We start from the raw sequence: 54,597 nt of genomic DNA on the forward strand, positions 1-54,597 counted from the left end.
GCGGCGACCCGGCCCTGGCGGTCCAGCACGATGGTGGAGGGGACGGCGTTGGCCGGGTAGTCGCGGAAGGCCAGCGCCACCTCGCCGCGCGGGTCGTAGAGCGAGGGGAACTCGATGCCGAAGCGCTCGACGAAGGCCAGCGCGAACTGCTCGTCGGTCTCCTTCACGTTCAGCCCGACGAACTGCACGCCCTCGTCCCGCACCTCGGCGTAGACCTCCTGGAACTCGGGCGTCTCGATCCGGCACGGGCCGCACCAGGACCCCCAGAAGTTCAGCACGGCCACGTCCCCGGCCAGCGCCGCCGACGAGAACTCCCCGCCGCCCAGCAGGGTGCCGGAGAACTCCGGCGCGGTCGCCCGCTCGTCGGCCGGGATCACCTCGCCGGCCGGAGTGGCCTCGACGAACCGGAACTCGCCGCCGTTGTTGACCTCGACCGCGTCGGAGCCGGTGCTGCACCCGGTGAGGATCGCGCCCGCCAGCAGGGCCGTCAGCAGCCGCCTCATGCGCCCGGCACCGCGTCGGGATCGGTGGCGCCGGCCGGCTCGGCGTAGGAGACGCGCACGAAGTCGTCGTCCTCGTAGGTGAGCGAGGTGACGCTGGCCAGCGAGCACTGCCGGCGGCGGGGGTCGTGGGCGAACCGGCGTCCCTCGACGTGCAGGCGGGTGGCCCAGATGGGCAGCTGGTGGCTGACCAGCACCGCCTCGTGCCCGCGGGCGGCGTCCCGGGCCGCCTCGACCGCGGCGATCATGCGCGCGGCGATCTCCACGTACGGCTCGCCCCAGGATGGCTGGAACGGGTTGCGCAGCTTCCACCAGTTGCGGGGCGCCCGGAAGACGCCGCCGCCCCCGCCGACGACCCGGCCCTCGAACGCGTTGCCGGCCTCGATGATCCGCTCGTCGATCTGCACCTCCAGCCCGGTCGCCTCGGCCAGGGGGCGGATGGTCTGCCGAGCCCGCTCCAGCGGGCTGGACACCAGGTGGACGACGTCCCGCCCGCTGAACCACTCCGCGGCCGCGACGGCCATGGCCTCGCCGGCGGTGGAGAGGCGGTAGCCGGGCAGCCGGCCGTAGAGCACGCCGGCGGGGTTGTGCACCTCGCCGTGCCGGAGGAGGTGGACGACGGTGGTGGTCACGAGGAGCGCTCGCTGTCGATCGCGCCGGTGCGGTGGGCGTCGGCCTCGGCGGCAGCCCGGGCCGCGGCCGGGAGCGCCTCGAGCACCCGGTCGAGGGCCTCGCCGGAGAGCTGCGCGTTGACGAACCACGCCTCGAACGCCGACGGCGGGAGGTACACCCCGCGGGCCAGCAGGGCGTGGAAGAAGGCGGTGTAGCGGGAGACGTCCTGGGTGCGGGCGTCGTCGTAGTCCCGGACCTGGCGCTCGTCGGGCACGAAGAAGACCGAGAACATGTTGCCGGCCTGCTGCACCCGGTGCGGCACACCGGCGGCGAACAGCGCCGCGCTCGCTGCCCCGCGCAGCACGGCGGAGACCTCGTCGCACTGCGCGTAGACCTCGTCGGTGCAGTTCCGCAGGGTGGCCAGGCCGGCCGCGACCGCCACCGGGTTCCCCGAGAGGGTGCCGGCCTGGTAGACCGGCCCGCTCGGCGCGAGGTGCTCCATGAGGTCGGCGCGGCCACCGAACGCCGCCGCCGGGAGCCCCCCGCCCATGACCTTGCCGAAGGTGAACAGGTCGGCGTCGACCGGGTCGAGGCCGTACCAGCCCGACGCCGACACCCGGAAGCCGGTCATGACCTCGTCGAGCACCAGCAGCGCACCGTGCGCCGCCGTGATCCGCCGCAGCTCGGTGTTGAAGCCGTCCAGCGGCGGCACCACGCCCATGTTGCCGGGCGCGGCCTCGCTGACCACGGCCGCGATGGCGTCGCCGCGCTCGGCGAAGACCGCTTCGACGGCGGCGACGTCGTTGTAGGGCAGCACGATGGTGTCCGCGGCGGCCCCCGTGGTCACCCCGGGGGTGTCGGGCAGGCCCAGCGTGGCCACCCCGGAGCCGGCCGAGGCCAGCAGCGCGTCGACGTGGCCGTGGTAGTTGCCGGCGAACTTGACCAGGAGCGGGCGGCCCGTCACCCCGCGCGCCAGCCGCACGGCCGAGAGCACCGCCTCGGTGCCGGAGTTGACCAGCCGCACGCGCTCGACCGGCGCGACGCGGTTGCGGATCTCCTCGGCCAGCTCCAGCTCGCCCTCGGTGGGGGCGCCGAAGGACAGGCCGCGACGCGCGGCCGCGGTCACCGCCTCGACGACGGCGGGGTGCGCGTGGCCCAGGATCATCGGCCCCCACGAGCTGACCAGGTCGACGTACCGCCGCCCGTCCGCGTCGGTGATCCAGGGACCGGAGGCCTCGGCCATGAAGCGCGGCGTGCCGCCGACGGCGCGGAAGGCGCGCACCGGGCTGTTCACCCCGCCCGGGGTGACGTCCTGACCGCGGGCGAAGAGGCCGGCGGAAACCGGGGCCTCGTAGGTGTAGGGCGGGCTGTCCAGCGAGGTCACGTCCCCAGTGTCCCCTCTGCGCCCGGCGAGCGGTCGGAGGCATCGCGCACACTCCCGAGCAGGGCGGCCCGCAGCGCCGCGGGGTCGCGGGTCGGGACCAGCACCGTCCGACCGTCGGCCAGCCGCAGCGGCAGCCCGGTGCGGCCCCGCGGCAGCGACCAGCCCCCGCCGAGCACGGGGGCACCAGCATCCACCCCGGCGTCGGCCTCCCGCAGCGCGGCGGCGTCGACGTCGCGCAGCGGCACCTGCTCGCGGCCCACCGCCAGGCCGTCGGCGTCCACCCGGACCGTCCACACCCGGCGGGCGGACAGGCAACCGATCGCGACCACGCCGGGCACCGCGACCAGGGTGAGCGCCCAGACCAGCGGCGGGACGTCCGGCCCGGGCAGCAGCAGGTCCCCGAGCAGGAAGAGCCCGAGGACCCCGGCGACCAGCCAGAACGGCCGCCAGGAGCCCCCGGGCTCGACGTACGTCACGTCCCCGACCACCCCTGGGTCAGCGGGTCAGCAACCGCGCCGCCTCGACGGCCCAGTAGGTGAGCACCTGGCCGGCGCCCGCGCGGCGGATGGCGACCAGCGTCTCGAGGATCGCCCGCTCGCGGTCCACCCAGCCGTTGGCGGCGGCCGCCTCGACCATCGCGTACTCGCCGCTGACCTGGTAGGCGCTCACCGGCACCTGCACGGCGTCGGCGACCTTGGAGACGATGTCCAGGTAGGGCAGCGCCGGCTTCACCATGACGGCGTCGGCACCCTCGGCGAGGTCCTGCGCGACCTCGCGCAGCGCCTCGTCGGCGTTCGGCGGGTCCATCTGGTAGGTCGACCGGTCGCCGAACTGCGGGGCACCCTCGGCGGCCTCGCGGAACGGGCCGTAGAAGCCCGAGGCGTACTTGGCCGCGTAGGCCAGGATCGGCACCTCGGAGAACGCGGCGCTGTCCAGCCCGGCGCGGATGGCGGCGACCTGCCCGTCCATCATCCCGCTCGGCGCCACCAGGTGCGCGCCGGCCTGCGCCTGCGCGATCGCCACCGCGGCGTACCGGTCCAGGGTCGGGTCGTTGTCGACGACCCCGGCCGGGGTGACGACGCCGCAGTGCCCGTGGTCGGTGTACTCGCACAGGCAGAGGTCGGCCATGAGGACCAGCTCGTCACCGAGGTCCGCCCGCAGGTGCTGCAGCGCCACGTTGACCACGCCGTCGGCGGCGTCGGCCCCGGACCCGACCGGGTCCTTCTCCGACGGGATGCCGAAGAGCATGAGCCCGCCGATGCCCGCCTCGGCGGCCTCGGCCGCGGCCTTCCGCAGCGAGTCCTGGGTGTGCTGGACCACGCCCGGCATCGAGCCGATGGGCACCGGCGAGTCGATGCCCTCCTTGACGAAGACCGGCAGCACCAGGTCGGCCGGGGCCACCCTGGTCTGCGCGGTCAGCCGCCGCAGCGCCGGCGTGGACCGCAGCCGGCGTCCGCGCGCGAAGCCCGGGTTCGCCCCACCACCCTCGATCACTTGCCCTCGCCGTCCTCCGCCTCGCGCAGCGACAGGGCGTACTCGGCCAGCGCGTCCACCAGCGGCGCCACGGCCGCGGTCTCCGGCTGCACGTCGACCCGCAGCCCGAACTCCTGGGCGCTGGCCGCCGTCGCCGGGCCGATCACCGCGACGACGGTCTTGGCGTGCGGCTTGCCGGCGATGCCGACCAGGTTGCGCACCGTGCTGGAGGAGGTGAAGCAGACGGCGTCGAAGCCACCTCCCTTGATCGCCTCGCGCACCGACGCGGCCGGCGGCGCGGCGCGCACCGTCCGGTAGGCGGTGACGTCGTCGATCTCCCAGCCGCGCTCGACCAGCCCGGCCGCCAGGGTCTCGGTGGCGATGTCGGCGCGCGGCAGGAGCACCCGCTCGATCGGGTCGAGCACGTCGTCGTACTCGGGGAAGTCGGCCAGCAGGCCCTGGCTGGACTGCTCGCCGCTGGGCACCAGCTCCGGCTGGATGCCGAAGTCCCGCACGGCCTCGGCGGTCTGCTCGCCGACGCAGGCCACCTTCACGCCCGCGAACGCGCGGGCGTCGAGGCCCAGCTCGACGAACTTCTCCCGGACGGCCCGCACCGCGTTGACCGAGGTGAACACGATCCAGCCGTAGCGGCCGGTGACCAGGCCCTTGACGGCGCGGTCCATCTGGGCCGGGCTGCGCGGCGGCTCGACGGCGATGGTCGGCACCTCGACCGGCACCGCCCCGTACGCCCGGAGCCGGTCGCTCATGTCCCCGGCCTGGTCCTTGGTCCGCGGCACGAGCACCCGCCAGCCGAACAGCGGGCGGCTCTCCCACCAGGACAGCTTGGCGCGCTTGTCGACGGCGGCGCCGACGGTGGCCACCACGGGCCCGCTGAGCGGGTCGAGGCCGGCGGTCTTCTCCGCCACGGCCGACAGCTTGCTCACCAGGCTCTTCTGGCCGGTCCCGGAGCCGCCGGTCGTCACCACGACCGGGGTGCTGCCGGAGAGCCCGCCCTCCACCAGGCGTGCGGCCGCGTCGGGCAGCGCCTCGGCGGTGCCCTGGAGGACCAGCGTGCCGCCGGTCGCGGCGGCGGCCCCGGCCAGCGCGGCGACGTCGACGCCGCTGCGCAGGTCCGCGGTCACCGCGGTGCTGCCCGGCGCGACGCCGGCGAAGGCGGGGACGGCGGTGGCGGTCGCGACACCCGGCACCACGTCGAACGGCACGGAGGTGCGGCAGACGGCGAGCACCTCCTTGACCACGTCGTCGGAGGTGTAGGGGTCACCGGTGACGAGGCGGACGACGACCGCGCCGCCCTTCGCCGCCGCGACGGCGCCCTTGGCCACCTCGGCGGGCTCACCGGACACCGGCGTCAGTTCGGCCTCCGGGTTGGTCTCGCGGACGGCGTCCTGGAGGGCGGCGGCGACGTCGGGGTCGACGAGGACCACCGACGCCTCGGCCAGCGCCGCGGTGGCGCGGGCGGTGAGCATGCCCGGGTCGCCCGGGCCGGCGCCGACGAACACGACCCGGCCGGACTGGCCTGCGGTCTTGCGGAAGCGCGTCATGCCGTGCTCCTGATCCTGGCCCGACTCCGTCGGGCGTCTGTTGTGGCCCGAGTCCTTCGGGCGTCTGCTGGGGTCTGGGTGGGGCAGGGGGTCACTCGCCGGCCGCCATCAGGGCGGCCGCGCCCCGGTCGAGCAGCTCGGCGGCGAGGGTGCGGCCGAGGGCCGCGGCGTCGGCGAGCGGGCCCGTGAGCGAACCGCGCACGGAGTCGCTGCCGTCGAGCGCGGTCACCGAGGCGCGCAGGTACAGCTCCGGGCCGCTCTCGCCCTCGGCCACCTCCGCGTAGGCGGCGACCGGTGCGCTGCAGCCCGCCTCGAGGGTGGCGAGCGTCGCCCGCTCGGCCACCACGCAGGCGCGCGTGGCGGCGTCCTCGAGCCGGCCCAGCAGCTCGCGGGTGCGGGCGTCGCTGGTGCGGCACTCCACGGCGAGGGCTCCCTGGGCGGGAGCGGGGAGCACCTGCAGCGGATCGAGGGTCTCGGTGATCCGGTCGGTGCGGCCGATGCGGCTCAGCCCGGCCCGGGCGAGGACGACGGCGTCCAGGTCACCCGGGCCGTCGGGGGCGCCGGCCACCCGGGCGAGCCGGCTGTCGACGTTGCCGCGGATCGGCACGATCTCCAGCCCGAGCCCGAGGGCCCGCAGCTGGGCGACGCGGCGGGGGGCGCCGGTGCCGATCCGCGCACCGGGCGGCAGCTCGCCGAGGGTGAGCCCGTCGCGGGCGACCAGGGCGTCCCGGGGGTCCTCCCGCACCGGGACGGCGGCCAGGCTCAGCCCCGGCTCCGGCGCGGTGGGCAGGTCCTTGTAGCTGTGCACCGCCAGGTCGACCTCGCCGGCGAGCAGGGCCCGGCGGATCGCGGTGACGAACACCCCGGTCCCGCCGAGCTGGGCGATGGCCGCGGAGGACCGGTCGCCCTCGGTGCTGATCAGCACCAGCTCGACCGGCACACCGGTGGCGGCGGTGAGGGCGTCGGCGACGGCCCGGGACTGGGTCTGCGCCAGCACGCTGGCCCGGGTGCCCAGCCGCAGCGGAACAGCGGTGCCCGCCACCGTGGTGGCGGCGTCCTGCACGTCGGCGGCGGTCATGCCGGGCCTCCCGGACGGTCGGGGTCGACGGTGACGGCGTCGGCCAGCCGGCCGGCGCCGGGGGTGACATCGGCGTCGATGCCCAGGCCGAACAGTGCCCGCAGCGCGCCGGCGTAGTCCGTGCCACCCGGCGTGGCGGCCAGTTCCTTCACCCGCACGGTGGGCTCGTGCAGCAGCTTGTCGACGACGCGGCGCACGGTGCGGGCGATCTCCGCACGCGCCCGCGCGTCCAGGTCGGGCAACCGGCCGGCCAGCCGCAGCAGCTCGGCGTCGACGACCTCGGCGGCCTGGCTGCGCAGCGCGGAGACGGTGGGCCCCACCTCGGCGGCCTGCCGCTCGGCGCGCAGCAGCGCCGTCTCCGCCTCGATCATGGCGCGGGCGGTGCTGATGTCGTCGGCCGCCACGGGCCCCGCGGTGGCCTCCCCGTCGCGCTGCTCGCCCTGCAGCAGCGCCGTGTTCCGCTCGCCCTGCAGGAGGGCCAGGTCGACGACGTGCACGCCGGGCAGCGCGGCCACGCCGGGGTCCACGTCCCGGGGCAGCGCGAGGTCGATGACCACCAGCGGCCGGTCGCGCCGGCCGGCCATCGCCGCGGCGACGACCTCGGTGCCCACGACCAGGCCGGTGGCACCGGTGCAGGTGAGCAGGACGTCGGCGGCGGCGAGCTCCTCGCCCATGTGGTCCAGCGGGGCGGCGCGGCCGCCCACGGCCTCGGCCAGCCGCTCGGCGGAGGCCGGGGTGCGGCTGCTGACGACGACGGAGGCACCGCGGCGGGCCAGCGTGGTGGCGGCGAGCGCACCCATGGAGCCGGCGCCGACGACGAGGACGGGGCGGCCGGCGAGGGCGCCGATGCGGGCCTCGGCCCGGTCGAGGGCCACCGACACCAGCGAGGCGCCGGCCCGGTCGATGCCGGTCTCGGAGTGCACCCGCTTGCCCACGCGCAGCGCGCGCTGGGCGACCGGGTGCAGGGCGCGGCCGACGGTGCCCTCCTCGCGGGCGAGGGCGTAGGCGGCGCGCAGCTGCCCGAGCACCTGCGTCTCCCCGACCACCATCGAGTCCAGCCCGGCGGCCACGGTGAACAGGTGGGCGACGGCCTGGTCCTCGTAGTGCACGGTCACGTACGGGGAGAGCTCCTCCACCGTGGCCCCGGCCTGACGGGCCAGCACCCGGCTGACGTCGGTGACGCCGCCGTGGAAGCGCTCGACCTCGGCGAACACCTCGACCCGGTTGCAGGTGGCGAGGACGAGGGCCTCGCTCACGTGGTCGCTGTCGACCAGCTCGTGCAGCGCCTTGACCCGCTCATCGGGCCCCATCGCGAACTGCTCCAGCAGCGCGACCGGTGCGGTCTGGTGGCTCACGCCCACCGCGAGCATGCTCATGCCGACTCCTCCCCCACGGGCACGGCCCGCTGCTGGCCGAGGAAGGCCAGCACCTGCAGCTCGACGGACAGGTCGACCTGGCGGACGTCGACGCCCGGGGGCGCCGACAACGTCACCGGTGCGAAGTTCAAGATGCTCCTCACCCCGGCCGCGGCGAGCCGGTCGCAGACCTGCTGGGCGACCTCGGCCGGCGTCGCGATGACCCCGATGGAGGCCCCCGCGGCCGTCACGGCGGCCTCCAGCCCGGCCATGTCCTGCACGGTCAGGCCGCCGATGCGCTGGCCCACCCGGCCCGGCGCGGCGTCGAAGAGGCCGACGAACTCGAAGCCCCGGCTGCCGAACCCGGCGTAGTCGGCGAGCGCGGACCCGAGGTTGCCGATGCCCACGAGCACGCAGGCGCGGGACTGCTCGGCCCCCAGCACGCGGGCGATGCGCTCCTGCAGGGCGCGCACGTCGTAGCCGACGCCGCGGACGCCGCAGGAGCCCAGGTGGGACAGGTCCTTGCGCAGACCCGCCGGGTTGACCCCCGCGGCCGTCGCCAGCTCACCGGAGGAGACGGTCGTCCGGCCGCCGTCGGCGAAGCTGGTCAGCACCCTCAGGTACACGGCCAGACGAGCGACGGTGGCCTCCGGGATGGTCCGGGGCCGCGGCTGGATCACGGGCTCTCCACAGCGGTCGCGCCCGGGACCCGGCGGGCGCCGGGGGCGGTGCTGCGACATCGGGGACGCGAGCGCTCGGCGCGCTCGCGTCCGCCACGGTAACCGCTTGTGAACGCAGGAACAAAGTTGCCGACGCGGCGACGGGCCGTTGACCTGGACCGATCGGGTCACAGGTGTGGTGGAGAGCACGATAACCGCTGGCCGCCCGCCACCCGTACGGGGGGCCCGGGTCCGGCCCCGCCCCGGAACCGGGAGACAGCCGGACGGGGCCGCGCCTCAGTCCAGCCCGAGGTCCCGTCGCAGGCGGGGCACGTCGAGCGTGAAGTAGGAGTGCTCCCGGCCGTCGAGCAGCAGCACCGGCACCCGGTCGCCGTACTCCGCCTGCAGCTCGGGGTCGGCGTCGACGTCCACCCGGACCGGCTCCAGGCCGGCGCGGGCGGCGATCGGGGCCAGCTGCTCGGCGGCGGTCAGGCAGAGGTGGCAGCCGTCGCGGACCAGCAGCTGCAGCCGCTCAGCCATCGGTGGCCTCGCCGGCCGCTGCGCCGACCGGTGCCGCGGCGTCGGTGCCGGTGAGGCCGAGCTCGCGGAGGCGGGCACGGCTGACCTTGCCGGTCAGCGAGTGCGGCAGCGACGGGAGGAAGTGCACCGACGTCGGGACCTTGTACCGCGCGAGCGACTCCGCAGCGTGCCGCTGCAGCTCCTCCACCGCCAGCCGCTCACCCGGCTCGAGGACGACGACGGCCCGCACCGCCGCACCGGTGCGCGGGTCGGGGACGCCGATGACCGCGCTCTCCGCCACCGCCGGGTGCTGCTCGAGGACCCGCTCCACCTCGGCCGGGTAGACGTTGAAGCCGCTGACGAGGACCAGGTCACTGCGCCGGTCGACCAGGTGCAGGTCGCCGTCGGCGTCGCGGTAGGCGAGGTCGCCGGTGCCGAGCCAGCCGTCGGCGTCCGGCCCGTCGGCCCCGTCGGGCCAGAAACCGGAGAAGAGGTTCCGACCGCGCACCCAGATCTCCCCCGGGCCCTCGTCGGCCTCGTCGGCGTCCTCGTCCGCACCGGCGTCCGCGTCCCCGCCGTCGGGCGGGTCCACGGTGCGGGCGCCGACGGTCGCGGTGTCGCGCAGCTCCAGCTCCAGCCCCGGCACCGGGCCACCGATGCACGCGGGCTTGGCCCGGCCGGTGGCCAGGGTGCTGGCCACGACGGGCGCCGCCTCGGTGAGCCCGTAGCCCTCCCACACGGTGACGCCGGCCCGCTCGCGCATCGCCGTCCAGACCTCCTCGGGCAGCGGCGCGGCTCCGGCAGAGGCCACGCGCACGGCCGCGAAGCCACGGCGCAGCTCGGCGTCCGGGTGGGCGGGGTCCTCGAGGTTGCCCGCGTCGGCCGCGGCCAGCCAGGCCTGGTACATCGGCGGGGCGCCCGGCACGGCGGTGACGGCCTCCTCGGCCATCACCGCCAGCGACGCGCGCGGGTCGAAGGTCTCCTGCAGGACGGCGCAGGCCCCGGTGGCCGCGACCAGCCCGAAGCCCGCGTTGAGCCCGTACACGTGGAAGAGCGGCAGCACCAGGAGCACCCGGTCGTCGGGGCGGACCGGCGGCGAGGTCATGGCCAGGCACTGCTGCTGGTTGGCGCGCAGCGCCCCCGAGGTGAGCATCGCGCCGCGCGGCCGGCCGGTGGTCCCGCTGGTGTAGCAGAGGAAGGCCAGCGCGGCGGGGTCGTCGGGCACGGTGGGCGCCGGGCCGTCGGCCGCGGGCGGACCGGGGCAGACCGGCACGCCGGCCAGCGGGTCGCGGACGCCGGGCGCCACCAGGAGCGCGGCCCCGGAGTCGGTGAGGACGTGCTCGAGCTCCGGGTCGGTGTAGGCGGTGTTCACAGGGACGACGACGAGCCCGGCGCGCAGACCGCCCAGCACCGCCCGCAGCCAGTCCGGCCCGTTCGGCAGCTGCACGGCGACGCGGTCGCCGGCGGTCAGCCCGCGGTCGGCGTACCCCGCGGCCGCCCGGTCCGCCGCCGCGTCCAGCTCACCCCAGCTGAGCCGGCGGGCCCCGGTCACCACCGCCGGGGCGTCGGGGTCGCGCTGCGCGGCGGCGCGTACCAGCGCGGCCAGCGACGTGCCTGCCTCGGACACGGACATCTCCTGTCGTCGGTGCGGCGCAGCCCCGGTCGGGGGACGCGTGGGACGCGCCCGGGTGGGCTGCCGTGGACGGCCAGGGGCGATGTTGTCACCATGGGGCCTGCGACGCAGCCCATGCGCGCCGTGACGGCGCGCGTGGCGAACGAGGACGGTCCAGGCACAGCGGGCCGACGAGGAGGTCGAACGCCCGCATGCCGCACCCCCTGGACGCCGGGCGGCCGCCCGGTGCCGGCCCCCGCCCGCGTCCGAGGCCGTTCCCCCGCGCGAGCGCGGAGGAGCTGCCGGTCGCTGGAGCGCTCGCCTCGCTCACCGGCCCTCCGGCCGCGCCGGACGACGACGCCGATCCCCTCCCCGTGGAGGTCGCCGCGGAGCTCGCCGACGCCGGTGCGGGCCTCGTGGCGGCCGGCGACGTCGACGTGTGGGGGCTGGTCCGCCGGGCCCAGGGCGGGGACGCCGAGGCGTTCGGGCGGCTCTACGACCGCTACGTGACGCTGGTGCACCGGTACGCCTACCACCGGGTCGGCGACCGCGCGACGGCCGAGGACGTCACCAGCGAGACGTTCGTGCGGGCGCTGCGGCGCATCGACTCGCTGTCGTTCCAGGGTCGTGACGTCGGCGCCTGGCTGGTGACGATCGCCCGGAACATCATCCGCGACCAGGTGAAGAGCAGCCGCTTCCGGCTGGAGGTCAGCACCGCGGACATGCGGGACGCCGACCGGGCGACCGACGGGCCCGAGGACGCCGTGCTGCAGCACCTGACCAACGAGGAGCTCCTGGCGTGCGTGAGGCAGCTGGGGGGCGAGCAGCAGGAGTGCATCGTGCTGCGTTTCATGCACGGTCTCTCCGTCTCCGAGACTGCCGAGATCATGGGGAAGAAGGACGGCGCGATCAAGGCGCTCCAGCACCGGGCGGTCCGGCGGCTGGCGAGCCTGCTCCCCGACGGGCTGCGGTGACCGCACCCAGGGGCCGGGCCGTAACCGGCCGGTCCGCTCCATCGTTGGACACGGGGCGGCGGACCCTCGCCGGGATGCGGACGAGCGCCGAGGCGAGGACGGGAGGTGGCGGGTGATCCGGCCCGAGAACGGCTCGACCATGACCGGTCCCCCGTCCGCACCCGACACCGGGGCGGCGCTGGCCGCTCGCCTCGAGAGCCTCGCCGCTCAGCTCGACACCGACCCCGAGCCGCGGTACCGGGCCCGCGCCCGCGCCCGGCTGGTGGCGATGGCTGCCGTCCGCACCCCGGAGCCCGCCGGCCGTTCGCTGCGCCGGCGGTTGCTCGCGGCTCGCGCGGTGGACCGCCCGCCGGCCCGGTGGCGGGGACGGCTGACCGCGGGGCTCGCCGGCGCCGCGGTCGGCGTCACCGGCCTGGCGGCCCTCGTGGCCGTGGCGGCCGGCGCGCAGCCGGGCGATCCCCTCTACGACCTCAAGCGCGGCACCGAGCAGACGCAGCTGGCGCTCGCCGGCGACAGCCGCGGCCAGACCCTGCTGGAGCTGGCCAGCACGCGCCTGGAGGAGCTCGCCCTCCTCGCCGCCGCCGGGGAGCCGGCGCTCGTCCAGCACACCCTGCGGGCCATGGACGAGCACACCGCCCAGGGGGCCACTTGGCTCACCGGGCGCGCCGTGGAGCTCCGCGACGCCGCACCGCTGGACACCCTGGCCCGCTGGGCCGCCGCGCACTCGGGCGGGCTCGCAACGCTGTCGGACGACGTCCCGGCGGCCGCCGCACCGGCCTACGGGGAGTCCACGGACCTGCTCCGCGCACTGACCGCCCGGGTCGAGGGGCTGCGCGCGGCGCTGCAGTGCTCCGCGGGCCCCGCCGTCGTCGGGGACGACGCGCTCGGCCCGGTCCCCGGCCTCTGCCTCACCGCCGCCCCGCCCGCGGTGGTCGACGAGTCCCCGGCCGCGGTTCCGCCCCACACCGACACCGACACCGACACCGACACCACCGTGCCGCCGTCGGCCGGGCCCGCCGAACCCGCCGCACCCGCCGCACCGCCCACCCCCTCCGAGCCCGGTAGCACCCCTGCGGGCACACCGCAGGCGCCCGGGCCGGGCAGCGCGCCCACCGGTGGCGCCACGGCGACGCCCGGCGCCCCCCGCCCGTCGGTGCCGGCCCTGCCGGTGCCCGGCGGGCCCGGCGGGCCCGGACCGGTCAGCAGCACGACCCGGCCGGCGCCCCCACCGGTGCTCGACGTCCCACTGCCCGGTCCGCTGAACCTCTGCCTGCCGCCGCTGATCACGATCGGCGAGTGCTGACCACGACCTGACCCCGGGCCACCGGCCCGGCTAGGGTCGCAAGGACGGTGCGCCGGGCCGGCCGCAGGCGCAGTCCCGGCGCACCGGGCCGGATCGAGTGAGGGAGGTCGCCGTGCCGCGACTGTCGGTGCGCGGTCGCCGTGCCGCGCAGTCCGCCGAGGAGACCCGCGCCCACGTCGCCGGCGCCGCGTCGGCGGCGGCGGCGGAGGTGGCGAGCCCGACGGCCGTCGAGCCCGACCTCACCGCTGCGGCGTTCTTCGACGTCGACAACACGATGATGATCGGCGCCTCGCTGTTCTGGTTCGCCCGCGGCCTCGCCGCCCGCAAGTACCTCACCAGCCGCGACATCGCCCGCTTCGCCTGGCAGCAGGCGAAGTTCCGCATCGCCGGCAACGAGAGCGCCGACGACATGCTCACCATCCGCGAGAACGCGCTCGCCTTCGTCGCCGGCCGCGAGGTCTCGGAGATCATGCAGGCCGGTGAGGAGATCTACGACGAGCTGATGGCCGACCGCATCTGGTCGGGCACCCGCGCCCTCGCGCAGAAGCACCTCGACGCCGGTCAGCGGGTGTGGCTGGTGACGGCCACGCCGGTCGAGCTCGCGTCGATCATCGCGCACCGGCTCGGGCTGACCGGGGCGCTGGGCACCGTCTCCGAGATCGTCGACGGCCGCTACACGGGGCGGCTGGTCGGCGAGCTGATGCACGGACCGGCCAAGGCGGAGGCGGTGCTGGCCCTCGCCGAGCGGGAAGGCCTGGACCTGTCCCGCTGCACCGCCTACAGCGACTCGGCCAACGACCTGCCCATGCTGTCCCTCACCGGCACGGCAGTGGCGGTCAACCCCGACACCGAGCTGCGGGCGGTCGCCCGCGCCCGGGGCTGGACCATCCGCGACTTCCGCACCGGGCGGAAGGCCGCGAAGATCGGCGTGCCGACGGTGGCCGCCGCCGCGCTCTCCGGCGGGCTGGTCGGTGGCGCGCTCGCCCTGCGCCGCCGCAACAAGCTGCCCTGGTGAAAAAGGACCCTCGTCCTCCCACGCCTCGCACGCTCGGCGCGGGCCCCTGACGAGGGCCGTTCCAGCACCTCACCCCAGGGCACGCCCCGCACGCTCGGCGCGGGCCCCTGACGAGGGCCGTTCCAGCACCTCACCCCAGGGCACGCCCCGCACGCTCGGCGCGGGCCCCTGACGAGGGCCGTTCCAGCACCTCACCCCAGGGCACGCCCCGCGCGCTCGGCGCGGGCCCCTGACGAGGGCCTTCAGCTGAAGACGCTCCTGCGGCGCAGGAGCAGCTGGTAGAGCGAGTGCTGGATGGTCTCCCGCACCTGGTCGGTCAGGTTGAACACCAGCATCGGGTCCTCCGCGGCGGCCGGTCCGTAGGACGCCGTCTCGATCGGCGCCCCGAAGGCGATCAGCCACTTGGAGGGCAGCGGCACCAGGCCCAGCGGGCCCAGCAGCGGGAAGGTGGGGGTGATCGGGACGTACGGCAGGCCCAGCAGCCGCGCCGCGGTCCGGGCATTCCCGATCATCGGGTAGATCTCCTCGGCGCCCACGATCGCGCAGGGGATGATCGGCGCCCCGGTGCGCAGTGCGGCGGACACGAAGCCACCCCGGCCGAACCGCTGCAGCGTGTACCGCTCCCGGAACGGCTTCCCGATGCCCTTGAAGCCCTCGGGGAAGACGCCCACCAGCTCGCCGCTGGTGAGCAGCCGCTCGGCGTCCTCGTTGCACGCCAGGGTCGCGCCGAACTTGCGGGCGAGCGCGCCCACGACCGGCAGCTCGAACACGAGGTCGGCACCGAGCAGCCGGAACCGGCGGTTCGCCGGGTGTTCGTCGTGCAGCGCCACGGTCGTCATGAGCGCGTCCACCGGCAGCGTGCCGGAGTGGTTGGCCACCACGAGCGCCCCGCTGTCGGCCGGCACGTTCTCCAGGCCGAAGGTCTCCACGCGGAACCACTTCTGGAACAGCGGGCGCAGCATGGGGAGCAGCACGTGATCGGCCAGGTCGGGGTCGAAGCCGAACTCGTCGGTCTCGTACTCGCCGGTGAGCCGCCGCTCCAGGAAGTCGATCCCGCCGACGACCTGCTCCTCCCAGCCCGGCGGTGCCGACGGCGCGGCCACGCGCGGCTCGTCCTCGTCGGGACGCAGCCGGATGACCCGGGCCTCAGGCATCGCGCACCGCCCGGAGGTCCGGCGCCGGTGGGGCCGGGCGCAGCCGCTGCTCGACGGCCGAGGCGGTGTCGCCGAGGCGGCCCAGCACCGAGCGCAGCCCCCCGCCGACCGCCCGGACCGCAGCGGGGTCCAGGAGCGGGGTGACCGTGCGCGCGTAGTCGGCGAGCGCCGCTGCCGTGCTGTAGCGAGGGGTGTAGCCGAAGGAGGTGCGCAGCACCGTGGTGTCCACCACCCGGCCGAAGTTGAGGAAGCGCATCTGCTCCGGGGAGTAGTCGACGAAACCGAACCGGCGCGAGAGGCGCCCGACCGACCCCAGCGCGGGTGAGGGGAGCGGCACCTCGACACGGCCGAGGCGGCGGATGGCCTGCGAGAGCAGCAGGGTGCCCTCGCCGCCCACGTTGACGGTGCCGACGAAGTCGCCCGCGGTGGCGCGGGTGAGCACCGCCAGCGCGTCGTCCTCGTGCAGCAGCTGCACGCGGGCGTCGTAGCCCAGGGCGGTGGGGACCAGCGGCATGCGCAGGAACCCGGTGAGCAGCGAGTCGATGCGCGGACCGATGAAGTTGGTGAAGCGCAGGACGGCCACGTCGACGTCGGGACGCCGGCGGCCGAAGGAGCGCACGTAGCCCTCGATGTCGACGCTGTCCTTGGCGAACCCGCCCGAGGGCACCTGCCGGGCCTGCATCGCCTCGGTGAACACGGCCGGGTCGCGGGAGGACGCGCCGTAGACGGCGCTGGTCGACTTCAGCACGAACCGGCGCACCGAGGGCGCCCGCTGGCAGGCCGCGAGCAGCTGCATCGTGCCGATGACGTTGAGCTCCTTCATCGGCACCCGTCCACCGGAGCCGGCGGGCGTCGAGCTGATGTTCATGTGCACGACGGTGTCGACCGACGCCGTCGCGATGACCTTGCCGATCAGCGGATTGCGGATGTCGGCCCGCACGAACTCGGTACGGCCCAACCGGCGCAGCATGGCCGGGGAGGGCGGGACGGTGTCCACGCCGATGACCCGCTGGATGCGCGGATCGGTGGCGAGCTCGGCCGCCAGCGCGCCGCCCAACCACCGGCTCACGCCGGTGACGAGGACGACCGCGGGCGGCACGAGCCTCAGCTCACTTCTTGTTGCGGCGCTGGACGCGCGTCTTCTTCAGCAGCTTGCGGTGCTTCTTCTTAGCCATCCGCTTACGCCGCTTCTTGATGACCGAACCCACGTGTGTGCTCCCGACTTCGTCGCTAGATGATCAGCTCGCACGCGACAGCGGGACCGCATCCCGGTGTCGCCCGGCGACCGAGCGTACCCGAGCCGCCCCGCGGTGACGCTGCAGCACGGTCACCCCCGGGCGACGCTGCGGCTGACGCCGTCATCCTCCGGGCGCCGTCGCGGGCGGCTGCCGGCCCTGTCGCGCAGAGCCGGCCCGCACCCCCACCCGGGAATCCCGGCAGGGTCACCAGGGCGACACCACAGCCGCGCGCCGGCTCCCGTCGGGTGGAGCCGGCCCTCGGCCCCGTCCGGAGGCTCACCCCGAGCCCGCGAGGGGTGAGGAGGACGGGGCCCTCTCCCAGGCGACGACGTTGTCGCCGGCGCTCTCTCAGGCGATGTCGGTGTAGGCGTCGCGCAGGTAGTCCTGCACGGCGCGCTCGGGCACGCGGAACGAGCGGCCGACGCGCACGGCGGCGAGCTCACCGGCGTGGACCAGGCGGTACACGGTCATCTTGGAGACGCGCATCATCGAGGCGACCTCGGCGACGGTCAGGAAGGTGACGGCGGCGCGGGGGGCCGGGACGGCCGGGCGACCGATCGGCATGGCGGCCGGGTGCTGCGCGGGGACGGGGCGCCCCATGGCGGCGGCCGTCATCGGACGGCCCATCGGGCGGGGGACGGGCATCCCCGGACGGACGACGGTGGCGGCAGCGTGAGCGGCGTGGCGCTGGGGCATGGTCATGTCTTCGTCTCCGGAACCTAGCTCGTGTCGTGGCGCCGGCTTCCCCACCGGCAACTGAACACGCACGCGCTGGTACTGAGAGTAAGGGGGCGTGCGTGACGGAAGCGATGGTTGAAACGAACAGGCGGACCGGTCCGTCCTAGGCAGAACTACACCTATGCAACACGGTGCACACGCGTTTCGGCGCGTTTCGCGACACGGTGAGAACTCGGTGACGCAGCGTCGCCCACTTCCTCGCCTCCGTGCACTAGCGTGTTCGCCCGCTCACGCACCGTCCGGTCGATCTGTCGACTCGGGAAGGCGCCGGCACTGCGTCCTACCGGGTCGACGTCAGGACTTGTCGGCACCCAGCTCCACAGAACGGGCGTGCGCCGCCTCGATGGCCGCCATCAGCGCCGCACGGACGCCGTGCTTCTCCAGCTCCCGGATCGCGGCGATGGTCGTGCCGCCCGGGCTGGACACCGCCTCGCGCAGCTGGACGGGGTGCTCCCCCGAGTCGCGCATCATCACCGCCGCGCCCAGCGCCGTCTGCACGATGAGGTCGGCGGCCAGCGCGCGGGGCAGGCCCAGCAGGATGCCGGCGTCCACCATCGCCTCGACCAGGTAGAAGAAGTACGCCGGCCCGCTGCCCGACAGCGCGGTGACGGCGTCCTGCTGCGACTCCGGGACCCGGCGGACCTGCCCGACGGCGGCCAGCAGGGCCTCCGCCTCGTCCAGGTGCTCCTCACCCGCGTGCGCACCGGCCGACAGCACGCTCATGCCCTCGTCCACCAGCGCCGGGGTGTTCGGCATCACCCGCACCACCGGGACGCCGGGGGGCAGCGCGGCCTCGAGCCGCGCGGTGGGCACCCCCGCGGCGACCGAGACGACCAGGTGCCCGGTGTCGACGTGCTCGGTGACCAGGCCGAGGAGCGTGTCGATGTCCTGCGGCTTCACCGCGAGGAGGAGCACGCGCGCCCGGGCCGCGGCGTCGGCCAGCGACACCGCCGGCACGCCGTAGCGCCCGGTCAGCTCCGCGGCGCGCTCCGCGCTGCGCTCGACGACCAGGATCCCGTCGGCCCCGCCGCGCCGGACCAGGCCAGAGAGCAGCGCCTCACCGATCTTGCCGCCGCCGATGATCGCCAGGCCGCGGCGGCCGGTGGCCGTCACGACCGCCCACCCGCGACGGGCACCTGCGCGCGGACGGCGCAGCCGGCGGCCGGTAGGCGGCGGTCCTCGGTCGATTCTCCCCAGGGCATGACGTGCTCCCAGCTCTCGGGCGCGCGGCCGCTCCCGGCCGCGCGCTCTCCGGTGATGGCGATCGGTCGCGGCTGGACGGACGCGACGGCCGGTCCCCCGTCGCCGGCCACCACGACGACCGGGCAGCGAGCGGGCCCACCGGGGAACCGGCGGCGCGGGTGGACGGGCACGCCCGAAACCGTAGTGCTCCGGCGTGTGCCGGCTCAGGGCGCCGGGTAGCGCCGCCGTCATGGCAGGAGAACTGGACGGGATGAGGGTGGCCGTGCTGGCCACCGACGGTGTCGAGCAGGTCGAGCTGGACCGGCCCTGGCAGGCGCTCGAGGAGGCCGGTGCCGAGCCGGAGCTGGTGTCGTTCTCGACCGGCACGATCACCGCCTACGACCACATCGACAAGGGCGAGCACCGCACGGTGGACACCGACCTCGGGTCGGCGGACCCGGACGACTACGCGGCGCTGGTCCTGCCGGGCGGCGTGATCAACGGCGACTTCGTGCGCGCCGACGCCGACGCGGTGACCTTCGTCAAGGCCTTCTTCGAGGCGGGGAAGCCGGTGGCGGCGATCTGCCACGCGCCCTGGGTGCTGATCGAGGCCGACGTGGTCCGCGGCCGGCGCATGACCTCCTGGCCGTCACTGCAGACCGACCTGCGCAACGCGGGCGCGAACTGGGTGGACGAGGAGGTCGTCGTCGACGGGAACCTGATCACCAGCCGCAAGCCCGACGACCTGGACGCGTTCGGGGCGGCGATCGTCGAGGAGTTCGCGGCCTCGCGCGACGCCGAGCCGGCCGACGCCTGACGGCGGATCAGGACGTCGCGAGGAGGGTGGCCGCCGGGGCGATGGTCAGCAGGGTCCCGGCGAACACCAGGACGGCGAGCAGCCGGGCGCCGACCGGCTCGGCGCCCTGGCGCTCCCGCCACACGTTGACCCCGCTCACCAGGCCGGCGACCGCGAGCGGGGCGAGGAAGACCGCCAGGTGCGGGATCATCTCCCACAGCACCGTGGCCGCGAAGTAGATGCCCACCCCGGCCGCGAGGGCGATGACCAGCTCGCCGGCGAACCGGAGCCAGGCCAGCGCGCTCTCCCGCGGGGTGACGTCCAGGTCGGCGTCCGGGTCGCCGGCCCGCACGACCGGGATCGGCCCGGTCGAGGGGACGCCGTCGCGGGACGACTTCTCGGTGGCCGGCGCGTCGGTGACCGATGCCTCGCGGGCGGGCCGGCGCGTGGCCGTGCGCTGCGCGCCGGCGGCCTCGGCGGGCCGCCGCAGCGGCGGCACCGGACCCGAGGGGTGCGGCACCCCGGGCTTGCGGTCCGGCCGCAGGCCGGGGATCGCGGCGGTCACCGGGTCGGCGGCCCGGCCCGACGCCCGGGCCCCGTGACTGCGCGCCGGGGCCGGCTCCGGCAGCTGCGCGTCGCTGCGCCGCCGGCCGTACCCGGAGCGGTCGACACCGGCGTCCGCGCGGCGCTGGCGGATCCCGGTGTCGTCCTCGTCCTCGACCCGGCGACGGCGGGCGGTGCGGGCGGCGGACTCGATGCCTGCCTCCCGCAGGATCTCGGCGAGCGAGCGACCTCCCGTGTCCGGGTTCCAGTCCGGCTCGGCCATCACGCGCCTCCCAACGAGTCCAGCCTGCGCAGGATGACTCCCTCGCGCAGCGCCCACGGACAGATCCGCACGGACGGTACGTCGAGCGCACGCAGAGTAGCGGCAGCCACGACCGCACCGGCGGGAACCTGGTGCGCCCGCGCGGCGGACACGCCCGGCAGCTCGGCCAGCGCCGACGAGCCGATGCGCGAGACGAAGCCGACCAGCTGACCCAGCCCGGTCGCGGTCAGCTCCCGGGGGACGCGCAGCCCGGCGCCCGACGGCGCGGCCCCGGCGAGCCGGGCGAGGGTGCGGAAGGTCTTGCTCGTGGCGGCCACCAGGTCCGGCGGACCGGCCGCGGCGATCTTCTCCGCCGCCGGCCCGAGCAGGTCGGCGGCGTGCGCGGCGAGCTCGTCCAGGGCTGCGAGGTCGGGGCGTCCACCCTCCTCCGCCCGGGGCAGGAACCGCCGCGTCATCCGGCCCGCCCCCAGGGGGAGGGAGAGGGCCACCTCGGGGTCCTCGTCGATGCCCGCGGCGAGCTCCAGGGAGCCCCCGCCGATGTCGAGCACCAGCAGCCGGCCGGCGCTCCAGCCGAACCAGCGCCGGACGGCGAGGAAGGTCAGCCGCGCCTCCTCCTCGCCGCTGAGCACCTGCAGCTCCACACCGGTGCGCCGCTGGACCCGGTCCAGCACCTCCAGGCCGTTGGCCGCCTCGCGGATGGCCGAGGTGACCAGCGCCATGAACTCGTCGCAGCGCTGCGCCTCCGCCTGCGCGCGGGCGTCCTGGACCGCCTGGAGGAGCGCCTTCTCCCCCGCCTTGGACAGCACGTCGTCGGGCCCCACGTGCTCGGCCAGCCGGAGCACCGACCTGTCGTCGTGCATCGGCGTGGGGTGCGCACCGCGGTGGGCGTCCACCACCAGCAGATGCACGGTGTTCGATCCGACGTCCAGCACACCCAACCGCATGCGAGCGATTCTGCCTGGCCCCCTCCAGAGGCTCGCGCCGAGCGGAGCGAGGCGTGCGGCCGCGGGGGGCCTTCTAGGCTGGCCCGGTGCGAAACGAGCCTCCCGACGAGGTCGACCCGGACTTCCCCCGCGAGTGGGTGGAGTTCCCCGATCCCGCCGACCCCGAGCACGTCGTCCGGGCGGACCTGACCTGGCTGACGTCGGCGTGGACGTGCGTCTTCGGCCGGGGCTGCGCGGGCGTCGTCGAGGGCCGGGCGGACGACGGCTGCTGCAGCCACGGGGCCTTCTTCACCGACGAGGACGACCTGCACCGGGTGACCGCCGCGGTGGCCGACCTCACCGGCGAGGACTGGCAGCTCGCCCCGATCGGGCGCGGCGCGTGGACCGAGGAGGACGGCGCCGACGACGAGGACGCCACCCGGTCGCTCCGGACCCGCGTGGTGGACGGCGCCTGCGTCTTCGTGAACCGGCCGGGGTTCTCCGGCGGCACGGGGTGCGCGCTGCACCGGATGGCGCTGCGCACCGGCCTGCACCCCCTCACCACCAAGCCGGACGTGTGCTGGCAGCTGCCGGTCCGCCGCGAGCAGGAGCACGTGGACCGCCCCGACGGCACGCGGGTGCTGGTCTCGACGATCGGTGAGTTCGACCGGCGCGGGTGGGGGCCCGGGGGTGCCGACCTGCACTGGTGGTGCACCGGCTCCCCGACGGCGCACGTCTCCCCCGAGCCGCTGGTCGAGACCTACGCCGCGGAGCTGGTCGCGCTGCTCGGGGCGCCGGCCTACGAGGAGCTACGCCGGCTGGCCGAGCTCCGGCTCGACCTGGGCCTGATCGCCCCGCACCCCGCCAGCCCGGCGCTCGCCGGGCCGGTACCCCTCCAGCTGCACCGGCGGCGCCCCGACGCGTGACGCCCCGCCGGTCCGGAAGGTCTGCCGGTAGGAGCGCGGGGAGACCCCGCGCCGGCGGGCGAACTGCTCGCGGAGCCCGGCGGCGGTCCCGAAGCCCACCAGCCGGGCGATCTCCTCGACGGGCGCATCGCTGTTCTCCAGCAGCTCCTCGGCCGCCGCCAGCCGCTGCGCGAGCACCCAGGCGTGCGGCGTCGTCCCGGTCGTGGCCTTGAACCGCCGGGCGAAGCTGCGCGGGCTCATCAGGGCCCGGCGCGCCAGGACGTCGACCGACAGGTCCTCGGCGAGGTGCCGACCGGCCCACTCCAGGACGACGCCCAGCAGGTCGTCGGAGCAGGCGGGGACCGGGGCGTCGACGAACTGCGCCTGACCGCCGTCGCGGTGCGGTGGGACGACCATCTCCCGGGCGAGCGCGTTCGCCGCTGTCGCGCCCCACTCGCGGCGCACCAGGTGCAGCAGCGCGTCGACGCCGGCCGCCGTCCCCGCACCGGTGATCACCTGCCCGTTGTCGACGTAGAGGACGGCAGGGTCGACGTCGAGAGCGGGGAACCGCGCGGCGAGCTCCCCGGCGTACTTCCAGTGCGTGGTCACCCGCCGCCCGTCCAGCAGGCCGGCGGCGGCGAGCACGAAGGCCCCGGTGCAGTGGCTCACCAGGATCGCGCCGCGGGCGGCAGCGGCCCGCAGCGCGTCCAGCAGCTCCGCCGAGGGGTCCTCCTCGAACACCTCCCAGGCGGTGATCAGCACGATGCCGGAGCGCGCCAGGCGGTCGAGGCCCTGCTCGACGACGATCGGGATGCCGGTGTCGGTACGGAGCACGCCGGGCCGCTCGGTGACCAGCCCGAAGTCGAAGACGGGCAGGCCGAGGGCGCGGCGGTCGTAGCCGAACACCTCGGCGGCGACCCCCACCCCGAAGCTGCCGACGAGACCGTCGGCCACGACGGCGCTGACGACGACGGGAGCGGCGCCGGTGCCGGGCGCGGTGCTGGGCATGCGCAGATGATGGCAGAAACCATGCGATGTCGGTCGTTCCTGCCACTCGTCCCGCCGGCCCGACCGGCGCAGGCTGCCGGCATGCTGCTGATCACCTGCCCCGTCACCCGCTCCGACGAGCTGGTCGCCGACCGGCGGATCCGGTCGGTCACCAACCACCCGACGCACATCGCGCTGCACGTCGAGTGCCCCGCCTGCGGCGCCGTGCACGCGTACCGGACCGGCCGCCGCTGGGAGGCCGCCCGGGCCGCGCGCGCCGCCGCACCCGCCCGGGAGGCGAGGGAGCTGCACCCGGCCTAGGATCGAACACATGAGCGAACCGAACGCCGCGGACCAGACCACCGAGAAGGACCCGGACGAGTGGGTCACCGGTGACGAGCCCGCCACGGGCGCGCAGAAGAGCTACCTCGAGACGCTCGCCCGGGGCACCGACGAGGAGATCCCGGAGGAGATCTCGAAGGCCGACGCCTCGAAGAAGATCGACGACCTGAAGTCGTAGGACCCCGGCCCCGTCCCGGGTCCCACCCCGAGCGTGCGAGGGGTGGGGAGGACGGGTGTCCTTCCTCAGGCCTCCAGCTTGTAGCCCAGACCCCGCACCGTCAGCAGGTACTTCGGGTTCGCGGGGTCGGGCTCGAGCTTGGCCCGCAGCCGCTTCACGTGGACGTCGAGGGTCTTGGTGTCGCCGACGTAGTCCGATCCCCACACCCGGTCGATGAGCTGGGCCCGCGTGAGCACCCGGCCGGCGTTGCGGAGCAGGAACTCCAGCAGGTCGAACTCCTTCAGCGGGAGGGCGACCTGTTCCCCGTCGACCGCGACGACGTGCCGCTCGACGTCCATCCGGACCGGCCCGGCGGTCAGCACCCCGCCCTCGACGGGCGCCGCCTCCGCGGCCTCGCCCCGGCGGCGCAGCACCGCGCGGATGCGCGCGACCAGTTCGCGCGCCGAGTACGGCTTGGTCACGTAGTCGTCGGCACCGAGCTCGAGGCCGACGACTTTGTCGATCTCGGCGTCCTTCGCGGTGAGCATGATGATCGGCACGTTGCCGCGGGACCGCAGCGCCCGGCAGACCTCGGTGCCCGGCAGGCCGGGGAGCATCAGGTCGAGCAGCACGATGTCGGCGCCGCCGCGGTCGTACTCCTCCAGCGCATCGGGCCCGGTGGCGGCCACGACGGTCTCGAAGCCCTCCCGCCGCAGCATGTAGGACAGGGCGTCGGAGAAGGACTCCTCGTCCTCGACGACCAGGACTCGGCTCATGGGGTCTCGCTCTCCAGTTTCTGCGTTGCGGGGACGGACGACTCCGCCGCCGGGTTCTCGGCGGGGCCGGCGAGCGGGATGCGCAGGGTGAACGTCGAGCCCAGCCCTTCCTCGCTCCAGACGGTCACCGAACCACCATGGTTGCTGGCGACGTGCTTGACGATGGCCAGGCCCAGCCCGGTTCCCCCGGTGCTGCTGGCGCGGGACTGGTCCACCCGGTAGAAGCGCTCGAACACCCGGTGCCGGTCCGCGCGTGGGATGCCGATGCCGCTGTCGGTGACGGCGATCTCCGCGAACCCCGACCGCGCCCGGGCGGCAACCGCGACCCGGCTCCTGCCCTCGCTGTAGGCCACCGCGTTGGCCAGCAGGTTGGTCACCGCCGTGACCAGCTGGCTCTCCACCCCGCGCACCACCAGCCCATGCTGCCCGCCGACCACGATCTCCAACTCCTTGGCGCGGGCGGCGGTGCGTGTGCGGTCGACCGCCTCGCCGAGCACCCGGTCGACCTCCACGGGCACCAGGTCGGGCAGCGGCTCGCCGCCCTGCAGCCGGGAGAGGTCGATCAGCTCCCGCACCAGCCGACCCAGCCGGTCGGCCTCGTGGGTGATCCGGGCCGCGAAGCGCTGCACCGCCTCGGGGTCGTCGGCCGCCCCCTCGATGGCCTCGGCGAGGAGGGCCAGCGCCCCCACCGGCGTCTTGAGCTCGTGCCCCACGTTCGCGACGAAGTCGCGGCGCACCGCCTCCACCCGCCGCGCCTCGGTGACGTCCTGGAGCACCAGCGCGACCGGGCCGGGCGGCGGGGTCGTGCCGCCGTCGAGGCGCACGCCGTGCACACCGACCAGCCGCGGCCCCCCGCCGACCACGTCACCGGGCAGCCGGACGTCCACGCGGCGGGAGCCCCCGCCGCGCACCGCCCGGGCGAGCGTCAGCAGCTCGGGCACCAGCAGCCGGGTGCCCCGCACGATGCCCAGCGCCCGGGCCGCCGGGTTGGCCAGGAGCACGGCGTCGTCGATGCCGACCACCACGACCGCCGGATCCATCAGCTCCACCAGCCGCCGAGCCAGCACGTCCTCGGGCAGCGCGACGGCCGCCCCGTCGAGGGGGCGGCGCCCCAGCTCGCGGCCGGAACGGAGGATGATGGCGGCGGCCACCACCCCACCCAGGAGGAGGCCGACCACCAGGGCGACCAGTGGACTCACGGCCCAGATGCTAGGTGTGCCGGGGCCGGGCACCATGATCCGGCAAGAGGTTCACCGCTCGGACGGGTCAGTGTTCACCGGCGATAGGGCCGGAGTTCACCCCTCAGCGGCCGGAACGGTCCCCGGCGCGCCTACCGTCGCCGGGGAATCACGACGAGAGGACGACCGTGCGGGACACTTACCACGAGGAACTCGAAGACATCAACACCTGCCTGGTGGAGATGGCCAACTCCGTGGGCTCGCAGATGAGCACCGCCACGACGGCGCTCCTCGACGCCGACGTCGCCCTGGCCGACCGGGTCATCGCCGGCGACGACCAGATCGACGCCACCCGGGAGAGCATCGAGCAGCGCACGTTCACCCTGCTCGCCCGCCAGCAGCCGGTGGCCGGCGACCTGCGGACCATCACGGCGGCCATGCGGATCGTCGCCGACCTCGAGCGCATGGGCGACCTCGCCGCGCACATCGCCAAGGTGGCGCGCATGCGGTTCCCCGACCACGCGGTGCCGCAGGAGGTGCGCCCGTCCTTCCTGGAGGCCGGCAACGTGGCCGAGCTGCTCATCGCGAAGACGGCGACGGTGATCGCGAAGCGGGACATCGAGGCGGCGCGGGAGCTGGAGACCGACGACGACGCGATGGACCAGATCCACCGCGGCCTGTTCCGCCAGCTGCTGAGCGAGACCTGGCCGCACGGCATCGAGTCGGCCATCGACATCACGCTGCTGGGTCGGTACTACGAGCGCTTCGCCGACCACGCGGTCAGCGTGGCCCGGCGGGTCTGCTACCTGGTCACCGGCGAGCGCTGGGAGTCCGAGGCGACCGCATCGTCGTCCTGACGAACGGCACCGCGGTCTGGAGCCGCTCCCTGCTGGGCTGAGCCCGGCGCTGCCGACTTCCCGGGGACTTCCCCGGGTTCCCCCTCCGTCGCAGCGCCCGCAGGGGGCGGCTCCCGCGCTTCCTCACCGACCCCTGCGGGGCCGGCCCGTCAGCGCTTGCCCTGGTTCTTGACGGCTTCGATGGCGGCCGCCGCGGCGTCGGGGTCGAGGTACTCGCCGCCCGGCTTCACCGGCCGCAGGTCGTCGTCGAGGTCGTAGCGGAGCGGCACCCCGGTCGGGATGTTGAGGCCGACGACCTCGTCCTTCCCCATGTCGTCGAGGTGCTTCACCAGCGCGCGCAGGCTGTTGCCGTGGGCGGCGACCAGCACGGTCTTCCCCAGCCGCAGGTCCGGCACGATCGCGTCGTACCAGTACGGCAGCATCCGGACGACGACGTCGGCCAGGCACTCGGTCGCCGGGCGCGCCTCCGGCGGGAGGAACGAGTAGCGGGCGTCGCCGTCCTGGCTGTACTCGCTGCCCGGCTCGATCGGCGGCGGCGGGGTGTCGTAGGAGCGGCGCCAGGTCATGAACTGCTCCTCGCCGTACTCGGCGAGCGTGGCGGCCTTGTCCTTGCCCTGCAGCGCCCCGTAGTGCCGCTCGTTCAGCCGCCAGGAGCGCTGCACCGGGATCCACTGCCGGTCGGCCTCGTGCAGCGCCAGCTCAGCGGTCATGATCGCCCGGCGCAGCAGCGAGGTGTGCGAGACGTCGGGCAGCAGCCCGTGCTCGGCCATCAGCCGTCCGCCGCGGGCAGCCTCCTCGCGCCCCTTCTCCGTGAGCGGCACGTCCACCCAGCCGGTGAAGAGGTTGGCCTTGTTCCACTCGCTCTCGCCGTGGCGGAGCAGCACCAGGGTTCCCGTCGAGGTCGTCACGGCGATCATCCTGCCCGACGCCGCCGCCACGGGCAGCAGGGCCGTCAGGCCAGGGCCAGCTCCCGCTCGCCGTCGCGCGCCCAGCACACCGCCGCGGTGACCTCCTCGCTGCCCGTGGGCACGGCGAGGGCCGCGCCGCGGCCGGGCACCGGTGCGGCGCACCCTCGTCAACACTCCGTTGCGCTATCGGGTCACTGCGTGGCCGAGGACACCCGTCTCGGCCGGCCCGGCAGCCAGAGCAGCACCACCACCGCCGCGACGAGGGTCGCGGCCGCCGTCCCGATGGCCGTCAGGTGCATCGCCGTGACGAACGCCTCCCGGGCGGGCTCGATCACCGCGGTCGCGGCCCGCGCGACCTCCGGCGTCCCCTCGGCCTGCGCCCGGCGCACGGCGTCCAGCGTGGCGACGACCGACTGCCGGGCGTCGTCGCGCGCACCGGCCGGGAGCCCGTCGGCCACGGACCCCAGCTGTGCGGAGTAGGTGGCGGCCAGCAGGGAGCCCAGGATCGCGACGCCCAGGGCGCCGCCCACCTGCCGCACCGAGTTGTTGACCGCGGCACCGGCGCCGGCCTTCTCCCGCGGCACCACGGACATGATCGACTCGGTCGCGGGGGCCATGACCGCGCCCATGCCGAGCCCCTGCACGGAGAGCACCACCAGCAGCAGCCAGACGGGGGAGGTGAGGTCGAGCAGCTGCACCCCGAGGAACGACAGGGTGATGAGCAGGAAGCCGGTCGCGCAGACGGCCTTGGCCCCGAACCGCTCGGCCAGCCCGGAGCTGCGGGGCGCCATGAGCGCCATGCCGAGCGCGACCGGGATCAGCGCCGCGCCGCTCTGCAACGGCGAGTAGCCGCGCGCGCCCTGCAGGTAGAACACCAGGTAGAACGTCGCGCCGAGGAGCGCGAAGAAGTTCAGGCCGAGGGCTGCTGCGGCGGCGGAGAAGGCCGGGTTGCGGAACAGCGAGACGTCGAGCGCGGGGTGGGCCGACCTGCGCTGCAGCCAGACGAAGACGGCCAGCAGGACCAGACCGCCGAGCAGGGGTACGAGGACGCCCGGCGTCGTCCACCCCGCTCCCCCGCCGCCGTGGATGATGCCGTAGACGAGGCCGGCGAGCGCGACGATCGACAGCAGCACGCCCGGCACGTCCAGCCGGCCGGGGTTTGGGTCCCTCGACTCCGGGACGAAGGCGAGCACGGCGACGATGCCCAGCGCCGCCACGGGGACGCCGACGAGGAAGACCGCGCCCCACCAGAAGTGCTCCAGGACCGCGCCCCCGGCCAGCGGGCCGCCGGCGACGGCGATCCCGGCCGTCCCCGCCCAGACGCCGATGGCGCGCCCGCGCTCGCGGGGCGGGAAGACGTTGGTGATGACCGCCAGCGTCGTCGGCTGGACCGCCGCCCCGCCGATGCCCATCACCGCCCGCCAGGCGATGAGCTCCAGGGGGCTGTCGCTCAGCGCGGCGAACACCGACCCCACGGCGAAGATGCCCAGCCCGATCAGCAGCACCCGCCGGCGGCCGATCCGGTCGCCGATGACGCCCCAGGTGAACAGCAGGCCGGCGAACACGAGGATGTAGGCGTCGACGACCCACTGGAGCTCGCCCTGGCTGGCCTCCAGCTCCCGCTGCAGCGTCGGGAGCGCGACGTTGAGGATCGTGTTGCCCATGATCACCACGAGCAGGCAGACGGTCATGGTGGCCAGCACCCACCACCGGCGGGCGTAGCCGGGCCCCGCGCCCTCGCCGGGTGCCTCGGCACCCGGCTGCGACCTGTCCGTCGCCGTCACGCCCCGGGCGCCGGGTCGGCGCCCCGCCCTCCCGCGGCCGGGCGGCGCGAGGGGTCGGCGAAGGCCGCGAACGCCTCCAGGTTGCGCAGCGACTCCCCGCGCTTGACCCGCCACTCCCACTCGCGGCGGATCGACGTGCCGAACCCGATCTCGAGCATGGTGTTGAAGTGGTCGTCGGCGTAGCTGAGGACCGCCCCGAGGAGCCGGTCGAGCTCCTCGGGCGTGACGGCGGCGTGCGGCAGCCGGCCGGTCAGGTACACGTCGCCGACGGAGTCGATCGAGTACGAGACGCCGTACATGCGGGCGTTGTGCTGCAGCAGGTAGGTCCACAGCTGCTCGCGGTTCTCGTCGGGCTGGCGGCAGACGAACGCCTCCACGCGCAGCGCGTGGTCCCCGACGATGAGCCCGCAGACCGTCTTCAGCTTCTTCGTCCCCGGCAGCTCCACGAGCCACGTGCCCGGCCTCGGGTGCTCGTGCACCAGCTCGCTGTCGCGCAGGGTCCGGTCGATGACGGCGTCGAGCTCCTCGATCGTCCGGTTCACCGCGCGACCCCCATCCCGGGCAGGGCCCGCAGCGGCCCACCCCGGCGGTCGCGCACCGGGCGGGCCGGCGGCGCCGCCATGTCGGCGGCCGCGGCGACGTAGGCGTCGACGAGCGCGTCGGCGGTGCGGTCCCAGGAGAAGCCGGCCGCGTGCCGGCCGGCGCCCGCGGCCAGCAGCTCCCGGCGGGCGAGGACCGAGCGCACCGCGGCGGCGTAGTCGTCGGCCCGGTGGCCGTCGACCAGCACACCGGAGACACCGTCGCGCACCGCCGTCGGCAGGCCGCCCACGGCCGCCGCGACGACGGGGGTGCCGCAGGCCTGCGACTCCAGCGCCACCAGGCCGAAGGACTCGTTGTGGCTGGGGACGACCGTCACGTCCGCGGCCCGGTAGAACTCGGCCAGCCGCGCGGGCGGCTGCGGCGCGTGGAAGCGGACGACGTCGCCGATGCCCAGCGAGCGGGCCAGCTGCTCGAGCTGCCGGGGAGCGTCCAGGCCCGTGCCGCTGGGCGCACCGACCACGTGCACCTGCAGCCGGGAGCGCAGCGCCGGGTCGTCGGCCAGCAGGCGGGCCGCGGTGTGCAGCAGCACGTCGGGAGCCTTGAGCGGCTGGATGCGCCCGACGAACAGCAGCACCACGGCGTCGTCCGGGACGCCGATCGTGCGGCGGGCCGCCGCCCGGCTGCCCGGCCGGAACCGGTCGAGGTCGACCCCCGGCGGGACGACGAGGGTGCGCGCGGGGTCCGCGCCGTAGAGGCGCACCAGCTGGCGGGCCTCCTCGTCGGTGTTGGCGATCAGCCGGTCGGCCTCGGCCACCACCTGCTCCTCCCCGATCACGCGGGCGCGGGGCTCGGGGCGGTCGCCCGCGGCCAGCGCCTCGTTCTTGACCTTGGCCAGGGTGTGCGCGGTGTGCACCAGCGGCACCCCCCAGCGGTCGCGGGCCAGCCAGCCGACCTGCCCGGAGAGCCAGTAGTGCGAGTGCACGACGTCGTAGTGGCCCGGCTCGTGCTGGGCCTCCGCGCGCAGCACCGCGGCCGTGAACGCGCAGAGCTGGGCGGGCAGCTCCTCCTTGCCCAGGCCCTCGAACGGCCCGGCGCTGACGTGCCGCACGGTGACGCCGGGGGTCACCTCCACCACCGGGGGCAGCTCGCTGGAGGTGGCGCGGGTGAAGACGTCGACCTCGATGCCCTGGGCGGCCAGCCGGCGCGACACCTCGACGATGTAGACGTTCATGCCGCCGGCATCACCGGCACCGGGCTGGTCCAGCGGGCTGGTGTGCACCGACAGCGTCGCCACGCGCGCCGGGCGGCCGGCCCGGGGGAAGCGGCGAGCGGGCACGAGGGACCTCCGCTCTGCTCTGCGAGGGCCCCGACCGGCACCCCTGTCGGTGCTCCATCCTGCAACAGCGCCAGGATGGGCACATGTCAGGTTCCTCACCCCCGGCCCCCGCGGGGGCCGGCGCCCTGCCCGGTACCGGCCGCACCGCCGTCGTCACCGGCGCCTCGAGCGGGATCGGCGCGGCCACGGCCCGCCGGCTGACCGCCGAGGGCTTCGACGTCGTCGTCGGCGCCCGCCGCCTCGACCGTCTCGAGGCGCTCGCCTCGTCGATCGGGGCCCGGGCCCTCCCCCTCGACGTGACCGACCCCGGCTCGGTGGAGGCGTTCACCGCCGCCCTCGACCGCGTCGACGTGCTGGTCAACAACGCGGGCGGGGCGTTCGACACCGCGCCGGTGGCCGAGGCCGACCTGGACTCGTGGGCGCGCACCTACGAGGTGAACGTGCTCGGGACCGTGCGGCTCACGAAGGCCCTGCTGCCGGCGCTGCGCGCCAGCGGTGCCGGGGACGTGCTGTTCGTCGGCTCCACCGCGGGGCTGATCTCCTACGAGGGCGGCGCCTCGTACACGGCGGCCAAGCACGGGGTGCACACGCTGGCCGAGACGCTGCGGCTGGAGCTGTGCGGCGAGCCGGTCCGGGTGATCGAGATCGCCCCCGGCATGGTGAAGACGGAGGAGTTCTCGCTCAACCGGACGGGCTCGCAGGAGCGGGCCGACGCCGTCTACCGCGGGGTGCGCGAGCCGCTGGTGGCCGAGGACGTCGCCGACTGCATCGCGTGGGCGGTCACCCGCCCGCACCACGTCAACGTCGACCTGCTCGTCGTGCGGCCGCGCGCCCAGGCCGCACAGCACAAGGTGGCCCGGGAGGAGTGACGATGCAGATCCGCGAGGCGACCGGCGACGACTGGCCGGCGATCCACCCGATCTTCCGTGCGGTCGTCGACGCCGGGGAGACCTACGCCTATCCCGCCGGGCTCTCCTCCGAGGAGGCGCGGGCGCTGTGGATGGAGCCCCCGCCCGGACGCACGTTCGTCGCCGTCGACGGCGACCGGGTGCTGGGCAGCGCGAAGACGGGCCCGAACCGGCCGGGTCGCGGCTCCCACGTGGCGACGGCGAGCTTCATGGTCGACCCGGCGGCGCAGGGCCGCGGCGTGGGCCGCGCCCTCGGCGAGCACGTGGTCGCGGCGGCGCGCGCGGACGGCTACCGGGCGATGCAGTTCAACGCCGTCGTCGAGACCAACACGGCGGCCGTGCGCCTGTGGCGGTCACTGGGCTTCCGCGTCATCGGCACCGTGCCGGAGGCGTTCGAGCACCCCGAGCACAGCTACGTCGGCCTCCACGTCATGCACCTGGACCTGACCGGCGGCTGACGGCACGGTCGCGCCGGGTGGGGCCCGGAGGCGCAACTCAGCGGCTCAGCGCGATGGGGGGACGGCAACTGGTGGCGGTGTCGCCCGGTAGGGCGACGGGGTCGTCGGCTCGCGCTCCAGGGTGACGCCGAACCGCTCCCGCACGGTGCCGACCACCCGATCGGCGAAGGCCAGCAGCTCCGCCGCCGTCGCGCCGTCGGAGGTGGTGAGGGCCAGGCTGTGCCGTGACGACGTCCCCACCCGCCCGTCCCGGGTGCCGCGGCCGAAGCCGGCGTGCTGCACCAGCCACGCGGCGCTGAGCTTGACCAGGCCGTCGCCGGCCGGCCAGCTGGGGCACCCCTCGACGGCGTGCCCGGCCGGCACGACCGGGTTGGTGAAGAACGACCCGGCGCTGCGGCAGTCGGGGTCGGCCGGGTCCCAGACCATCCCCTTGCCGCGGCGCAGCGCCAGGACGGCGTCGCGGACGGCGGCCAGCGGCGCCCGCTCACCGATCTCGACGCCGAGGGACCGGGCCAGCTCCGCGTAGCCGACCGGCCGGGAGAGCTCGCCGGGGTGCAGCGCGAAGGCCACCTCGAGGACGACGAACCGGCCGGGCTCGCGCTTGAGCCGGCTGTCCCGGTAGGCGAACCCGCACTCGGCCGGCGCGAGCGTGCGCTCGGCCTTCTCGGCGCGGTCGTACACGCGCACGCCGGTGATGGTCTGCGCGACCTCCTGGCCGTACGCGCCGACGTTCTGCACCGGCGTCGCCCCGGTCGACCCGGGGATCCCCGACAGCGCCTCCACGCCGGCCAGCCGGTGGGCGACCGTGTAGGCGACCAGCGCGTCCCAGTCCTCCCCCGCCTGCACGGTGAGGCGATCGCCCGCCCGCTCGATCCCGCGGGAGCGGACGGCGACCACGTCACCCCGCCACCCCTCGTCCGGGGCGATGAGGTTCGAGCCGCCGCCGATGAGCAGCAGCGGGCGGCCGGACTCGTCGGCGTCGCGGACCGCTGCCACGAGCTCGGCGGCCGTCTCCACCTCGATCAGCCGCTCGGCGGGACCGCCCACGGCCAGGGTGGTCAGCTCCGCCAGCGGGACCCCGGATCGCACCTGCACGGGGACGACGGTAGCCCGGACTAGGCTCGCACCCGGTGAGCGAGCCGGGCAACGACCACAAGCGCCGGGCCTCGCTGTCCCCTCAGCCGCAGCGCAAGGCGCCCCGGCTGGCCGCGGGGCGGGCGCGGGCACTGGGCCTGCCCACCCGTGGGACCACCAACGCCAACCGGCTGCGCCGGGTCGACCGGTGGCTGGTGGCCACGCAGGTGCCGCGGCTGCGTGACGCCGCTCGTCCGCTCGTCGTGGACCTGGGCTACGGCTCCTCCGCCGTGACGACGCTGGAGCTGGTCGAGCGGCTGGGCCCGGAGGTCGCCGGCCTGGAGGTCGTCGGGCTGGAGATCGACCCGGCGCGGGTGGCGGCCGTGGCCGCCGACCGGGATCCGCCGCGGGTGGACTTCCGGGTGGGCGGGTTCGAGCTGGCCGGGCTGCGGCCGGTCCTGGTGCGGGCCTTCAACGTGCTGCGCCAGTACGACGAGGAGTCCGCGGCGCGCGCCTGGGACACCATGCGCGGCGCGCTCGCCCCCGGCGGGTTGATCGTCGAGGGCACCTGCGACGAGTGGGGGCGGCGCTCGGCCTGGGTGGCGCTGGACGCCGACGGCCCGCTCACCCTGACGCTCGCGGCGCGCGTCTCCGACATCGCGACGCCGTTCGATCTCGCCGAGCGGCTGCCCAAGGCGCTCATCCACCACAACGTGCCCGGCCAGCCGGTCCACGAGTTCCTGCGCGCCTTCGACGCCGCCTGGGCCGCCGCCGCCGGGATGAGCGCCTTCGGCCCCCGCCAGCGCTGGACGACGGCGGTGGAGGCGCTGGGCGCGCAGGGGTGGCCGCTGGTGGGCTCCAGCCGGCGCTGGCGGCACGGCGAGATCACCGTGCGGTGGTCGGCGGTCGCCCCGGTCTGAGCCGGCCTCAGCCCTCGTCCGGCACCGGCGTCACCGGGCACTCGACCACCACGGCGGCCATCCCGGTGCCCGATCCGCTGTCGTGCAGCTCGCCGGGCTCCCAGAGGACGGCGTCCCCCGCCGCCAGCGCCACCCGGACACCGTCGGCGCCGGCCGCCCAGCCCTCCCCGGAGACCACCGCGAACAGCTGCCAGAGGCGCGTCTCGTGCCGGCCCAGGACCGCGCCGGCCGCGAAGGTCACCAGGTGCACCGCGAAACCGGGCACCGACTCCGGCACCCGGGCCGGCGAGACCATGGACACCCCACGGCTGCCGAAGGCGGTGATCTCCCGCGGCGGCAGCTCGACCCGGCGCACGTCGGGGACGGTAGCCGCCCGAGCGCCGAGGGTCCCCCCGGGAACGCTCTGCCTCTGCTCCCAGGTGGGAGCAGAGGCGGAGTCTCGCCGGACCCCTGTACCGCCGGCCGTCCCGGACGCCCGCGCGCCCGCAGGTGGGACCATGGCCTGCGATGTCAGCGGGGACGGCCGAGCGCCGGGTGGGGACGGCGCACCGGTGAGGACTCCCCCGGGGCCGGTCCCCGTCGACGGCGGCACCGCGGAGCTGCTCGCCGACGCCGACCGCGACGGCTCGTGGGTGCTGATGGTGAACGGCACCCCGCAGTCCCACGTGGACCTCGCCGACCCCACCCACCTGGAGTTCGAGTACGTCCGGCGGATCGGCCACGTGCTGGACCTGGCCGACGAGCCCGGCGCCCCGCTCGACGTGGTCCACCTCGGCGGCGGCGCGCTGACGCTCCCCCGCTACGTGGCCACCACGCGCCCCGGGTCGCGCCAGCGGGTCGCCGAGATCGACCAGCCCCTCACCGACCTGGTGCGCGAGTTCCTGCCGCTGCCGCGCGCCGCCCGGGTGCGGGTGCGGGCCGCCGACGCCCGCGAGGCCCTCGCCGCGCTGCATGCGGACAGCGCCGACGTCGTCGTCACCGATGTCTTCGCCGGCGCCCGCACGCCCGCCCACCTCACCACCGTCGAGTTCGCCGGCCAGGTCGCGCGGGCGCTCCGGCCCGGGGGCGTCTACGCCGCCAACGTGGCCGACGGGCCGCCGCTGCGCTTCGCACGCGGCCAGGTCGCCACGCTCCGCACCGCCTTCCGGCACGTCTGCCTGCTCGCCGAGCCGGGCATCCTGCGAGGCCGGCGCTTCGGCAACCTGGTCGCCGTCGCCTCCGACGCCGAGCTGCCGCTCGCGGAGCTCAGCCGCGCGTGCGCCCGCGACCCGATGCCGTCGCGCGTGGTCGACGGCATCGAGCTGGACCGGTTCACGGGCAACGCCCGGCCGGTCCTCGACGCCGATGCGCAGCCCTCGCCCGAGCCACCCGCCGGCGTGTTCGGCCGCTGACCACCCGACCGTCTGCGCGGAACCCGAGGCCACGAGGACGAGACGAACTCGTCGCACGGACCTAGGCTGGCCGCGTGACGACACCTGCGCCGTACCGGCTGCGCCGGGACACCCGCCACAAGATGGTCGCCGGCGTCTGCGCCGGCATCGCCCGACGTTTCGGGCTCTCGCGCAGCGGCCTGCGCGTGGCCTTCGTGCTCTCCTGCGTGCTCCCGGGCCCGCAGTTCGTGGCGTACCTGCTGCTCTGGATCATCATCCCGGCCGACGACCGGCCCTGAGCCGGGTCGACGGGGCGGCCGCCTGCTACCAGGTGTTGTCGCGGCGCATCCCGCCGACGGCGGGACGCACGTCGACCAGGTAGACGATCGCCGCGATGACCGCGGGCAGCCCGAGCAGCGACAGCGGGGTCTTCAGCCAGAAGATGACCAGCAGGGCCAGGCCGGTGATCGCCGCCCAGGCCGGCTTGGTCAGCTTGCCGGCGGCGACGTACCCGGCGGCCGGCCGGATGAGGGCGTCCACGAACGCCCAGGCGGTCAGCCCCAGGGACGCCCAGTACAGGATGAGCAGCAGCCATCCGTCGAACACGCCCATACCCCGAGCCTACCCGCGCCCCGCCGTCCGCCGGACCAGCGAACCGGCAGACTCGCCCGAAGGGAGGGGCTCGCCGGACGCGACAGGGCCCCGGAGCGCTGGTCGCGGCTTCGGGGCCCTGGTCGGTGGCGCCGTGGCGTCAGTTCTTCTTGGTGGGCACCGCGGTCGGGTCCGCCGGCTTGGCGGCGCGGGCCCGGGTCACGCGGGCCGAGGTGGCCTTGGCCGGGGACTTGCGGGCGGCCGAGGTGCCCTTCTTGGCGGGCTTGGCCTTGGGCGCCGCGACGGCCTCCTCGGCGACGTCCTTGGTCGCGTCGGCGGCGTCCTCGAGCTTGTCCTCGGCCTTGGCCGCCGCCTTGGTGGCCTTCGCCGCGGTCTTCTGCGCGACCGAGGTCACCTCGTTGGAGGCCTCGACCACGGCCTCCGCGCCGTCCTCGAGCGCGTCCTCGAGAGCGTCCTCGACGGTGTCGACGGCCCGCTCGGCGCGACGGACGACGCGGCGGACACCGGGCTGGCGGCGCAGGTCCTCGACGACGACCGCGCCGCGCTCGGCCAGGGTCTCCACCGTGGCGGCGGCCTGGGTGCGGGCGGTCTCGACCAGCCCGGCGACGGTGCTGGCCAGCACCTCGGGACGGACGGCGTCGGCCAGCTGCTGGGCGGTGGTGCGGGCGGTGCCGGCGGCCTCGGCGGCCCGGGTGCGAGCCTCCTTGACGGCCAGGTCGGCCTGGACCTGCGCCTCGCCCGGCAGCGCCTCGGCGGTGCTGCGGAACTGCGCGACGACGGTGCGGGCCCGCTCGACGGCCAGGTCACCGGCGCCGACGAAGGCCAGCAGCGGGGTGCGGGCCTGCTCGGCGAGCGTGCGGCCCTGGGTCACGGCGAACTCGCCGTACTGCTTCACGGTCTGCGTGGGGGTCATGCGGAACTCCTCAGGAGTGGGGGGAGGGGGTCAGCCGGCGGCCGGGGACGAGGCCCGGTGCTCGCGGACGTAGGTCTCGTAGAGCTCGAGCAGGACGGCCTTGTGCCGCTCGGAGAGCGCGTCGTCGTTGCGGATCGCCGCCACGGTGTCCGGGTTCCCGGAACGCCGGTCGAGGATCCCCGCCTGCTCGTAGAGCGTCTCGGCCGAGATCTTCAGGCCCCGGGCGATCGACGCGAGGATCTCCGCCGACGGCTTGCGGAGGCCCCGCTCCACCTGGGACAGGTAGGGGTTGCTGACCCCGGCGGTGCGGGCCAGCTCGCGCAGCGAGACGCGCGCGGCGCTGCGCTGCTCACGGATGAAGTCACCTACCGACGAGCCGACCGCCGAGACGCTCGGTGCGTCGGCGACGGTGTCGGCCACGCTGCCGGCGACCCGGTCCACCCTCTCGCGGACCGTGGTCACCTGGTCGCGGACGAAGTCACCAGGGGTCTGCACGCCTTCGACGCTAACCCCGAGTGCTAGCTCTTGCAAGCGGAGCGGCTAGCACCCGTGGGTGATACCAGCCACACCCGGCCGGCGACCGGTCAGGCGTCCAGCGCAGCGGACTCCCGGACCTCGCCGACGACACCGGTCCCGCCGGAGACGGGTGTCCGCGCCCACGGGGCAAGCACCTCGGCGGGGACCCCGAGCCGGCGCAGCCCGGCCGCGAGCGCCGGCGTCCGCCCGCGGTCCCCGCCGTCGTCCAGCTTCAGCGCCACCGCTCCCGCACCCGGCACCGCCGCCACGTGCACCCCGTCGGCGCCGCCCTTCACCAGGAGGCCGGGGACCGCACGCATCAGGTCGGTGTCCTCGCGGCCCGAGCCGGCCACGAACCAGGGCTGGGCACGCATCGCGTCGGCGACCGCCCGCTCCCGCGAGCCGTCGGCCGCCTGCACCAGCGAGAGGACCCCGCGCGCCAGCCCGGTGAGCGGCAGGGCGTGCTGCGGCGCACCGCACCCGTCGACGACGACGGCCGCGACCGGCACACCGGCCGCCTCGCCCAGCCGCGCCTCGATCGCCTGCTGCAGCGGGTGCTCCCGCTCCAGGTAGCCCGCCGTCGGCCAGCCGGCGGCGACGCAGGCCGACAGCATCGCGGCGTGCTTGCCCGAGCAGTTCATGGCCAGGCGTTCGGGGGCGCGCCCGGGGACGAGCCAGGTCGCCTTCGTCGCCTCGTGCTGCGGCAGGGACGGCGGGCAGCCCAGGTCGTCGGACCCCAGCCCGACGGCGGCGAGCATGCCGGCGACCAGCTCCCGGTGCCCGTCCTCGCCGCTGTGGGAACCGGCACCGATGGCCAGCTCCTCGGCCGAGCGCGGCGTCCAGCCCGCCGCCAGCATCGCGGTCGCCTGCACCGGCTTGTTCGCCGACCGGGGCAGCACCGGCCGGTCGACGTCGCCGGCGGCGAACCGCACGTCCCCGTCGGCGCCCAGCACCACCAGCGCTCCCCGGTGCACCGACTCGAGGAACCCCGACCGCCGGACCTCGACCAGCACGGGGTTCTCCGGCCACGGTGAGGCGGAGGAACCGCCGCGAGCGCGCTGAGGGGCTGGAACGGTCACGCCTCAGGGTCCCATGCGGAGCGTGCGAGGCATGGGGGGAGGCGTGGTCCTTCTAGTGGTCCTCCTAGTGGCGTCCCTCGTCGGCGAGCAGGGCCGCGACGTCGGCCTCGCCGTCGCGGTACCGACGGCCGAGCTCCGCGGCCAGGCCGTCCATGACCTGCTGCACGCCGCGGCGACGCTCCGACAGCCCCTTCTCGGCGTCGGCGAGCGCCCGCGCGGCCGCCTCGAGCTTCGCGTCGGAGAGCTCGGTGATCGCCGAGAGGTCGGCGCCCGGGGTGAGCGCGTGCACCCAGGACTCGTACTCCTGCGGGTCCGCCGGCTGCACCGTCTGGTGGCGGCCGAGGCCGTGGGCGGGGCCGCGCCCCTTCTCGGCGAGGATCTCGGGCAGCAGGTCGACCAGCGAGCGCCCGTCGTGCTCGGCCCGCCGCTGCAGCTCGCGCCGCACGATGTCCAGGCGCCCCTGCAGCAGCCGGCGGGTGTAGGAGAGGTTGACCTCCTGCTGCTCCGCCTCCCGGCGCAGCCGGCGCACGTCGCCCATGGGCCGGCTCACGGCGCTCTCCAGGAACGCCGGGTCCAGCAGCGCGTCGACGGCGGCACCCCCGGCGGGGGACGGCTTCGGACTCACGGGGGTGGCCTCCAGGTGCGGGACGCCCGGCGCACGGGCATCGGCGGTGGTCAGCGGCGGGCGCTGGCCGGAGCGTAGGTCAGCGCCCCCGACCTGCCCACCCGTCAGGCGGACGGCCGCGGCGCGCTCAGCCGATCGTCCCAGACCGGACGGCCCGGACCCGGTTCCGCGCCGCCACCTGGGTGTCGTCGAGCGCCGGCGCGGCGTCGTCGGGGTCGATCGCGGCCGTCGAACCACCCACGGTCAGCGCGGTGTCCTGGGCCACCGACTGCTTGACCAGCGCCAGGGCGATCACACCCAGCTCGTGGTGCCGGACGACGCTGCCCACCCGGCCGACCGTCCGCGTGCCCGCCAGCACCGGCTCGCCGGGGCCCGGCAGGTCCTCGCTGACCCCGTCGAGGTGGAGCAGCACCAGCCGGCGGGGCGGGCGGCCGAGGTTGTGCACGCGGGCGACCGTCTCCTGCCCCCGGTAGCAGCCCTTGTCGAGGTGGACGGCGGTGCTCAGCCACTCCAGCTCGTTCGGGATGGTCCGGTGGTCGTTGTCGAGGCCGAACCGCGGCCGCCGGGCCTCGACGCGCAGCGCCTCGTGGGCCGCAGCACCCGCCAGGGGGGCGCCCAGGCGGTCGGCCATGGCCCCGAGGTCCGCCCGCGGGACCAGCAGGTCGTGGACGGCGGCCGACCCGTCGCCGACCGGCGGCATGCGGCGCACCCACCCGGCGCCGGCCGGCTCCACCGCGTACGGCGCGCTGGGCACGGGCAGCCCCGCCGTCGCCAGCACCTCGTCGGCGCCAGGGCCGACGAGGGACAGCACCGCCCAGTCGTCGGTGACCAGCCCCGGCTCCACGCGGAGCATGAACCGCATCCGCTCGAGGAACGCCTGCAGGGCGGGGCCGGCGCCCGGCTCGACGTCGACCCAGGTCGTGCCACCCAGCTCGGCGAGGACCAGGTGGTGCTCGACGTGCCCGTGGGGGCTCAGCACCAGCGCCTCGCTGCCGATGCCGTCGGCCAGCCGCTCGAGGTGCTGGCTGGTGATGCTGTGCAGCCAGGAGAGGCGGTCCGCCCCGGGCACCGCCAGGACGTCGCGGTCACTGCGATCGACCAGGCCGGCGCCCTCGGCGAGCAGCCGCTGCTCGCGCAGCGGGTCGCCGTAGTGCGCCGCGACGACGCGGGCGGACTCGGGTCCGGCCTCGAGGGGCACCGCCCCGGGCCGCGAGAGGAGGGGTGAGGGCGTGGTCATGACGACTCCGTTCCGGCGCGGTCTCGGCAGGCGCGGCACGTGCCCGACAGGGCGACGTGGCCGACGTCCACGGTGAAACCCAGGTCGGCCGCCAGACGTTCCGCCGCCGCGTCGAGCAGGTCGGGGGCCGCCGACGAGATCTCGCCGCAGGAGTTGCAGACCACGTGCAGGTGGGGCCGCTCCGCCGCGTGGTAGACCGGCGCGCCACGCCCCAGGTGGGTGTGCCAGACCAGCCCGAGCCGCTCCAGCAGCTCCAGCGTCCGGTAGACCGTCGAGGTGTCGGGGGCGCTGCCGCCGGGGCCGGCCTCCTCGCGCAGCCGGGCGCCGATCGCCTCCGGCGTCGCGTGCGGCAGCGCCGCGACCGCGGCCAGCACCCGGGCGCGCTGGGGGGTCAGCCGCAGGCCGCGGGCCCGCAGCTGCTCCGCCAGCGGAGCGGCGACGTCGTCGGTCCCCATGCGGTGAGCCTAAGCCCGCGGTGCGGCAGGCTGGACCCGTGAGCGAGCAGCGCAGGGTGGCGGTCTGGCAGGACGGCGCGGCGGCGCCGGTCCCCGCCGACCAGCCGGTCGTGACCGCCTTCGACCTCGGCCTGGCCCGCGGCGACGGCGTCTTCGAGTCCGTCCTCGTGGTCGGGGGGAGCACGCCGCACCTGCCCGCGCACCTGGCCCGGCTCGCCCGCTCCGCCGGTCTCCTGGGGCTGCCGCACCCCGGCGACACGGCCTGGCGGGAGCTGGTCGCCGTCGTGCTGGCCGGCTGGCCGGCCGACGTCGAGGGCGTGTGCCGCCTCCTCCTCACCCGCGGGCTCGGCGACGGCGCGCCGCCCACGGCGCTGGCCCTGCTCGCCCCGGTCCCCGCGGAGACGGTGCGGCAGCGTCGCGAGGGCATCTCGGTGGTGACGCTCGGGCTCGGGGTGCCCGCGGACTTCCGCGCGGGGGCACCGTGGCTCCTCGGTGGCGCCAAGACCCTCTCCTACGCGGTGAACATGGCGGCCCAGCGGCACGCGCACGACCTGGGGGCCGACGACGTCGTCCTCACCAGCCTCGAGGGGCGGCTGCTGGAGGGCCCCACCTCGACCGTCGTCTGGGCCGCCGCGGGCACGCTGCACACGCCCCCGGTGGACAGCGGCATCCTCGCCGGCACCACCCAGGCGCGGCTGTTCGACGCCGCGCGCGCTGCCGGGTGGCCGACCGCGTCGACCCCCGGCACGGTCGAGGACCTGCACTCCGCGGACGCGGTCTGGCTGCTCTCCGGCGTGCGCGGCGCGGTGACCGTGCACACCGTCGACGGCGCGCCCCGCGGCGACGCCGGGCTGTCCCCCCGCATCCGGCAACTCCTCGCCGGGTAGCGTGAAACCCAGGTGCGCCGGGAAGTCTGGTCGGCAGCGCGTCCGTCGCCGGGCGCGCCCCCGACCCGATCCTGCCCTCCGGAGCCGCCCCGTGACGTCGACCGCCCCCAACCGCCTCTTCGGACGCGGCTCCTGGACCGAGGCGCAGCGCGTCGCCTCGGTGCTCCGCAAGGAGACCGTAGGCGGCGCCCTGCTGCTGGTGGGGGCGGCGATCGCGCTGATCTGGGCCAACTCCCCCTGGGCGGAGAGCTACGAGGCGCTGCGCGACACCCGGGTGGGGCCGGCGGCCCTGCACCTGGACCTCACCCTCGGGACGTGGGCCGCCGACGGTCTGCTGGCCATCTTCTTCTTCGTGGCCGGGCTGGAGCTGAAGCGGGAGTTCGTCGCCGGTGACCTCCGGGAACCGCGCCGCGCGGCCCTGCCCATCGCCGCCGCGGTGGGCGGCATGGCCGTCCCGGCGCTGTTCTTCGTGCTGCTCAACCTGGGCGGCCCCGAGGGTGCGCTGGCGGGCTGGGCGATCCCCTCGGCCACCGACATCGCCTTCGCCCTCGCCGTCCTGGCGGTGATCAGCACCCACCTGCCCAGCGCCCTGCGCACGTTCCTGCTGACGCTGGCGGTCGTCGACGACCTGCTGGCCATCACGATCATCGCGATCTTCTACACCTCCGCCCTGGCGGTCACCCCGCTGCTGCTGGCGCTGATCCCGCTGGCGCTGTTCGGCTTCCTGGTGCAGAAGCGGATCCGCTCCTGGTGGCTCCTGCTGCCGCTGGCCGCCGTCACCTGGGTGCTCGTCCACGAGTCGGGCGTCCACGCCACGGTCGCGGGCGTCCTGCTCGCCTTCACGGTCCCGGTCGTCCGCAGCGAGGCCGCCGGCGGGCCCGACGCCGGGCCGGGCCTCGCCGAGCACTTCGAGCACCGCATCCGCCCGCTGTCGGCCGGCGTGGCCGTCCCGGTCTTCGCGTTCTTCTCCGCCGGCGTGGCGGTCGGCGGGCTGTCGGGCCTGGGCGAGTCGCTCGGCGACAGCATCGCCATCGGCATCGTGGCCGGGCTGGTCGCCGGCAAGGCGATCGGCATCACCGGCGCCACGTGGCTGGTGGCCCGCTTCACCCGGGCCCAGCTCGACGAGAACCTCGGCTGGCCCGACGTCCTGGGGTTGGCGCTGCTCGGCGGTATGGGCTTCACCGTCTCGCTGCTGATCACCGAGCTCGCGTACGGCGCCGAGAGCGAGAGCTACGAGCACGCCAAGGTCGGCATCCTGGCCGGCACCGTCGCCGCGGCGCTGTTGGCCAGCGTGATCCTGCGGCTGCGCAACCGCCGCTACAAGGCGATGTACCTGCACGAGCTCAGCGACCTCGACCAGGACGGCATCCCCGACGCGTGGGACACCGTCGACGACCGCGTCGAACAGCCGGCCCGCGCGGCCGCCACGCCGCCCGGCCCCGGCGCCACCCCCGCGACCGAGGAGCTGGGCGAGGAGGCCGCGCGACCCGGCTACGAGACGGTCGACGACCAGGCCGAGCACGAGCCGGAGTGGGAGGGCGTCACCCCGCCTCCCGGGCGCACCGCCACCGACGCCGCCGAGGACCTCGGGGACGACGACGGTCCGCGGCCGGACTACGAGACGGTCGACGACCAGGCCGAGCACGACCCCGACTGGTCGGGCACCCGCCCGCCGGGGCGCACGATCGGTCCCGGCAGCGGGAGCTGACCGCCGTCAGGCCGGTCCGGGACACGCCGGTCCCGGACCGGCCACCAGGGCGTTCGCTCACAGCGGAGCAAATCGGTTGCCGCTCCCGTGCCCGCGGCCGTACCGTCGTGGCACACGAGAGAGGAGGTGGTCCGTAACTTTGCTGAGCTACAGGACTCGTGAGGTGGCTGTCCGCTAGCCGCCGTCCAGATGGGCCGCCCGTTCGGATGGGAATCCGAACGACGGCATGATCGCCCGTCCGTCGATGGCGGCGAGCGAGAACCGGACAGTCACCCGACCCCCGGGCCGCCGACAGTTGTCCAGTCGGCCCGCGTGCAGCTTCCCTGTGGAGCGCCGCGGAGCAGCCCGGGGGTTGTCCGTTTTCCAGGAGGCGTACGTGCAGCTCGGCGGACTCCCCGTCGAGACCGACGTGTCCGCCGGCGCCTGGCTCGCCGAGGCGGTCGGCCGGGCCCACTGGGGCACGGTGGCCTCGCTCGTGCCGCCGGTGTTCCCCGCCTACGCCCGCGTGCTGCACCCCGCCTACCGCTACGAGGGCGACGACGACGTGGAGGTCCCCTGGGCCGCGGTCGCCGCGCTCAACGGCACCGTCGTCCACCCGCTCGCGCAATGGCCGGCGGTGACCGGCGGCTGGGAGTACCTGCACGAGGACAGCCAGCCCCCCGACTGGGACGGCGCCCCCGCGGAGGGGCACCTGCCCACCGCGGTCGCCGCGCGCATGGCTGCCGTGCTCGCCCGGCACACCACCGCGCCCGGGGACTGCCTGTTCGGCCGGTGGGCCGGCTTCGGCGCCGACGCAACCGCACTGCGCGGTCAGCCCACCCTGCCGCTGCCCCGGGGCCGCGACGCCGTGCTGGTGCAGGGCCGGGTGGCCGACGCAGCGCGCAACCTGGCGCCCGAGCCCGCCGAGCAGAGCGCCAACCTGTGGTGGCCGGCCGACCGCGCCTGGGCCGTGGCCACCGACATCGACCTGATGAGCACCTACGTCGGCGGCAGCCCCGCCTGCGTCGCCGAGCTGATGGGCACGCCGGGGCTGGAGGTCCTGGCCTCCGGGGTGGACGACCGGGTCGGCCACGCCGACGACCCGGTGAACCCGACCCCGCCGCGACGCTAGAGCACCGCGAGCTCCGCCTCGAGGTCGTCCAGGCCCAGCGACCCCTGCGACAGCGCCGCCATGTGCCAGGCCTTCAGGTCGAAGGCCGCCCCGTGGGCCCGCTGGGCCGCCGCCCGGCCGGCCAGCCACGCCCGTTCCCCGAGCTTGTAGCTGATCGCCTGCCCCGGGATCCCGAGGTAGCGCACCAGCTCGCTGTCGAGGAAGGCGACGTCGGCGCCGGAGTGCTCGCCCAGGAAGGCGCGCGCCAGCTCCGGCGTCCAGGGCTGACCGCGGTGCTCGGCCAGCGCGCCGCCGGCGTCGTCGGGGACCGGCAGCTGCAGGTGCATGCCGATGTCGATGACCACCCGCACCGCCCGCAGCTGCTGGGCGTCCAGGAACCCCAGCCGCTCCGCGGGGTCGCGGAAGTAGCCGAGCTCGTCCATCAGCCGCTCGGCATAGAGCGCCCAGCCCTCCACGTTCGCGCTCACCGAGCCGACCGAGGTCTGGTACGTCGACAGCTGAGAGGAGACGTGGACCCACTGGGCCAGCTGGAGGTGGTGGCCGGGAACGCCCTCGTGGTACCAGATCGAGACGAGGTCCCACAGCGGGAACCGGGTGCGGCCCAGGGTGGGCAGCCAGGTGCGGCCAGGACGGGAGAAGTCCTGCGCCGGCCGGGTGTAGTACGGCGCCGCCGCACTGCCGGGCGGCGCGATCATCGCCTCCACCCGCTTCACCGGCTCGGCGAGGTCGAAGTGCGCCCCGTCCAGCTCGGCGATCGCCTCGTCCATCATCTGCTGCAGCCGCTCGCGGATCTCCGCCACGCCCTCGACGGCCGGGCCGTTGGTGGACAACCAGCGCATCGCCTCCAGCGGGGTGGCGCCCGGGCGCACCTTCTCCGCCTCGATCCGCTGCTCGGCGAGGATCCGCCGGTGCTCGGCCCAGCCCCAGGCGTAGACCTCCTCCAGCCCGCCACCCGAGCCGAGGTCCGACCCGGTCCAGCGGCGCACCGCCCGGGTGTAGCGCTCGCGGCCCACGGCGTCGGGCACGTCCTCGGTGCGCGGGCCGTACTCGTCGCGCAGGTGGTCGCGGATCGCGGCCACCGCGGCGTCGGCGGCCTCGGCGGCCGACCGCAGCTGCGGTTGCAGCGCCTCCGGGCCGGCGGCCACGAACGTCGCGAAGTAGGGACCGGCCAGCCACTGGTCCAGCTGCTCGACGACGGTGCGCACCTGGCGCGGGGCCACGAGCAGGTTCCGCCGGGCGGCCTCCTCCAGCGTCTCCCGGTAGGCGCGGTAGGCGTCCGGGACACGGGCCAGGCGCCGAGCGAGGACGGACCAGTCCTCCTCCGACGCCGCCGGCATCATGCTGAACACCTGGCGCACCGAGTGCACCGGGCTGAAGAGGTTGTTCAGCGAGCGGTAGGGCTCCCCCACGGCGTGCGCGTCCAGCTCGGCAGTGAGCCGCTCGCGCAGCAGCCGGGCGCACCGGCGCTCGACCGGGTCGTCGCCGAGCGCGGGGTCGGCAGCCAGCACCCGGTCCAGCTCGGTGAGCGTCTCGCGCGCCAGCGCCGCCTCGGCCTCGATGCCCGCCGGCGACAGGTCCGGGAGCCGGTCGTCACCGGGGCGCACGCCGAGCGCCGTGGCCAGGATCGGGTCGAGCTCGGCGGCCCGCGCGACGTAGGCGTCGGCGACCTGGCGAGGAGTCGTGGCGCGGCTCGTGCCGGCCGTCATCGGATGCGCTCCAGGCGGGCCGACATGACCGGGCGGGGCGGCTGCTCCCCCAGGGCGCGGTCGATGGCGTACATCAGCGCCCCCTCGACGATGCCGTAGAGCCGCACCGACCGGGTGACCTCGGCTGCGTCGGGCGTGCGCGCCAGCACGTCGCTGGTGAGCTCCCAGCTGGTGGTGGTGCGGGCGGTGCCGACGTAGATCTCCACGAGCCCGTCGGGGCTGGCCACCAGCAGCTCGACGTCGTCGTTCCCGCGGGGGCGCCAGAAGCCGGACTCCCGGACGTCCGGCCCCACGATCCTCCCGTCGTCGGTGAGCCGCCAGGTGCGCGACTCGTACGCCAGGAAGCCCCGTCCGTCGTGGGCGAACCGGATCCACTGGCCGAACCGGTGGTCGCCGCCGGTGCCGGCCGCCTGGCCCTCCCCGTGCCACTCCCCCAGCAGGGGCAGCACCGCGAGGAGCTGCTCGGAGACCTCCGGCCCGCTGCGGACGTCGGCGGTGTCGGGCACCGGCAGTTCGGTCGGGCCGCTCATCGCCGGCCCGCCTTCGGGCCGCGCGCGAGCCGGAGGGCGCCGTAGCCCAGCGCCGCGGCGCCGGACGCCGTCAGGGTGACCAGGAGCCAGGCAGAGACCATGGGAACCACCGTAGTGACGGCGGGGCGACCGGTCCTCAGGCGGCCACCGGTGCGTGCTCCGCGGTCGCGGCGACCACCTCGGCCCACGGGGTCGGCGCGATGCCGAACGTCGCCGTCGTGTCCGCCGCGTCGACCACGTACTCCTGGTCGAACTGGTGCCGCACGGCGACGACCTCCCGCATGAGCGGCGAGAGCAGCCCCACCGCGCGCAGCACCGGCCAGGGCACGCCGCGGACGGTCGGCGCCGGGGCGGACATGGCCGCCGCCAGGTCGGTGAGGGCGGCGCGCTGGGAGCGCGGTGGGGCGCTCGGCACGTGCCAGGCCCGGCCGAGGGCGCGCTCGTCGGTGCCCAGGGTGGCCAGGGTGGTGGCGACGTCGGGGAGGTAGGCCCAGCTGCGGGGAGCGTCGGGGTCCCCGATCACCCAGGCGGTGCGACCGCGCCGGAGGGCGGGGAGCTGGCGCATCAGGTGGGACTGCGCAGCCGGCACCTGCGGTCCGACGAAGTCCGCGGCGCGGGCCTCGGTGATCCGCACCCGGCCGGCCTGGTGGGCGGCCAGCGCCTGCTGCCACATGCGCGCCCGGACGAGCCCCTTGGTGTCGGTGGCGGCCAGCGGCGTCCGCGGCGTCATGGGCCCGTGGGGGCGCCCGTAGGGGTAGAGGTTGGACATGGTGACCAGGACGGCGCCGGTGCGCTCGGCGGCCAGGAGCAGCGCGTCCGCGACCGGCGGCCAGTCGGTGGCCCACCGGTGGTAGGCGGGGTTCACCGAGTTGTAGAGCGCGGCCGCGCCGCGGGCGGCGTCCGCGAGGGCCCCGGCATCGGCGGCGTCCACCTGCCGGTGCTCGAGCCCGTCCGCGGAGACCCCGCCGCTCCGGGAGAGGACGCGCACGTCGTGCCCGCGCTCCCGCAGTTCCCGGGCGGTGGTCAGGCCGACCGGCCCCTTGCCGACGACGACGTGCAGTGCCATGGGTGCTCCCCGGTGGTCGTGATGTGAGCGGTGCTCTCGTTGTGGGGCAATGCTCGCGCTGGCGACCGGTGCGTGTCAAGAGCACTGCTCTCGCTTGCGCGCACTGCTCCGAAGCGGCACGCTGGGCCGGTGCCCACCGCCCGGGAGCGCGTCCGCGCCGAGATCACCGCCGAGATCGCCGACGCGGCCCGGCGGCAGCTCGCCGCGGTCGGTGCGGCCGGGCTCTCCCTGCGGGCGGTGGCCCGCGAGCTCGGCATGGCGTCCTCCGCCGTGTACCGCTACGTCCCCAGCCGCGACGAGCTGCTGACCCGGTTGATCATCGACGGCTACGACGACCTGGGCGCCGCCGCCGAGGCCGCCGACGTCCCCTCCGATCCGCCACGCCGGCGCTGGCTGGCCGTCTGCCGGGCGGTGCGCGGGTGGGCTCTGGAGCACCCGCACGAGTACGCGCTGCTGTACGGGTCGCCCGTCCCGGGGTACGAGGCGCCGGCCGAGACCGTGCCCGCCGCCGCCCGCGCAGGCGTGGTCCTCGGGCGCATCCTGGGCGATGCCGCCCGCTCCGGGGCGCTCCCCGAGGCCGCCGGCGAGCGCGATCCGGGCCTGATCAGCGACGGCGCGGTCGCGATCCTGGGTGGCGAGCACCCGGCCCTCGACGAGACGGTGCGCGTGCGTGCCCTGCTGGCCTGGAGCTCGATGTTCGGTGCCATCAGCTTCGAGCTGTTCGGCCACCTGGTGGGCTCGGTGGTCGACCGCGACCGCTGGTTCGACCGCGCCATGGCCGAGCTCGCCGGCTCGCTCGGCCTCTGACCGGCCACCGGCGCGGGCCGGGTGAGGCCGACCCGACAGCCCGGGTTGCTGGTGAGCCGGGGGGTCGTACGGCAGGCTGGACCGGCCCCGCGCACGCGGGAGACAGTGGGAGGAGCGGACATCGGGATGGCCCAGGCCGGCCGCAGCGCGGCGCAGATCACGGGCGAGGAGTCGCTGCCCGGGACGCCGTCGTGGTTCTCGGTGCTGCAGGACTCCTCGCTGCTGCTCGCCGCGGTCTGCGACACGGGGGGCACGCTGCTCACCGCCAACCGGCTGGCGCTGGAGGACTGCGGCTTCGACCGCCGCGACCAGCTGGGCCGGCTGCTGTGGGACGTCGGCTGGTGGGCCGGCGACCCCGAGGCCCGCGCCCGGGTCACCGCCTGGTGCCAGCAGGTGGCCACCGGTGGCGAGCCGGTGCGTGCGGCCACCGGCTTCTTCCTGGCCGACGGGACGCGGCGGGTCGCCGACCTGACCCTGCAACTGGTGAGCGAGGGCACGCAGGACGAGTACCTGCTGGTCACCGGCCTGGACGTCACCGAGCGGCTGGAGAACGAACGCCTCACCGCCGAGGCGCGCGCGGCCGGTGCCGAGGCGACCACGCTGCGCCAGGTCGCCACCGCGCGCGCCCGGGACCTCGAGGTGCTGCAGGAGACCGAGGCCAAGCTCACCCGGGCGCTCGCGATCACCGAGCGGGTGCTGGCCAACGTCGCCGACGGCATCTACGGCCTCGACGTCGACGGCCGGGTCGAGTTCCTCAACCCCGCCGCGGCCCGGCTCACCGGCTACCCGCCCGGCGAGCAGCTCGGCAAGGACCAGCACGCCCTCATCCACGGCACGCGCCCGGACGGCTCGCCCTACCCGCGCGAGGAGTGCCCGGTCTGGCGGGCCCTGCGCACCGGCCGCACCGTCGTCGCCGACCAGGAGACGTTCTGGCGCAGCGACGGCACCCCGATCCCGGTCGAGATGGTCGTCGTGCCCACCGTGGAGGACGACGAGCTCACCGGCGTGGTGGTCTCCTTCCGCGACCTCACCGACCGGCTGGCCGCCCAGCGCCAGGCCGCGGAGCTGGAGGCCCTGGCCGCCCGGGCCGCCGCGGACCGCGCCCTGTCCGACCGGCTGCAGCAGTCCCTGCTCACCCCGCCGCCGGAGCCCGACCACCTGCAGATCGCCGTGCGCTACCGCCCCGCGGCGCACGAGGCGCAGGTGGGCGGCGACTGGTACGACGCGTTCCTCCAGCCCGACGGGGCCACCATGCTGGTGATCGGCGACGTCGTCGGCCACGACAGCAACGCGGCCGCGGCCATGGGTCAGCTCCGCGGCCTGCTGCGGGCGCTGGCCTACGCCGAGGAGGACGGCCCGGCGGCGACCCTCACCCGGGTCGAGCACGCGGCGCGGGGGCTGGCGGTCTCCTCGCTGGCCACCGCCGTGCTGGCGCGCATCGAGCGGCATCCCGAGGAGCCCGTCGCCGGCCGGCGGCTGCTGCGCTGGAGCAACGCCGGGCACCTGCCGCCGATCCTGCTGGCCCCCGACGGCACCACCACGCTGCTCACCAGCACCCCGGAGCTGATGCTCGGGATCGACCCCGGTGCGCCCCGCGGCGACCAGACCGCCGACCTGCTCGACGGGTGCACCCTGCTGCTGGTCACCGACGGGCTCGTCGAGCGCCGCGACATCGACCTGGACGAGGGCCTGGAGCGGCTGCGCGAGGCGCTGCGCGACCTCGGCCGCACCCACTTGGAAGAGCTGCTGGACACCGTCCTCACCCGGCTGGTGCCCGACGCCGGGGCCGACGACGTCGCCATCGTGGCCGTCCGCGCCTTCCCCGAGGACCGGCCCCGGCCGGCCGAGGCCGGTCCGCGCCGGGTGCCGCCGGGTCTCGCCTGAGGGCGGCCCCGGGTGCGGCGCCCCGGGAACACCGACGGCCCGTCCCCCGGAGGGAGACGGGCCGTCGGACACCACCGCGTCAGGCGATCGGGACCGTGGTCTCGTTCAGCCCCACCTCGGCGGCGAGCTCGCGCTCTCCCTTGCCGACCGCGGCCAGGGCGCGCAGCTTCCACGGCCCGGGGGCGGCGAAGAACCGGAACTCACCCTCGGGGCTGGTGACCACCTCGGCGGTGAACTCGTCGGTCGAGTCCAGCAGCCGGACGTATGCCCCGGCCACCGGGGCGCCGTCGTGCCACACCGAACCCTGGATGACCGTCTGCGTGCTCAGGTCGATCCCGTCGAGGGAACCGCCCTGCTTCGGCGCTCCGCACATGTCAGCTCACTTCTCGATCGGGACGCCGACGAGGGAGCCGTACTCCACCCAGCTGCCGTCGTAGTTCTTGACGTTCTTCTTGCCGAGCAGCTCCCGCAGGACGAACCAGGTGTGGCTCGAGCGCTCGCCGATGCGGCAGTAGGCGATCGTCTCCCGGCTGTCGTCGAAGCCCTGCTCGGCGTAGAGCTTGGCCAGCTCCTCGTCGGACTTGAAGGTGCCGTCCTCGTTGGCGGCCTTGCTCCACGGGATGTTGATCGCCGTGGGCACGTGGCCGGCCTTCTGCGACTGCTCCTGCGGCAGGTGCGCGGGCGCGAGGATCTTGCCGGAGAACTCGTCGGGCGAGCGGACGTCGACGATGTTCTTGCTGCCGATGGAGGCCACGACCTCGTCGCGGAACGCGCGGATCGAGAGGTCCGGCTCGCTCGCCCGGTACTGCGTGGCCGGGCGCTGCGGAGCGTCCTTGGACAGCGGGCGCCCGTCCAGCTCCCACTTCTTCCGGCCGCCGTCCATCAGCTTCACGTCGGAGTGGCCGTAGATCTTGAAGTACCAGTAGGCGTAGGCGGCGAACCAGTTGTTGTTGCCGCCGTAGAGCACGACGGTGTCGTCGTTGCCGATCCCCCGGGCCGACATGAGCTCCTCGAAGGCGCTCTTGTCCAGGAAGTCGCGGCGCAGCGGGTCCTGCAGGTCCTTCTTCCAGTCCAGCTTGACGGCGCCCTCGATGTGGCCGCCGTCGTAGGCGCTGGTGTCCTCGTCGACCTCGACGAGGACGATGCCGGGCTGGCCCAGGTGCTCCTGGACCCAGTCGACGGTGACGAGCACGTCGTTGCGGCTCATGGTGGTGGTCCTCCGGATGATCGGTGTGCGGTCGGTCGGTCTGGTGCTGCAGGGACGACGCTGATCGCTCGGACCGCGGAACTCACGGGAGAGAGGGGCATCCCGACGGCGCGGAGAGCGCGTCTGGACGGCGCGGTGCCGCCCTCAGAGGGCGGGACACAGGCAGCTGCCGACGCGGCACAGGTCGACTGTGCGGCGCGAGGTCAGCAGGATGCCCACGGCGCGAGGGTAGCCGATCACCGCGCCCCGCCCACGTGGGCGTCCACCAGTGCGAGGAGTTCCTCCGGCCGGGGTGCGCCGGTGCTGCGCCCCACGAGCGCTCCGGCCCGGTCGAGGTAGAAGAGCGTGGGCGTCCGCCGGACGCCGAGCTCACGCACCTCGTCCAGGTGGCTCTCCGCGTCGACGTGCACCGTGACGAGGCCGGGTCGGGTCGCCTCCAGCCGGGCCAGCCGGGCCCTGGTCGCCCGGCACGGCCCGCAGAACGCGGTGGAGAACTGCACCACGGTCAGGTCCGCCTCGGCCGGTCGCACGCCGAGCCGTCCGAACACCGCAGTCGTGTCCACCGCATCCACCTCCGCTCCGGGCACCGGCTGGCACGAACCGGGGCCACCAGGGCGCTATTCCGGCCGGAGAACCGTGTCCTCGGCCACCGCGCGCACCTCGACGCCGTCCTCCGCGGGGGTCACGTCCGTGAGCCGGAGCCCGTAGGGCAGCTCCACGGGGTACCGGAGGTCGAGCAGCTCGGTGACCCGGCCGACGAGGGAACGGGGCACCTCGACGCCGGCACCGGCGACGCGGTCGACGTCGACGACGAGCTCGTCCCCGTCGACCGAGACGGTGCCGGCTGCGGTGAGCGGCAGCGTGCGGCCGAGCAGCTCGACCGTCCGGGTGATCCGGAGCCCCTCGCCCTCGCGCTCCAGCGTGGTGTCCCCGCCGAGCTCCCGGGCGAGCAGCTCGTAGGAGAGCGTCGCCGTCCCGTCGATGCGCTCGACGGGCACCTCCTGCAGCGTCCCCGACCGCAGCTCGGACAGGGGCAGGTGCACACCGCGGAGGGTGACGTCGGCGCGGGTGCCCTCGGGCTGGCCCAGGTCTTCCGCGGTCAGCGAGACGTGGACCTCCTCGTAGCGCCCGCCGACGGCCTGGGTGAGGAACGGGAACCCGCGGACGTCGACCTCCGGGCGGCCGGCCAGCTCGTCCTGGCTCGCCAGCTGCTCGGCGACCCGGTCCTCGGCGAAGCCCACCGCGACCCGGTCGAGCAGGACGCCGACGCCGAGGAGCAGGACCAGGAGGACGGCGACGACCTTCACAGGACGGTCAGCAGGGCCAGGGCCACCGGGGCGCAGGCGGCGAAGGGCAGCACGACCTGCACCACGGTCGGTGCCCACGGGGAGAGCGCCTCCGCCTGGCCCTCGCTGGTCGTCTCGACGGCGAGGTAGCTGCCGGCCACGGCCACCAGCGCCACCACCCCGGCGACGACGGCACCGACGGCCGGTGCGCGCAGCGCACCCAGTTCGGCCAGGTCGCGGACGGCCCAGGCCGTGCCCGCGCCCGCGAGCACCGCGAGGACGATGCCGAGCAGCCCACGGGGGACGCCGGGGGCGAGCTGCGGCCGCGGCAGCACCTGGTCGACCAGGTGGCCGACCAGGAGCGCGACCCCGGCCACCAGGGCGGTCGTGGCCAGGCGGCCGTCGTCGGCCCGGCCCAGCGGGAGGAGCACCGCGAGTGCGCCGACGGCGGTGATCAGCACGGCCGACCCGGCCAGCGAGTCGACCAGGTCGTGCCGTGGCGAGCGCAGCATCTGCTGCAGGACGGCGGCGAGGAAGCCGATGCCGAGCACGGCCAGCAGACCGCCCGGACCCGGGTCCTCGGGCAGCGCCAGCGCGAGGTCCGCCGCCACGGCGGCGGCCGTGCCGACGGCGAGCGAGGCCGCGAAGCCCTGCATCCCGGTGGCGAGCACCCAGGAGAGGACCAGCGCCAGCTGCAGCACGAGCACGGCGGCGAGCGCACCCACCTCGCCGACCGCCGCCGGGAGGCCGGCGAGCAGGCCCGCCGCGACGACGGCGAGCCCCGCGGCCGACAGGTGGTGCGGTCGGGCCGGTGTCGTCGACGGGACCGCGGTGGGGCTCACGCGCCGATCGTCTCAGAAGCCCGGCGCCCGATCCGCCCGACGAGCGGAGCGCTCGCTCCGCTCCCGGCGTGTCCGGGCCCCGGGACCACCCGTGCGGTGGCGGTGGGCCTGCGGGCGGCACCTCGACCGGCCGCCTCCGCGGCAGCTGGGGCTGTCCGGCAGGCACGTCCGCTATCCTGCTGGCTCACCTCGACAGCGTTGTCGCAGGTCCGGTCGGCGCCCGCCGGCCCCGGACCCCGGAGGAGACGACATGCGACTCGTGCTCATGACCGCCGCACGTCAGGCCACGACCGAGGTGCTGCCCGCCCTGGGGCTGCTCGGCCACCAGGTCCGCGTCGTGGCGCCCGAGCTCTCCAGCCTCCTCGACGGCGACTCCGGCGACGTGGTCCTGGTCGACGCCCGGTACGACCTCATCCAGGCGCGCACCCTGTGCGGGCTGCTGTCCTCCACCGGGGTGGCCTCGGCGCTGGTCGCGGTGCTCTCCGAGGGCGGGTTGGTCGCCCTGTCCGCGGACTGGGGCGTCGACGACGTCCTCCTGGACACCGCCGGCCCGGCGGAGGTCGACGCCCGGCTGAAGTGGGCGACCGCCCGGCGGCTGGCCGCGACCACCCCGGCCGACGGCGCCGACGGCGGGGTCACCCAGGCCGGTGAGCTGGTGATCGACGAGCACAGCTACTCGGCGAAGCTGCGTGGCCGCCCGCTCGACCTCACCTACAAGGAGTT

62 protein-coding genes (2 of these 62 cut by a window edge) are annotated in these 54,597 nt (G+C 75.6%); 19 read left to right on the forward strand and 43 right to left on the reverse strand.

Annotation, left to right across the window (positions count from 1 at the left end; genetic code table 11):
• The 11 genes from ACI79Q_RS07985 to ACI79Q_RS08035 all read right to left on the reverse strand — a co-directional run.
• Positions 1-503: the 5' portion of a TlpA family protein disulfide reductase gene (locus tag ACI79Q_RS07985; protein ID WP_456599597.1), read on the reverse strand. It extends 73 nt beyond the left edge of the window; 503 of the gene's 576 nt are visible here — the first part of the coding sequence; it begins with the start codon at positions 501-503; its stop codon lies off the left edge, out of view.
• Entirely contained in the window at positions 500-1,132 is a 633-nt protein-coding gene (locus ACI79Q_RS07990; RefSeq protein WP_456589126.1) for a histidine phosphatase family protein, read from the reverse strand. The genes ACI79Q_RS07985 and ACI79Q_RS07990 overlap by 4 nt, the downstream gene beginning before the upstream one ends.
• Complete coding sequence (gene hemL / locus ACI79Q_RS07995; RefSeq protein WP_456589127.1) at positions 1,129-2,496, reverse strand: glutamate-1-semialdehyde 2,1-aminomutase; 1,368 nt, start codon at positions 2,494-2,496, stop codon at positions 1,129-1,131. Before hemL ends, ACI79Q_RS07990 begins: the two co-directional genes overlap by 4 nt.
• Positions 2,493-2,972, reverse strand: a complete 480-nt coding sequence (locus ACI79Q_RS08000) for a hypothetical protein (protein ID WP_456589128.1) — start codon at positions 2,970-2,972, stop codon at positions 2,493-2,495. Before ACI79Q_RS08000 ends, hemL begins: the two co-directional genes overlap by 4 nt.
• Positions 2,973-2,991: 19 nt before the next feature.
• On the reverse strand, positions 2,992-3,990 hold the full coding sequence (gene hemB / locus ACI79Q_RS08005; RefSeq protein WP_456589129.1) for a porphobilinogen synthase: 999 nt from the start codon (positions 3,988-3,990) through the stop codon (positions 2,992-2,994).
• Positions 3,987-5,531, reverse strand: a complete 1,545-nt coding sequence (locus ACI79Q_RS08010) for a uroporphyrinogen-III synthase (protein ID WP_456614507.1) — start codon at positions 5,529-5,531, stop codon at positions 3,987-3,989. Before ACI79Q_RS08010 ends, hemB begins: the two co-directional genes overlap by 4 nt.
• A gap of 91 nt (positions 5,532-5,622) precedes the next feature.
• A complete protein-coding gene (gene hemC, locus ACI79Q_RS08015) occupies positions 5,623-6,609 on the reverse strand; it encodes a hydroxymethylbilane synthase (RefSeq protein WP_456589131.1) in 987 nt (328 codons plus the stop codon).
• A complete protein-coding gene (locus ACI79Q_RS08020) occupies positions 6,606-7,985 on the reverse strand; it encodes a glutamyl-tRNA reductase (protein WP_456589132.1) in 1,380 nt (459 codons plus the stop codon). The genes hemC and ACI79Q_RS08020 overlap by 4 nt, the downstream gene beginning before the upstream one ends.
• Positions 7,982-8,644 (reverse strand): redox-sensing transcriptional repressor Rex, encoded by a 663-nt coding sequence (locus tag ACI79Q_RS08025; protein WP_456614508.1) that lies wholly within the window; start codon positions 8,642-8,644, stop codon positions 7,982-7,984. The genes ACI79Q_RS08020 and ACI79Q_RS08025 overlap by 4 nt, the downstream gene beginning before the upstream one ends.
• A gap of 276 nt (positions 8,645-8,920) precedes the next feature.
• Positions 8,921-9,163, reverse strand: coding sequence for a glutaredoxin family protein (locus tag ACI79Q_RS08030; RefSeq protein WP_456589134.1), 243 nt, complete (start codon positions 9,161-9,163; stop codon positions 8,921-8,923).
• Positions 9,156-10,769 carry an AMP-binding protein gene (locus ACI79Q_RS08035; protein WP_456614509.1) on the reverse strand — a complete coding sequence of 538 codons (1,614 nt, stop codon included), beginning with the start codon at positions 10,767-10,769 and terminating at the stop codon, positions 9,156-9,158. The genes ACI79Q_RS08030 and ACI79Q_RS08035 overlap by 8 nt, the downstream gene beginning before the upstream one ends.
• A 197-nt stretch (positions 10,770-10,966) precedes the next feature.
• On the opposite strand from ACI79Q_RS08035, the gene ACI79Q_RS08040 reads away from it, so the two are divergent.
• The 3 genes from ACI79Q_RS08040 to ACI79Q_RS08050 all read left to right on the forward strand — a co-directional run bounded on the left by ACI79Q_RS08040 (position 10,967) and on the right by ACI79Q_RS08050 (position 14,046).
• Positions 10,967-11,728 carry a sigma-70 family RNA polymerase sigma factor gene (locus ACI79Q_RS08040; RefSeq protein ID WP_456589136.1) on the forward strand — a complete coding sequence of 254 codons (762 nt, stop codon included), beginning with the start codon at positions 10,967-10,969 and terminating at the stop codon, positions 11,726-11,728.
• A gap of 139 nt (positions 11,729-11,867) precedes the next feature.
• The gene (locus tag ACI79Q_RS08045) at positions 11,868-13,031 is read left to right on the forward strand and encodes a DUF5667 domain-containing protein (protein WP_456614510.1); all 1,164 of its coding nucleotides are present in this window, start codon (positions 11,868-11,870) and stop codon (positions 13,029-13,031) included.
• Between the two features lie 112 nt (positions 13,032-13,143).
• Positions 13,144-14,046 carry an HAD family hydrolase gene (locus tag ACI79Q_RS08050; protein WP_456589138.1) on the forward strand — a complete coding sequence of 301 codons (903 nt, stop codon included), beginning with the start codon at positions 13,144-13,146 and terminating at the stop codon, positions 14,044-14,046.
• Positions 14,047-14,288: 242 nt separating this feature from the next.
• On the opposite strand, the gene ACI79Q_RS08055 is transcribed toward ACI79Q_RS08050, so the two are convergent.
• From ACI79Q_RS08055 to ACI79Q_RS08080, 6 genes are all read right to left on the reverse strand, one after another.
• Positions 14,289-15,200 (reverse strand): lysophospholipid acyltransferase family protein, encoded by a 912-nt coding sequence (locus tag ACI79Q_RS08055; RefSeq protein WP_456599591.1) that lies wholly within the window; start codon positions 15,198-15,200, stop codon positions 14,289-14,291.
• The gene (locus ACI79Q_RS08060) at positions 15,193-16,299 is read right to left on the reverse strand and encodes an NAD-dependent epimerase/dehydratase family protein (protein WP_456599590.1); all 1,107 of its coding nucleotides are present in this window, start codon (positions 16,297-16,299) and stop codon (positions 15,193-15,195) included. Before ACI79Q_RS08060 ends, ACI79Q_RS08055 begins: the two co-directional genes overlap by 8 nt.
• A 10-nt stretch (positions 16,300-16,309) precedes the next feature.
• Positions 16,310-16,408 (reverse strand): 30S ribosomal protein bS22, encoded by a 99-nt coding sequence (locus ACI79Q_RS08065; RefSeq protein WP_012854759.1) that lies wholly within the window; start codon positions 16,406-16,408, stop codon positions 16,310-16,312.
• Between the two features lie 378 nt (positions 16,409-16,786).
• A complete protein-coding gene (locus ACI79Q_RS08070) occupies positions 16,787-17,140 on the reverse strand; it encodes a helix-turn-helix domain-containing protein (protein WP_456589141.1) in 354 nt (117 codons plus the stop codon).
• Between the two features lie 330 nt (positions 17,141-17,470).
• Positions 17,471-18,289 (reverse strand): pyrroline-5-carboxylate reductase, encoded by an 819-nt coding sequence (proC, locus tag ACI79Q_RS08075; protein WP_456614511.1) that lies wholly within the window; start codon positions 18,287-18,289, stop codon positions 17,471-17,473.
• Entirely contained in the window at positions 18,286-18,549 is a 264-nt protein-coding gene (locus ACI79Q_RS08080) for a hypothetical protein (RefSeq protein WP_456589143.1), read from the reverse strand. The genes proC and ACI79Q_RS08080 overlap by 4 nt, the downstream gene beginning before the upstream one ends.
• Positions 18,550-18,608: 59 nt before the next feature.
• Between ACI79Q_RS08080 and ACI79Q_RS08085 the strand changes: the two genes are divergently transcribed.
• Positions 18,609-19,175 carry a type 1 glutamine amidotransferase domain-containing protein gene (locus ACI79Q_RS08085; RefSeq protein ID WP_456589144.1) on the forward strand — a complete coding sequence of 189 codons (567 nt, stop codon included), beginning with the start codon at positions 18,609-18,611 and terminating at the stop codon, positions 19,173-19,175.
• A 7-nt stretch (positions 19,176-19,182) separates the two neighbouring features.
• Here ACI79Q_RS08085 and ACI79Q_RS08090 read toward each other — a convergent pair whose 3' ends face one another.
• Complete coding sequence (locus ACI79Q_RS08090) at positions 19,183-19,980, reverse strand: hypothetical protein (RefSeq protein WP_456589145.1); 798 nt, start codon at positions 19,978-19,980, stop codon at positions 19,183-19,185.
• A complete protein-coding gene (locus ACI79Q_RS08095) occupies positions 19,980-20,924 on the reverse strand; it encodes a Ppx/GppA phosphatase family protein (RefSeq protein WP_456589146.1) in 945 nt (314 codons plus the stop codon). Before ACI79Q_RS08095 ends, ACI79Q_RS08090 begins: the two co-directional genes overlap by 1 nt.
• Positions 20,925-21,010: 86 nt before the next feature.
• On the opposite strand from ACI79Q_RS08095, the gene ACI79Q_RS08100 reads away from it, so the two are divergent.
• Complete coding sequence (locus ACI79Q_RS08100) at positions 21,011-21,829, forward strand: hypothetical protein (RefSeq protein WP_456614512.1); 819 nt, start codon at positions 21,011-21,013, stop codon at positions 21,827-21,829.
• On the opposite strand, the gene ACI79Q_RS08105 is transcribed toward ACI79Q_RS08100, so the two are convergent.
• A complete protein-coding gene (locus ACI79Q_RS08105; RefSeq protein ID WP_456589148.1) occupies positions 21,713-22,816 on the reverse strand; it encodes a GlxA family transcriptional regulator in 1,104 nt (367 codons plus the stop codon). The genes ACI79Q_RS08100 and ACI79Q_RS08105 overlap by 117 nt on opposite strands.
• A gap of 81 nt (positions 22,817-22,897) precedes the next feature.
• Between ACI79Q_RS08105 and ACI79Q_RS08110 the strand changes: the two genes are divergently transcribed.
• Together ACI79Q_RS08110 and ACI79Q_RS08115 are read left to right on the forward strand one after the other, a co-directional pair.
• A complete protein-coding gene (locus tag ACI79Q_RS08110) occupies positions 22,898-23,116 on the forward strand; it encodes a hypothetical protein (protein ID WP_456589149.1) in 219 nt (72 codons plus the stop codon).
• A 10-nt stretch (positions 23,117-23,126) separates the two neighbouring features.
• Positions 23,127-23,315, forward strand: a complete 189-nt coding sequence (locus ACI79Q_RS08115; protein WP_456589150.1) for a DUF3072 domain-containing protein — start codon at positions 23,127-23,129, stop codon at positions 23,313-23,315.
• A 65-nt stretch (positions 23,316-23,380) separates the two neighbouring features.
• On the opposite strand, the gene ACI79Q_RS08120 is transcribed toward ACI79Q_RS08115, so the two are convergent.
• Positions 23,381-24,070, reverse strand: a complete 690-nt coding sequence (locus ACI79Q_RS08120; RefSeq protein ID WP_456589151.1) for a winged helix-turn-helix domain-containing protein — start codon at positions 24,068-24,070, stop codon at positions 23,381-23,383.
• Positions 24,067-25,269 (reverse strand): sensor histidine kinase, encoded by a 1,203-nt coding sequence (locus ACI79Q_RS08125; protein ID WP_456599587.1) that lies wholly within the window; start codon positions 25,267-25,269, stop codon positions 24,067-24,069. The genes ACI79Q_RS08120 and ACI79Q_RS08125 overlap by 4 nt, the downstream gene beginning before the upstream one ends.
• Before the next feature lie 167 nt (positions 25,270-25,436).
• Here ACI79Q_RS08125 and phoU point away from each other — a divergent pair, with 167 nt between their 5' ends.
• Positions 25,437-26,105 (forward strand): phosphate signaling complex protein PhoU, encoded by a 669-nt coding sequence (gene phoU / locus ACI79Q_RS08130; protein WP_456589153.1) that lies wholly within the window; start codon positions 25,437-25,439, stop codon positions 26,103-26,105.
• 149 nt (positions 26,106-26,254) lie between these two features.
• Here the strand turns inward: phoU and ACI79Q_RS08135 are convergent, their stop codons facing one another.
• The 4 genes from ACI79Q_RS08135 to mshA form a co-directional block, all read right to left on the reverse strand.
• Entirely contained in the window at positions 26,255-27,013 is a 759-nt protein-coding gene (locus ACI79Q_RS08135) for a phosphoglyceromutase (protein ID WP_456589154.1), read from the reverse strand.
• Between the two features lie 191 nt (positions 27,014-27,204).
• Positions 27,205-28,797: an MFS transporter gene (locus ACI79Q_RS08140; RefSeq protein ID WP_456589155.1), complete on the reverse strand. Its 1,593-nt coding sequence runs from the start codon at positions 28,795-28,797 to the stop codon at positions 27,205-27,207.
• Positions 28,794-29,339 carry a YbjN domain-containing protein gene (locus tag ACI79Q_RS08145; RefSeq protein WP_456596248.1) on the reverse strand — a complete coding sequence of 182 codons (546 nt, stop codon included), beginning with the start codon at positions 29,337-29,339 and terminating at the stop codon, positions 28,794-28,796. Before ACI79Q_RS08145 ends, ACI79Q_RS08140 begins: the two co-directional genes overlap by 4 nt.
• Complete coding sequence (gene mshA, locus ACI79Q_RS08150; protein ID WP_456596247.1) at positions 29,336-30,673, reverse strand: D-inositol-3-phosphate glycosyltransferase; 1,338 nt, start codon at positions 30,671-30,673, stop codon at positions 29,336-29,338. Before mshA ends, ACI79Q_RS08145 begins: the two co-directional genes overlap by 4 nt.
• 83 nt (positions 30,674-30,756) lie before the next feature.
• Between mshA and ACI79Q_RS08155 the strand changes: the two genes are divergently transcribed.
• Both ACI79Q_RS08155 and ACI79Q_RS08160 read left to right on the forward strand, forming a co-directional pair.
• Positions 30,757-31,542, forward strand: a complete 786-nt coding sequence (locus tag ACI79Q_RS08155) for an SDR family oxidoreductase (protein ID WP_456596246.1) — start codon at positions 30,757-30,759, stop codon at positions 31,540-31,542.
• A gap of 2 nt (positions 31,543-31,544) precedes the next feature.
• A complete protein-coding gene (locus tag ACI79Q_RS08160; protein ID WP_456614513.1) occupies positions 31,545-32,039 on the forward strand; it encodes an N-acetyltransferase family protein in 495 nt (164 codons plus the stop codon).
• A gap of 45 nt (positions 32,040-32,084) precedes the next feature.
• Here the strand turns inward: ACI79Q_RS08160 and ACI79Q_RS08165 are convergent, their stop codons facing one another.
• Positions 32,085-33,266, reverse strand: a complete 1,182-nt coding sequence (locus tag ACI79Q_RS08165) for a UDP-N-acetylmuramate dehydrogenase (RefSeq protein ID WP_456614514.1) — start codon at positions 33,264-33,266, stop codon at positions 32,085-32,087.
• Here ACI79Q_RS08165 and ACI79Q_RS08170 point away from each other — a divergent pair.
• Positions 33,170-34,033, forward strand: a complete 864-nt coding sequence (locus ACI79Q_RS08170; protein ID WP_456589161.1) for a class I SAM-dependent methyltransferase — start codon at positions 33,170-33,172, stop codon at positions 34,031-34,033. The two genes, ACI79Q_RS08165 and ACI79Q_RS08170, sit on opposite strands and share 97 nt — an antisense overlap.
• A gap of 7 nt (positions 34,034-34,040) precedes the next feature.
• On the opposite strand, the gene ACI79Q_RS08175 is transcribed toward ACI79Q_RS08170, so the two are convergent.
• Positions 34,041-34,388 (reverse strand): cupin domain-containing protein, encoded by a 348-nt coding sequence (locus tag ACI79Q_RS08175; protein WP_456614515.1) that lies wholly within the window; start codon positions 34,386-34,388, stop codon positions 34,041-34,043.
• A gap of 196 nt (positions 34,389-34,584) precedes the next feature.
• On the opposite strand from ACI79Q_RS08175, the gene ACI79Q_RS08180 reads away from it, so the two are divergent.
• On the forward strand, positions 34,585-35,424 hold the full coding sequence (locus ACI79Q_RS08180; protein ID WP_456614516.1) for a spermidine synthase: 840 nt from the start codon (positions 34,585-34,587) through the stop codon (positions 35,422-35,424).
• Positions 35,425-35,498: 74 nt separating this feature from the next.
• On the forward strand, positions 35,499-35,702 hold the full coding sequence (locus ACI79Q_RS08185) for a PspC domain-containing protein (RefSeq protein ID WP_456589164.1): 204 nt from the start codon (positions 35,499-35,501) through the stop codon (positions 35,700-35,702).
• A gap of 25 nt (positions 35,703-35,727) precedes the next feature.
• Here the strand turns inward: ACI79Q_RS08185 and ACI79Q_RS08190 are convergent, their stop codons facing one another.
• From ACI79Q_RS08190 to ACI79Q_RS08220, 7 genes are all read right to left on the reverse strand, one after another.
• Positions 35,728-36,015, reverse strand: a complete 288-nt coding sequence (locus ACI79Q_RS08190) for a DUF2516 family protein (RefSeq protein ID WP_456589165.1) — start codon at positions 36,013-36,015, stop codon at positions 35,728-35,730.
• Positions 36,016-36,154: 139 nt separating this feature from the next.
• A complete protein-coding gene (locus ACI79Q_RS08195; RefSeq protein WP_456589166.1) occupies positions 36,155-36,928 on the reverse strand; it encodes a hypothetical protein in 774 nt (257 codons plus the stop codon).
• Between the two features lie 30 nt (positions 36,929-36,958).
• Positions 36,959-37,423 (reverse strand): helix-turn-helix domain-containing protein, encoded by a 465-nt coding sequence (locus ACI79Q_RS08200; RefSeq protein WP_456589167.1) that lies wholly within the window; start codon positions 37,421-37,423, stop codon positions 36,959-36,961.
• Between the two features lie 89 nt (positions 37,424-37,512).
• Positions 37,513-38,457 carry an asparaginase gene (locus ACI79Q_RS08205; RefSeq protein ID WP_456614517.1) on the reverse strand — a complete coding sequence of 315 codons (945 nt, stop codon included), beginning with the start codon at positions 38,455-38,457 and terminating at the stop codon, positions 37,513-37,515.
• A 130-nt stretch (positions 38,458-38,587) separates the two neighbouring features.
• Positions 38,588-39,148: an RsiG family protein gene (locus ACI79Q_RS08210; RefSeq protein WP_456589169.1), complete on the reverse strand. Its 561-nt coding sequence runs from the start codon at positions 39,146-39,148 to the stop codon at positions 38,588-38,590.
• Positions 39,149-39,275: 127 nt separating this feature from the next.
• Positions 39,276-40,385 (reverse strand): CAF17-like 4Fe-4S cluster assembly/insertion protein YgfZ, encoded by a 1,110-nt coding sequence (ygfZ, locus tag ACI79Q_RS08215; RefSeq protein WP_456589170.1) that lies wholly within the window; start codon positions 40,383-40,385, stop codon positions 39,276-39,278.
• Complete coding sequence (locus tag ACI79Q_RS08220; RefSeq protein ID WP_456589171.1) at positions 40,382-40,840, reverse strand: Fur family transcriptional regulator; 459 nt, start codon at positions 40,838-40,840, stop codon at positions 40,382-40,384. Before ACI79Q_RS08220 ends, ygfZ begins: the two co-directional genes overlap by 4 nt.
• A 38-nt stretch (positions 40,841-40,878) precedes the next feature.
• On the opposite strand from ACI79Q_RS08220, the gene ACI79Q_RS08225 reads away from it, so the two are divergent.
• From ACI79Q_RS08225 to ACI79Q_RS08235, 3 genes are all read left to right on the forward strand, one after another.
• Complete coding sequence (locus ACI79Q_RS08225; RefSeq protein WP_456589172.1) at positions 40,879-41,727, forward strand: aminotransferase class IV; 849 nt, start codon at positions 40,879-40,881, stop codon at positions 41,725-41,727.
• A 91-nt stretch (positions 41,728-41,818) separates the two neighbouring features.
• Positions 41,819-43,435, forward strand: a complete 1,617-nt coding sequence (gene nhaA / locus ACI79Q_RS08230) for a Na+/H+ antiporter NhaA (RefSeq protein ID WP_456614518.1) — start codon at positions 41,819-41,821, stop codon at positions 43,433-43,435.
• A 352-nt stretch (positions 43,436-43,787) separates the two neighbouring features.
• Positions 43,788-44,546, forward strand: coding sequence for a hypothetical protein (locus ACI79Q_RS08235; protein ID WP_456614519.1), 759 nt, complete (start codon positions 43,788-43,790; stop codon positions 44,544-44,546).
• On the opposite strand, the gene ACI79Q_RS08240 is transcribed toward ACI79Q_RS08235, so the two are convergent.
• The 3 genes from ACI79Q_RS08240 to ACI79Q_RS08250 all read right to left on the reverse strand — a co-directional run bounded on the left by ACI79Q_RS08240 (position 44,543) and on the right by ACI79Q_RS08250 (position 47,848).
• Positions 44,543-46,252 (reverse strand): DUF885 domain-containing protein, encoded by a 1,710-nt coding sequence (locus ACI79Q_RS08240; protein ID WP_456612493.1) that lies wholly within the window; start codon positions 46,250-46,252, stop codon positions 44,543-44,545. The genes ACI79Q_RS08235 and ACI79Q_RS08240 overlap by 4 nt on opposite strands.
• Positions 46,249-46,782, reverse strand: coding sequence for an FABP family protein (locus ACI79Q_RS08245; protein WP_456589176.1), 534 nt, complete (start codon positions 46,780-46,782; stop codon positions 46,249-46,251). Before ACI79Q_RS08245 ends, ACI79Q_RS08240 begins: the two co-directional genes overlap by 4 nt.
• A 136-nt stretch (positions 46,783-46,918) precedes the next feature.
• The gene (locus ACI79Q_RS08250) at positions 46,919-47,848 is read right to left on the reverse strand and encodes an NAD-dependent epimerase/dehydratase family protein (RefSeq protein WP_456614520.1); all 930 of its coding nucleotides are present in this window, start codon (positions 47,846-47,848) and stop codon (positions 46,919-46,921) included.
• A 129-nt stretch (positions 47,849-47,977) separates the two neighbouring features.
• On the opposite strand from ACI79Q_RS08250, the gene ACI79Q_RS08255 reads away from it, so the two are divergent.
• Together ACI79Q_RS08255 and ACI79Q_RS08260 are read left to right on the forward strand one after the other, a co-directional pair.
• Positions 47,978-48,655, forward strand: coding sequence for a WHG domain-containing protein (locus ACI79Q_RS08255; RefSeq protein ID WP_456589178.1), 678 nt, complete (start codon positions 47,978-47,980; stop codon positions 48,653-48,655).
• Positions 48,656-48,781: 126 nt separating this feature from the next.
• The gene (locus ACI79Q_RS08260) at positions 48,782-50,539 is read left to right on the forward strand and encodes a SpoIIE family protein phosphatase (RefSeq protein ID WP_456589179.1); all 1,758 of its coding nucleotides are present in this window, start codon (positions 48,782-48,784) and stop codon (positions 50,537-50,539) included.
• Positions 50,540-50,618: 79 nt separating this feature from the next.
• On the opposite strand, the gene ACI79Q_RS08265 is transcribed toward ACI79Q_RS08260, so the two are convergent.
• The 5 genes from ACI79Q_RS08265 to ACI79Q_RS08285 all read right to left on the reverse strand — a co-directional run bounded on the left by ACI79Q_RS08265 (position 50,619) and on the right by ACI79Q_RS08285 (position 53,874).
• Complete coding sequence (locus ACI79Q_RS08265; RefSeq protein WP_456589180.1) at positions 50,619-50,912, reverse strand: DUF1416 domain-containing protein; 294 nt, start codon at positions 50,910-50,912, stop codon at positions 50,619-50,621.
• Between the two features lie 6 nt (positions 50,913-50,918).
• Complete coding sequence (locus tag ACI79Q_RS08270) at positions 50,919-51,746, reverse strand: sulfurtransferase (RefSeq protein WP_456589181.1); 828 nt, start codon at positions 51,744-51,746, stop codon at positions 50,919-50,921.
• A 236-nt stretch (positions 51,747-51,982) separates the two neighbouring features.
• Positions 51,983-52,309 carry a thioredoxin family protein gene (locus ACI79Q_RS08275; protein WP_456589182.1) on the reverse strand — a complete coding sequence of 109 codons (327 nt, stop codon included), beginning with the start codon at positions 52,307-52,309 and terminating at the stop codon, positions 51,983-51,985.
• Between the two features lie 54 nt (positions 52,310-52,363).
• Complete coding sequence (locus ACI79Q_RS08280) at positions 52,364-53,053, reverse strand: LmeA family phospholipid-binding protein (protein WP_456614521.1); 690 nt, start codon at positions 53,051-53,053, stop codon at positions 52,364-52,366.
• Complete coding sequence (locus ACI79Q_RS08285; RefSeq protein ID WP_456589184.1) at positions 53,050-53,874, reverse strand: hypothetical protein; 825 nt, start codon at positions 53,872-53,874, stop codon at positions 53,050-53,052. The genes ACI79Q_RS08280 and ACI79Q_RS08285 overlap by 4 nt, the downstream gene beginning before the upstream one ends.
• Positions 53,875-54,124: 250 nt before the next feature.
• Between ACI79Q_RS08285 and ACI79Q_RS08290 the strand changes: the two genes are divergently transcribed.
• Positions 54,125-54,597 carry the 5' portion of a winged helix-turn-helix transcriptional regulator gene (locus tag ACI79Q_RS08290; RefSeq protein ID WP_456589185.1) on the forward strand. The gene runs 283 nt beyond the window's last position, so 473 of the gene's 756 nt are visible here — the first part of the coding sequence; it begins with the start codon at positions 54,125-54,127; its stop codon lies beyond the right edge, outside the window.

This window comes from Blastococcus sp. SYSU DS0828 (assembly GCF_054050975.1).

Coding starts and splice junctions, on each gene's coding strand:
- ACI79Q_RS08085 (WP_456589144.1), top strand. CDS start 18,609: ATGGCAGGAGAACTGGACGGGATGAGGGTGGCCGTGCTGGCCACCGAC.
- ACI79Q_RS08115 (WP_456589150.1), top strand. CDS start 23,127: ATGAGCGAACCGAACGCCGCGGACCAGACCACCGAGAAGGACCCGGAC.
- ACI79Q_RS08045 (WP_456614510.1), top strand. CDS start 11,868: ATGACCGGTCCCCCGTCCGCACCCGACACCGGGGCGGCGCTGGCCGCT.
- ACI79Q_RS08260 (WP_456589179.1), top strand. CDS start 48,782: ATGGCCCAGGCCGGCCGCAGCGCGGCGCAGATCACGGGCGAGGAGTCG.
- ACI79Q_RS08245 (WP_456589176.1), bottom strand. CDS start 46,782: ATGAGCGGCCCGACCGAACTGCCGGTGCCCGACACCGCCGACGTCCGC.
- ACI79Q_RS08120 (WP_456589151.1), bottom strand. CDS start 24,070: ATGAGCCGAGTCCTGGTCGTCGAGGACGAGGAGTCCTTCTCCGACGCC.
- ACI79Q_RS08270 (WP_456589181.1), bottom strand. CDS start 51,746: ATGAGCCGCAACGACGTGCTCGTCACCGTCGACTGGGTCCAGGAGCAC.
- ACI79Q_RS08095 (WP_456589146.1), bottom strand. CDS start 20,924: ATGCGGTTGGGTGTGCTGGACGTCGGATCGAACACCGTGCATCTGCTG.
- ACI79Q_RS08195 (WP_456589166.1), bottom strand. CDS start 36,928: ATGACCCCCACGCAGACCGTGAAGCAGTACGGCGAGTTCGCCGTGACC.
- ACI79Q_RS08190 (WP_456589165.1), bottom strand. CDS start 36,015: ATGGGCGTGTTCGACGGATGGCTGCTGCTCATCCTGTACTGGGCGTCC.
- ACI79Q_RS08265 (WP_456589180.1), bottom strand. CDS start 50,912: ATGTGCGGAGCGCCGAAGCAGGGCGGTTCCCTCGACGGGATCGACCTG.
- ACI79Q_RS08030 (WP_456589134.1), bottom strand. CDS start 9,163: ATGGCTGAGCGGCTGCAGCTGCTGGTCCGCGACGGCTGCCACCTCTGC.
- ACI79Q_RS08105 (WP_456589148.1), bottom strand. CDS start 22,816: ATGCCCAGCACCGCGCCCGGCACCGGCGCCGCTCCCGTCGTCGTCAGC.
- ACI79Q_RS08040 (WP_456589136.1), top strand. CDS start 10,967: ATGCCGCACCCCCTGGACGCCGGGCGGCCGCCCGGTGCCGGCCCCCGC.
- ACI79Q_RS08250 (WP_456614520.1), bottom strand. CDS start 47,848: ATGGCACTGCACGTCGTCGTCGGCAAGGGGCCGGTCGGCCTGACCACC.
- ACI79Q_RS08020 (WP_456589132.1), bottom strand. CDS start 7,985: ATGAGCATGCTCGCGGTGGGCGTGAGCCACCAGACCGCACCGGTCGCG.
- ACI79Q_RS08010 (WP_456614507.1), bottom strand. CDS start 5,531: ATGACGCGCTTCCGCAAGACCGCAGGCCAGTCCGGCCGGGTCGTGTTC.
- ACI79Q_RS08160 (WP_456614513.1), top strand. CDS start 31,545: ATGCAGATCCGCGAGGCGACCGGCGACGACTGGCCGGCGATCCACCCG.
- ACI79Q_RS08090 (WP_456589145.1), bottom strand. CDS start 19,980: ATGGCCGAGCCGGACTGGAACCCGGACACGGGAGGTCGCTCGCTCGCC.
- ACI79Q_RS08240 (WP_456612493.1), bottom strand. CDS start 46,252: ATGACGGCCGGCACGAGCCGCGCCACGACTCCTCGCCAGGTCGCCGAC.
- ACI79Q_RS08055 (WP_456599591.1), bottom strand. CDS start 15,200: ATGCCTGAGGCCCGGGTCATCCGGCTGCGTCCCGACGAGGACGAGCCG.
- ACI79Q_RS08220 (WP_456589171.1), bottom strand. CDS start 40,840: ATGGGGACCGACGACGTCGCCGCTCCGCTGGCGGAGCAGCTGCGGGCC.
- ACI79Q_RS08155 (WP_456596246.1), top strand. CDS start 30,757: ATGTCAGGTTCCTCACCCCCGGCCCCCGCGGGGGCCGGCGCCCTGCCC.
- ACI79Q_RS08070 (WP_456589141.1), bottom strand. CDS start 17,140: ATGACCATGCCCCAGCGCCACGCCGCTCACGCTGCCGCCACCGTCGTC.
- ygfZ (WP_456589170.1), bottom strand. CDS start 40,385: ATGACCACGCCCTCACCCCTCCTCTCGCGGCCCGGGGCGGTGCCCCTC.
- ACI79Q_RS08110 (WP_456589149.1), top strand. CDS start 22,898: ATGCTGCTGATCACCTGCCCCGTCACCCGCTCCGACGAGCTGGTCGCC.
- hemC (WP_456589131.1), bottom strand. CDS start 6,609: ATGACCGCCGCCGACGTGCAGGACGCCGCCACCACGGTGGCGGGCACC.